This window comes from Yeosuana aromativorans (genome assembly GCF_014646655.1).
Lineage (GTDB): Bacteria > Bacteroidota > Bacteroidia > Flavobacteriales > Flavobacteriaceae > Yeosuana > Yeosuana aromativorans.
In genome coordinates this window covers 115,343-161,038 of sequence record NZ_BMNR01000003.1, presented here as the reverse complement: position 1 = coordinate 161,038, position 45,696 = coordinate 115,343, and the positions used below count along the sequence as shown (strand labels likewise).

At 34.2% G+C, this 45,696-nt stretch carries 42 protein-coding genes, 1 tRNA gene and 1 pseudogene; 25 read left to right on the top strand and 19 right to left on the bottom strand.

Annotated elements, in window-relative coordinates; translation table 11 throughout:
• From IEW94_RS07585 to IEW94_RS07560, 6 genes and pseudogenes are all read right to left on the bottom strand, one after another.
• Positions 1-545, bottom strand: a pseudogene (locus IEW94_RS07585) (biotin attachment protein); the annotation flags it as partial.
• 3 nt (positions 546-548) lie between these two features.
• Entirely contained in the window at positions 549-2,216 is a 1,668-nt protein-coding gene (locus IEW94_RS07580; protein WP_188651649.1) for a peptidase domain-containing ABC transporter, read from the bottom strand.
• A gap of 6 nt (positions 2,217-2,222) precedes the next feature.
• Complete coding sequence (locus tag IEW94_RS07575) at positions 2,223-2,891, bottom strand: TetR/AcrR family transcriptional regulator (protein ID WP_188651647.1); 669 nt, start codon at positions 2,889-2,891, stop codon at positions 2,223-2,225.
• 236 nt (positions 2,892-3,127) lie between these two features.
• A complete protein-coding gene (locus tag IEW94_RS07570; protein WP_188651645.1) occupies positions 3,128-3,532 on the bottom strand; it encodes a response regulator in 405 nt (134 codons plus the stop codon).
• A 27-nt stretch (positions 3,533-3,559) separates the two neighbouring features.
• The gene (locus IEW94_RS07565) at positions 3,560-5,509 is read right to left on the bottom strand and encodes a hybrid sensor histidine kinase/response regulator (protein ID WP_188651643.1); all 1,950 of its coding nucleotides are present in this window, start codon (positions 5,507-5,509) and stop codon (positions 3,560-3,562) included.
• A 123-nt stretch (positions 5,510-5,632) separates the two neighbouring features.
• Positions 5,633-6,277, bottom strand: coding sequence for a response regulator (locus IEW94_RS07560; protein ID WP_188651641.1), 645 nt, complete (start codon positions 6,275-6,277; stop codon positions 5,633-5,635).
• 467 nt (positions 6,278-6,744) lie between these two features.
• Here IEW94_RS07560 and IEW94_RS07555 point away from each other — a divergent pair, with 467 nt between their 5' ends.
• The 7 genes from IEW94_RS07555 (at position 6,745) to IEW94_RS07525 (ending at position 18,547) form a co-directional block, all read left to right on the top strand.
• Complete coding sequence (locus tag IEW94_RS07555; protein WP_188651639.1) at positions 6,745-8,493, top strand: sensor histidine kinase; 1,749 nt, start codon at positions 6,745-6,747, stop codon at positions 8,491-8,493.
• A 203-nt stretch (positions 8,494-8,696) separates the two neighbouring features.
• Positions 8,697-8,840 (top strand): DUF5679 domain-containing protein, encoded by a 144-nt coding sequence (locus IEW94_RS07550; RefSeq protein WP_188651637.1) that lies wholly within the window; start codon positions 8,697-8,699, stop codon positions 8,838-8,840.
• A gap of 407 nt (positions 8,841-9,247) precedes the next feature.
• On the top strand, positions 9,248-13,957 hold the full coding sequence (locus IEW94_RS07545; protein ID WP_188651635.1) for a DUF8693 domain-containing protein: 4,710 nt from the start codon (positions 9,248-9,250) through the stop codon (positions 13,955-13,957).
• A gap of 277 nt (positions 13,958-14,234) precedes the next feature.
• Positions 14,235-15,242: a LacI family DNA-binding transcriptional regulator gene (locus tag IEW94_RS07540; RefSeq protein WP_188651633.1), complete on the top strand. Its 1,008-nt coding sequence runs from the start codon at positions 14,235-14,237 to the stop codon at positions 15,240-15,242.
• 339 nt (positions 15,243-15,581) lie between these two features.
• Entirely contained in the window at positions 15,582-15,734 is a 153-nt protein-coding gene (locus IEW94_RS07535; protein WP_188651631.1) for a hypothetical protein, read from the top strand.
• A 106-nt stretch (positions 15,735-15,840) separates the two neighbouring features.
• Positions 15,841-17,859 (top strand): tetratricopeptide repeat-containing sensor histidine kinase, encoded by a 2,019-nt coding sequence (locus IEW94_RS07530; RefSeq protein WP_188651630.1) that lies wholly within the window; start codon positions 15,841-15,843, stop codon positions 17,857-17,859.
• Positions 17,860-17,869: 10 nt separating this feature from the next.
• Positions 17,870-18,547, top strand: coding sequence for a response regulator (locus IEW94_RS07525; protein WP_188651628.1), 678 nt, complete (start codon positions 17,870-17,872; stop codon positions 18,545-18,547).
• Between the two features lie 211 nt (positions 18,548-18,758).
• Here the strand turns inward: IEW94_RS07525 and IEW94_RS07520 are convergent, their stop codons facing one another.
• Positions 18,759-19,262: a DUF456 domain-containing protein gene (locus tag IEW94_RS07520; protein ID WP_188651626.1), complete on the bottom strand. Its 504-nt coding sequence runs from the start codon at positions 19,260-19,262 to the stop codon at positions 18,759-18,761.
• 164 nt (positions 19,263-19,426) lie between these two features.
• Here IEW94_RS07520 and IEW94_RS07515 point away from each other — a divergent pair, with 164 nt between their 5' ends.
• The 4 genes from IEW94_RS07515 to IEW94_RS07500 all read left to right on the top strand — a co-directional run bounded on the left by IEW94_RS07515 (position 19,427) and on the right by IEW94_RS07500 (position 23,305).
• On the top strand, positions 19,427-20,701 hold the full coding sequence (locus IEW94_RS07515; RefSeq protein WP_229669482.1) for an alpha/beta hydrolase-fold protein: 1,275 nt from the start codon (positions 19,427-19,429) through the stop codon (positions 20,699-20,701).
• A gap of 21 nt (positions 20,702-20,722) precedes the next feature.
• Complete coding sequence (locus IEW94_RS07510) at positions 20,723-21,088, top strand: BlaI/MecI/CopY family transcriptional regulator (protein WP_188651623.1); 366 nt, start codon at positions 20,723-20,725, stop codon at positions 21,086-21,088.
• Positions 21,085-22,716: a M56 family metallopeptidase gene (locus IEW94_RS07505; protein ID WP_188651621.1), complete on the top strand. Its 1,632-nt coding sequence runs from the start codon at positions 21,085-21,087 to the stop codon at positions 22,714-22,716. The genes IEW94_RS07510 and IEW94_RS07505 overlap by 4 nt, the downstream gene beginning before the upstream one ends.
• Before the next feature lie 112 nt (positions 22,717-22,828).
• Positions 22,829-23,305, top strand: a complete 477-nt coding sequence (locus tag IEW94_RS07500) for a hypothetical protein (RefSeq protein ID WP_188651619.1) — start codon at positions 22,829-22,831, stop codon at positions 23,303-23,305.
• Positions 23,306-23,307: 2 nt separating this feature from the next.
• Here IEW94_RS07500 and IEW94_RS07495 read toward each other — a convergent pair whose 3' ends face one another.
• Genes IEW94_RS07495 through IEW94_RS07485 form a run of 3 tightly spaced genes read right to left on the bottom strand, consistent with a single transcriptional unit; the run spans position 23,308 to position 26,309 of the window.
• Positions 23,308-24,168: a hypothetical protein gene (locus IEW94_RS07495; RefSeq protein ID WP_188651617.1), complete on the bottom strand. Its 861-nt coding sequence runs from the start codon at positions 24,166-24,168 to the stop codon at positions 23,308-23,310.
• A gap of 54 nt (positions 24,169-24,222) precedes the next feature.
• Positions 24,223-25,347 carry a glycosyltransferase family 2 protein gene (locus IEW94_RS07490; RefSeq protein WP_188651615.1) on the bottom strand — a complete coding sequence of 375 codons (1,125 nt, stop codon included), beginning with the start codon at positions 25,345-25,347 and terminating at the stop codon, positions 24,223-24,225.
• A complete protein-coding gene (locus IEW94_RS07485) occupies positions 25,344-26,309 on the bottom strand; it encodes a lysylphosphatidylglycerol synthase domain-containing protein (protein ID WP_188651613.1) in 966 nt (321 codons plus the stop codon). The genes IEW94_RS07490 and IEW94_RS07485 overlap by 4 nt, the downstream gene beginning before the upstream one ends.
• Before the next feature lie 48 nt (positions 26,310-26,357).
• Between IEW94_RS07485 and IEW94_RS07480 the strand changes: the two genes are divergently transcribed.
• The 8 genes from IEW94_RS07480 (at position 26,358) to IEW94_RS07445 (ending at position 31,891) form a co-directional block, all read left to right on the top strand.
• The gene (locus tag IEW94_RS07480) at positions 26,358-27,002 is read left to right on the top strand and encodes an outer membrane beta-barrel protein (RefSeq protein ID WP_188651606.1); all 645 of its coding nucleotides are present in this window, start codon (positions 26,358-26,360) and stop codon (positions 27,000-27,002) included.
• Complete coding sequence (gene ruvC, locus IEW94_RS07475; RefSeq protein WP_188651604.1) at positions 26,995-27,549, top strand: crossover junction endodeoxyribonuclease RuvC; 555 nt, start codon at positions 26,995-26,997, stop codon at positions 27,547-27,549. The genes IEW94_RS07480 and ruvC overlap by 8 nt, the downstream gene beginning before the upstream one ends.
• A gap of 48 nt (positions 27,550-27,597) precedes the next feature.
• Positions 27,598-28,731, top strand: a complete 1,134-nt coding sequence (hemW, locus tag IEW94_RS07470) for a radical SAM family heme chaperone HemW (protein ID WP_188652190.1) — start codon at positions 27,598-27,600, stop codon at positions 28,729-28,731.
• A complete protein-coding gene (locus IEW94_RS07465) occupies positions 28,728-29,477 on the top strand; it encodes a cyclase family protein (protein ID WP_188651602.1) in 750 nt (249 codons plus the stop codon). The genes hemW and IEW94_RS07465 overlap by 4 nt, the downstream gene beginning before the upstream one ends.
• Positions 29,474-29,818, top strand: a complete 345-nt coding sequence (locus IEW94_RS07460; protein WP_188651600.1) for a GNAT family N-acetyltransferase — start codon at positions 29,474-29,476, stop codon at positions 29,816-29,818. Before IEW94_RS07465 ends, IEW94_RS07460 begins: the two co-directional genes overlap by 4 nt.
• A 53-nt stretch (positions 29,819-29,871) precedes the next feature.
• The gene (locus tag IEW94_RS07455) at positions 29,872-30,234 is read left to right on the top strand and encodes an MmcQ/YjbR family DNA-binding protein (protein ID WP_188651598.1); all 363 of its coding nucleotides are present in this window, start codon (positions 29,872-29,874) and stop codon (positions 30,232-30,234) included.
• A gap of 167 nt (positions 30,235-30,401) precedes the next feature.
• Positions 30,402-31,193, top strand: a complete 792-nt coding sequence (locus IEW94_RS07450; protein ID WP_188651596.1) for a hypothetical protein — start codon at positions 30,402-30,404, stop codon at positions 31,191-31,193.
• A 119-nt stretch (positions 31,194-31,312) separates the two neighbouring features.
• The gene (locus IEW94_RS07445) at positions 31,313-31,891 is read left to right on the top strand and encodes a PhnA domain-containing protein (protein WP_188651594.1); all 579 of its coding nucleotides are present in this window, start codon (positions 31,313-31,315) and stop codon (positions 31,889-31,891) included.
• A gap of 1 nt (position 31,892) precedes the next feature.
• Here the strand turns inward: IEW94_RS07445 and IEW94_RS07440 are convergent, their stop codons facing one another.
• Both IEW94_RS07440 and IEW94_RS07435 read right to left on the bottom strand, forming a co-directional pair.
• Positions 31,893-32,036: a hypothetical protein gene (locus IEW94_RS07440; RefSeq protein WP_188651592.1), complete on the bottom strand. Its 144-nt coding sequence runs from the start codon at positions 32,034-32,036 to the stop codon at positions 31,893-31,895.
• The gene (locus tag IEW94_RS07435) at positions 32,033-32,884 is read right to left on the bottom strand and encodes an AraC family transcriptional regulator (protein WP_188651590.1); all 852 of its coding nucleotides are present in this window, start codon (positions 32,882-32,884) and stop codon (positions 32,033-32,035) included. The genes IEW94_RS07440 and IEW94_RS07435 overlap by 4 nt, the downstream gene beginning before the upstream one ends.
• 260 nt (positions 32,885-33,144) lie before the next feature.
• Between IEW94_RS07435 and IEW94_RS07430 the strand changes: the two genes are divergently transcribed.
• The 4 genes from IEW94_RS07430 to IEW94_RS07415 all read left to right on the top strand — a co-directional run bounded on the left by IEW94_RS07430 (position 33,145) and on the right by IEW94_RS07415 (position 38,013).
• Positions 33,145-34,068, top strand: coding sequence for a dihydrodipicolinate synthase family protein (locus IEW94_RS07430; protein ID WP_188651588.1), 924 nt, complete (start codon positions 33,145-33,147; stop codon positions 34,066-34,068).
• A 99-nt stretch (positions 34,069-34,167) separates the two neighbouring features.
• Entirely contained in the window at positions 34,168-35,754 is a 1,587-nt protein-coding gene (locus IEW94_RS07425) for an aldehyde dehydrogenase (NADP(+)) (RefSeq protein ID WP_188651582.1), read from the top strand.
• Positions 35,754-36,764: a 4-hydroxyproline epimerase gene (locus IEW94_RS07420; RefSeq protein WP_188651580.1), complete on the top strand. Its 1,011-nt coding sequence runs from the start codon at positions 35,754-35,756 to the stop codon at positions 36,762-36,764. The genes IEW94_RS07425 and IEW94_RS07420 overlap by 1 nt, the downstream gene beginning before the upstream one ends.
• A 1-nt stretch (position 36,765) precedes the next feature.
• Positions 36,766-38,013, top strand: a complete 1,248-nt coding sequence (locus IEW94_RS07415; protein WP_188651578.1) for an NAD(P)/FAD-dependent oxidoreductase — start codon at positions 36,766-36,768, stop codon at positions 38,011-38,013.
• On the opposite strand, the gene IEW94_RS07410 is transcribed toward IEW94_RS07415, so the two are convergent.
• Positions 38,010-38,984, bottom strand: coding sequence for a Gfo/Idh/MocA family protein (locus IEW94_RS07410; RefSeq protein WP_188651576.1), 975 nt, complete (start codon positions 38,982-38,984; stop codon positions 38,010-38,012). The genes IEW94_RS07415 and IEW94_RS07410 overlap by 4 nt on opposite strands.
• 9 nt (positions 38,985-38,993) lie before the next feature.
• The gene (locus IEW94_RS07405) at positions 38,994-39,428 is read right to left on the bottom strand and encodes a YybH family protein (protein ID WP_188651574.1); all 435 of its coding nucleotides are present in this window, start codon (positions 39,426-39,428) and stop codon (positions 38,994-38,996) included.
• A 236-nt stretch (positions 39,429-39,664) separates the two neighbouring features.
• Here IEW94_RS07405 and IEW94_RS07400 point away from each other — a divergent pair, with 236 nt between their 5' ends.
• Positions 39,665-39,943 (top strand): hypothetical protein, encoded by a 279-nt coding sequence (locus IEW94_RS07400; protein ID WP_188651572.1) that lies wholly within the window; start codon positions 39,665-39,667, stop codon positions 39,941-39,943.
• Between the two features lie 5 nt (positions 39,944-39,948).
• Here IEW94_RS07400 and IEW94_RS07395 read toward each other — a convergent pair whose 3' ends face one another.
• The 5 genes from IEW94_RS07395 to IEW94_RS07375 all read right to left on the bottom strand — a co-directional run bounded on the left by IEW94_RS07395 (position 39,949) and on the right by IEW94_RS07375 (position 45,434).
• Entirely contained in the window at positions 39,949-41,049 is a 1,101-nt protein-coding gene (locus tag IEW94_RS07395; protein ID WP_188651570.1) for a DUF4407 domain-containing protein, read from the bottom strand.
• A gap of 139 nt (positions 41,050-41,188) precedes the next feature.
• The gene (locus tag IEW94_RS07390; RefSeq protein WP_188651568.1) at positions 41,189-42,562 is read right to left on the bottom strand and encodes a M56 family metallopeptidase; all 1,374 of its coding nucleotides are present in this window, start codon (positions 42,560-42,562) and stop codon (positions 41,189-41,191) included.
• Between the two features lie 2 nt (positions 42,563-42,564).
• Positions 42,565-42,930: a BlaI/MecI/CopY family transcriptional regulator gene (locus IEW94_RS07385; RefSeq protein ID WP_188651567.1), complete on the bottom strand. Its 366-nt coding sequence runs from the start codon at positions 42,928-42,930 to the stop codon at positions 42,565-42,567.
• A 74-nt stretch (positions 42,931-43,004) separates the two neighbouring features.
• Positions 43,005-43,865, bottom strand: a complete 861-nt coding sequence (locus tag IEW94_RS07380) for a DMT family transporter (protein WP_188651564.1) — start codon at positions 43,863-43,865, stop codon at positions 43,005-43,007.
• Positions 43,866-44,045: 180 nt separating this feature from the next.
• Positions 44,046-45,434 carry a dipeptidase gene (locus tag IEW94_RS07375; protein ID WP_188651562.1) on the bottom strand — a complete coding sequence of 463 codons (1,389 nt, stop codon included), beginning with the start codon at positions 45,432-45,434 and terminating at the stop codon, positions 44,046-44,048.
• Positions 45,435-45,532: 98 nt separating this feature from the next.
• On the opposite strand from IEW94_RS07375, the gene IEW94_RS07370 reads away from it, so the two are divergent.
• Positions 45,533-45,614, top strand: a tRNA-Leu gene (locus IEW94_RS07370).
• Positions 45,615-45,696 lie beyond the last annotated feature (82 nt).

The following is a 45,696-nucleotide window of genomic DNA, read 5'->3' as shown; positions in this document are numbered from 1 at the left end:
ATATTGGTTTTGGCCGCTTCAAGATCAATACTGTCACTTTTTACTTTTAACCGTGCTTGCAATAATTTATTTTGGGTTTGTTGCAACTTTAATCGTTTTTCATTTAGTGCCAAAATCTGTCTGTTCAACGCTTCTACTTTGCCTTGGTAAGAGTTTAAAGAAGACGATTTTGCCTCAATTTGATCATTTGTCCGTTCTACTAACTTGTCATCAAAATAATCGCTTTTTACTTCAGATATTCTTAATATGGTATCGCCTTTTTTCACATAATCTCCTTCTTGCACAAACCATTCTTCAATACGGCCAGGAATTTGTGATTGAATATGTTGGGGCCGTTGATTGGGCTTTAAGGTAGTCACTTGTCCTTGACTGGTTATGTTTTGTGTCCATGGCAAAAACAAGGCTATCAATAAAATAATGGCAGCAGCTAATAAAAAACGGTTAAAGTATTTGTAATAGCTTTTGTCCAGGATTCTTTTGCCCGATTTATAAACGCTTAGGTCTATGTGTTTATTTAACAATTGGTTATGGGATATATTCAGCATAACTTAAAAGTTTAATGATTTGATTTGTCCCTCATGAAGCGTCAAAAATTCTGTGCATTTATTTTTCCAGGCTTCATTACTGCCAGCTACAATTAACGCCCAGGGTCTGTCTTTGTGTGTTAGGTAATTTATGATTGAGTTCTTCTCTTCTTGATTGAACCTTAACAGGGCATCTTCAAAAATTAAAACTTTAGGTTGTTTTAAAATAGCTCTAGCCAAAACAATTTTTTTGGAAACGGTATATGATATTTGCTTCCCATCAGGGTAGAGTATGGTTTCCAGTCCGTCAGGTTGTTCTTTAACAAAGGACATAAGACCAACAACTTGAAGAACTTTAAAAATAGCCTCATCTGTTATTTCTGTGTTTCCAAAAGTCAGGTTTTCTCTTATGGTGCCTTCAAAAGGAGTTTCCTCTGTTAGTGATAAACCCAATAATGAGCGATAATAATTGGGGTTTATACTTTTTAATGATTGATTGTTGATATAAATATTTCCAGATGTAGGTTCGATAACAGCGGAAATCAAGCGTAACAATGAGGATTTTCCCGAACCGTTTTCTCCTTGAACCAGTATTCTGCTTTTGGAATTTATGCTAAACGAAATATTTGTTAAAATGGGCTTTTCACGATTTGGAACACTATAATGCACGTTCTCTAATTCTATGTTAATATCATCTAAAATTTTAGGTTTATTTCCTTTTTGCTTTTCTAAATCCTTATCAACTATTTGTCCAAGTTTTTCAATAGAAGTCAGTACATCGTAGAAGGGTTCCAGTCCTAGAATAAGCTTTTCAACCGAAGCAATTACAAGTAGAATAATAATTTCGGCAGCGACGAATTGCCCAATGTTCATTTCTTGGTTTAATACCAGTGCGCCACCTATAAGCAATAAACTAGCGGTTACAATTACTTTAAAGCTAATCATCTGAATAAATTGTAGCATGAGTATTTTAAAATGACTTTCCCTTGCTGTTATGTACTCATTCACAAGAGCGTCATTCTTATTAATTGCTAAACTGGTGTTTCCAGAAAGTTTAAAGCTTACCATAGCTCTGGCTATTTCTTGAATCCAGTGCGCTACTTTGTATTTATGTTTAGATTCTTCCAGGCTTGTCTCCAATCCTTTTTCTGCGGTGTACTTAAACACGATTACTATGAACACCAATAACAAGATTCCAAAACTGATGAAAAACGGATGGTAAAATGACAATAAAATAAGAGCAAATAAAATCTGTATGACGGCTGTTGGCACATCTATCAGAATTTTTGATAGTCCTTTTTGAATGGTCAGTGTGTCAAAAAAACGGTTTGCTAATTCAGGCGGATAATAATTGCTCAAGGCGGACATCTTTATTTTTGGAAACCGATAACTGAGTTCAAAAGAGGATCTTAAAAAAATACGTTGTTGAATGGTTTCAATAATGCGCAATTGCATGAGCTGTAATGCTCCAGAAAAAGCTACACCAAGCGTTACCAAAATAACCAAAACAATCCATGATGTTGATATTTCAGCACCTTGAATAAGATTTATGATAGCCTGAATGCCCAAAGGGAGTGACAAGGCTACAATACCTGAAAATATGGCGTAATAAAAAACTTGAAAAATCTCTCTTTTTTCTAATTGAAGCAATCCTATAAAACGTTTCCAAGGAGACATGGTAAGTTTATCCATAATGGGTTATTTAAGGGTTTTTAAAACCAACTCTTTTAAAAACACAGTTGGTGTAAGTTCGTTGTTGCAATCTGTTAAGGAAATAAAATGATCTTTGATAAAATGCTGATGCAAAGCGGTTTCAATGATAGTACTTGCCAAACTTGAAGGGAATTTATAGTTTGGGTTAACAGCGGCTATCATATCCCTTAAACGATGTGACACACGTTTGTAAACACTAAAAAATCCTTCCTTGTTTTCATTGTCCACTTCTTTGGTTAGAAATGATTTGGAATTTTCATTAATGATAATTCTGTTTAAAATGATTTCATTAATATGGGAATATTTTGAATCTAACTCAATATTGCGGGATACAACCTCAATGGCTTTCTCTAATTTTTCGTCAGATTTTAAAGTATGCGTTTCTATGACCAATTGATATTCAATCCATGCCCAGTACCATGATGATAAATAAAGCAAGAGTTTGTGTTTGCTTTCAAAGTATCTGTATATAGAGCTTTCGTTTGAGCCAATTTTTTCACCTAGTTTTTTAAATGTAAAACTATCAAAACCTATTTCATCTATTAACAGGATACTATGCTCTACTATGCGTTTGCCTAATGCTGAGGATTCAGGATCTTTAACATAGATGTTTTCTGGGACCGATATTTTAATATTTGAAAGTAATGATTCCATATATAATTAAATTTATCGCAAATATAATAGTAAAACTATTAAAAAAGAAAAGAAAACTATTATTTTTTGCAATTTATTAACATGGCCAAGTTTAAGTGGTCGTGTTTCTAAATTGTTAATTCAATTAAAAATGGATATAAATTTTATTTCTTTGAGATGGTTTTGAAGCCCCTTGTTTTTTATGAGTGCTATAATCTAATAGATTAATCCTATCAAAAGGGGGTTTTTAGAAGTTATTATAAATAACTATTTGTGAAGTGTTTTTTTATTGTAGATTTTAAATCATTGAAATCTTTTGATTTATCAAAAAAGGCAGTTGCTCCCTTTCTTAAACATAGTTTTTTCAGTTCTGAGTTTATTGAAAAGACATAAACCAATACATTTAAGCCATCTTCTTGTAACTTATCTAAAACAGCTATTCCATTGCCGTCTGGCAAACTTAAATCCAATACAATGATTTTAAAGGCGCAGGATTCCAATAAATCAAATGACTCTTTTAAGGACCTTGCTAGTTTTATTTCTTTTGGATCAATAAAATGTTGAAAATCATTGGTTATTTTTTCTCCAATAACAGCATCGTCCTCTACAACCATTATACTGAATGATTTTTTTTGCTTTTTTGGTAATGTAATAAATGACATGATTTATATTTTATATGAGTTTTTTCCTTAATTTTTAATACATGCCATTATTGTTTTAATGAGTGTATTTGTATCTGTTGGTTTATTTAAAAACCCATTGAATCCATACTTTAAATAATTGTTCTTGCATTCGTCATGTACAAATGCTGAATGTGCTAAAATTGGAATTTTTTCACATGTTTCCCTGATGGTTTTTGAAGCTTCTAAGCCATCCATTTCAGGCATGTTAATATCCATAATGATCAAATCAATCAATTTGTTTGATTCAAATTGTTTTATGGCTTCATTGCCGTTTATAGCATGCACTATATTGCAACCTTCTGCCTTAAGTTTGGTTTCTAATAGCATATAGGTTATAAGGTCATCTTCAGCAATTAATATGGTTTTACCAATTAAAGATTTATTAGGAACTTCAAGTTTGCCGGTTTTGGTTAGTTGACTTTCATTTTTATATGGAATTGAAAAATAAAATCGGGTACCTTTTCCCGGTAAACTTTCAACTTTTAAATCACCACCCAAATTATTTACCAGTTTTTTTGATATGGTTAACCCAAGCCCAATGCCATTTATGGTTTGCTTTAAGGTGTATTCTGTTTGAGTGAAAGGTTCAAATATGGTGTCAATATATTTGTCTGGAATACCTTCTCCATTGTCTTCCACAGAGAAAAGTATATGGCCATTGTTATTTTGAACTATTAATTTTAAAACTTTTTGGATATTGAACTTGAAAACATTATCCAGTAAACTTTTTAAAACACGCATTAGCATGTCTTTGTCTGTTTTAATCATTATGTTTTCTAAATCGGGATCGATTTCAAAGCAAAACGAATTATTATTGGCTTGATAGGTTTGCTTCATTTCTTCAATTAACTTTTCTAAGTTAATTTTCAATGAAAAACAATCTGATTTTAATTTTGCCTGCCCAGAATTTAATTTTGAAACTTCTAATATGTCTTCAACGGTATTCAATAATTTATTGCTATTGTCGCGAATGATATTAAAATAGTCTGCTCGTTCTTTTGGAGTTAAGTTTGAAAAATCATGTTCCAAGATATCCAAAAAGCCCAAAATGCCATTAAGTGGTGTTCGTATCTGGTGGCTTATATTATTTAAAAATGCCGATTTTAACTTTTCTGACTCTTGTGCTTTTTCTCTTGAAATGAGTAAATCACTTTCTAGTTTTTTTCTTAGTGTAATATCACGAACACTGCTGAAATAATGATCTTCGCCGTTTAAATTTAAGTAGCTTGACGCTATTTCAACGGTTTTAATTTTACCTTTTTTGGTCACGTGATTGGTTTCAAACAATAAATTTCCTTTTTTCTTTACTGCTTCCATTAAATCACAAACTTTTGAAATGCTTTGTGTTTTTTTTATATCAAAAACATTCATAGAAAGTAATTCTTCTTTAGAATATCCCAGGTGTTTTAAAGCCTTTTTGTTGACTTTTATAAAATCACCCTTTTTATTTAGAAGATAAAGGGCTTCACCAAAGTTTTCAAACAGAAATTCAAATTTTTCGGTTTCCTTTAAAGCCTTTTTTTCAGCTATTGACTTTTCCTTTATTATTACATCTTGAAATTTTTTAAGCTTTTCCTCTTCAGTTATGTCAATAATAAAAATCAAAGTGTATTCTTTGTTGTTTAGGGCTAATTTGTGGGCAATTTTGTTGACAATAGCTAAAGTGCCATCTTTTTTAACAAATCCTGTTTTGATTTTGTCTGATAAATTTTCACCTGGTATTGCTAAACAAGAGCAGGAAATACTGTTACAAAAAGAACTTTTGCATGTTTCACCTTTTAAATTTGAAAACCCGCCTAAGTTTAACAATTGTTGATTGGCGAAAACAATATCTTGGTTGCTGTCAACCATTGCTAATGGCACAGGTATTTTGTTGAGTATTTTAAAAAGTTCCTTTTTGGTAAAGCTGTTAGGTATAAAATCTAAGATTCTTAATTTCCTTTGAAATTCCGTCATTATAAGTAGGTTCAATTACCCTACAAATATTCATTTTTAAACAAGACGAATCAATAAGCAAATTTGTTATATTACAGTAAAAGTTTGCTTACCAGTAGAGATAGGAAATTTATGAGCTGAATTTTAACGGTCTAATGAAATAATGCCATTTTTAACGGCATATTTTGTTAAATCCTGAAGCGTGAATAAATCTAGCTTTTGCATGATGTTTTTTCTATGTACATCAACCGTTTTGGAACTTAAAAAGAGTAATTCGCCTATTTCTTTTGATGAATTGCCTTCGGCTATGAGCTGGAGCACTTCTCTTTCTCTTTCAGAGAGTTGATTTGAATTATCATCAGAACTGATTTCTGCTATACTTTCTATAAGGATATTGGAGATTTTTTGGGAAATGTATTTTTCATTACGTGTTACGGCCAATATGGCTGTGATGAGTTCTTCAGAACTTGAATCTTTAAGCAAGTAGCCATAAGCACCGGCCTTAAACATGCCAATAACAAATTGTTTTTCTGAATGCATGGATAATGCAATTACTTTTATATTGGGGTCTATGTTGATTATTTGTTTAGTAGCCTCAATGCCATTTAAACCACTCATGGCAACATCCATTATAACAACATCTGGTTTGAGTTTTTCACATAATTTTATGGCCTCTCTGCCATCATTAGCCTCACTGATGATTCTTAAAGTTTTGTTTTTTTCAATTAAACTTTTAAGACCATCTCTAACTATTTTATGGTCATCTACCAATAAAATCGATTTTTCCATAAATAATTATTTTATTAAGCTATTATAAAGGTATGAAAATTTGTTTTAGAATCTTTGTTTGATGACAGTAATAGCATTCATGTTTCTGTTTAAATTTTTAATCTGTTCATCAACAGAAAAAAAAACCAAATCCACTATTTAGGATTTGGTCTTTTACTAAAATTTTAATGTAGAACCCAATTCATTATCACATATGAAAATTTTCAATTCTGATCTATATTTAAACTTGCCCTTGCATATTTTATTGTATTGGTTGTTGTCTCTTGGATATATTGGTGGCTTAAAACGGGATAAATGCTCGCATGAATTTATTATGATTTGTATTATTTTTAATTTAACTTACAATCTTAATATAGTCAGCTAATAATATTTTTCAGAGAAGTCTAGAGCCAAGTTGTTATTTGTCATTTTGTATAGGTCTAAACTATTATCAATTATAAACCGTACATGTAGTTAAAGAATTATTTATGAAGCGTATTAAAAACAGTAAGTACTTCGGTTCTCTGAAGATTTCATTGATCTATCTTTTAATTAGTTCTGTATATATTATTTTTTCTGACCGTATAGTTGTGCTCATTTTTGGTAATACACTTTCCGTTGAAATGCTAACCACCATAGAAATCTATAAAGGTTTGGGGTTTGTATTTGCAACATCTATTATTTTGTTTGTTTTAATTCAGCGCGAAACCAAAGCCAAAAGAAAGTCTATACATGAACTTGAGCTTCAAAAGGAGAATCTTTTGAATCTTACTGAAGAAAATGAAAAGGTAAAATCAAGATTACAGGACAGAAATGTTTACATAGAAACCATTTTAAAATATTTGCCAATAGGGCTTGCTGTTAATAAAATGGATGATGGCAATACAGTTTTCATGAATAAGAACTTCACTGATATTTATGGATGGCCAGAAAAGGACTTGGTAAATCTTGAAAGCTTTTTTGAAAGTGTATATCCTGATGAAGAATATCGAAACATGATAAGAGAAAGGGTTCTGGAAGATATTAATAGTGGTGATCCAAATAGAATGCGTTGGTACGGAATAGAAATTACAACGAGCAGTGGTGAAAAAAAGTTTATCAATGCACAAAATATTCCCGTGTTCGATCAAAATCTTATGATCTCCACGGTAATTGATATTACCGAGCAAAAAAATGCCAACCTAAAATTAAAGGAAAGCGAAGAAAAATATAAACTGTTGGCGGAAAACACAACTGATGTAATTTCACTTCTTGATACGGATGGAAGATTCCTTTATGTGAGTCCATCTGGAACAAATGCAAGCGGTTATGAGCCCAATGAAGTGCTTGGAAAAAAATCCCATATTTACTTTCATCCAGATGATGTTTCGCTTGTTACATCAGATACTTATTGGAATAAACTGAAAGCGGGATTATCAATTTTACTGATTTATAGATTTAAATCAAAAGATGGCAAATATAGATGGTTTGAATCGAATCGTCAACCAGTGCTTAATAACAAAAATGAATTAATAAAGATTGTATCTGTTTCGCGTGATATCACAGAACGTGTTGAACGTGAAAAAATAATTGATAATTATCAAAAATCATTAAAAAAACTAACAACAGAAATTTCATTGACCGAAGAAAAACAACGAAAGGAAATTGCTGCCAATATACACGACCATTTAAGTCAGTTATTGGTAATTTCAAAAATGAAATTAAATGATTTACACGATGAGATTGTCACAGAAAATGCTCAAAAAGAGTTTAAGTCTGTAATACAATATATTGAAGAAGCGTTAGATAATTCCAGAAAAATCACATATGATCTATGTCCGCCCGTATTGTATGAAATGGGTTTAATTGAAACCATGTATTGGCTAGCGGATAAAACACAACAAGAACATCATATAAAAACTTCGTTTATTACAGATTTAAATAAAATTAAACTTTCTGAATCAAAATTGATACTTGTCTTTAGGGTTATTCAGGAATTGGTGAACAACACTGTGAAGCATGCTCAGGCCAATAATTTGAAAATTGAAATGAAAGTTAATGATGAGTTACTTGAAATTAAGGTTTCCGATGATGGTAAAGGATTTAATAAAAATGAATTGCCAAAGGCAAAAGTAGGAGAAGGCGGGTTTGGTCTTTTTGCTGTGAAAGAACGCGTACAAAACCTGGATGGGAGAATTTCAATAAATTCGGAAAAAAATACAGGCACTACAATTAAAATTAGTGTGCCTTACATATAATTGCCAATGGGTTAAAATTCTTAGTAAATCTCAGTGAAAGCTTTTGTAATTCAAATGAATAAAAATAAAAGAATACCTAAAACTCAAGTAGTAAATTAAAAAAATAGTAATTTGTTATAATTTTATTCGTGTGACTAAAAAATATAGCATATATTTAAAAATCATAAAGTTTAACCAAAACCAATACTAAAACAAAACATATTATGGAAGGATATTGTGTAAAATGTAAAGACAAAAAAGAAATCAAAGATGCCGCTGAAGTTACTATGAAAAACGGCAGAAAAGCCATGAAAGGAAAATGCCCAACTTGTGGTACTGGCATGTTCAGAATTCTTGGAAAGGCATAAACTAATTTTTTGTTAGAATTGAATTAATAGCCTTTAGGCTTATTGATCATTAAATTTTATAAGCATCCCATTTTCAGTACTAGAAAATGGGATGCTTTTTTTGTTTTTGTTAAGTTGAAACTATATTGTTTCTAAAAATATTTTCATGGAATATTAGGGAATTACTTTTGTTCAAGTTAATTTATTAAGGTGTCATATTTTTGGATTTATTCCTTATCTTTATCGTGGGATTTTAGAAAACTTAGATTAATCTCATAAATCAACTTCAATTTTAAGAAATTCATTACAAAAATAAACAAAACAAACATTTTATCGATAAAATTTGTTTTTAATCGATTGTTTGTGTATGTTTGCTTTGCTATTTAAAAAAAATAACCTTTTAAAAAAGGTAATGTAAATTTTTTGTAATGAAAAGTCTCTCAAAGCATTACAAGCCAAATATTAGGTTTGTAGTTATCTTTTTGTTAATGTGTGCTATTAGTCATGCGCAAACTCCTGATTTTAAGGTCCAGCACATTCAAGATGATATAGGGAGAAACGGAGGAACCAATACAAGTTTTACTGCCGTCAGTTCCTTAAACAGTGCTGTTGAGTTGGCAAACAATAACCGCAAAACCCAAGCAGGATCACCTACCAATAACAACACTTATAATGGTGATGACTTGTCGGGGGCTAGGCAGTTAACCAGCACTAATACGCTGACCTATTACAGGGAATCAAATTCCAGTAACAGTGATATGCGTTTTAACACTTCAATTTGGGAATATATTGGTTCTCCGGGAGGTGGTAATGAAATGATTGTAAGAGGGCGGTATGTTGTTAACTTAAATGGCTCAAATAATAGTGTAACCCAAGCTTTATCCGGAATAACAAATGCCAATAAATGCATACCTTTTATTACTGGTATTTTAAACAATTCATCCCAAGCAGATGCCGATTCTGGAACTGCCATAACCTATCTGGAAGATGCTTCTACTTTACGAGTGCAGAAAGGTTCAAACGCCAATAATGTTAAGGTCTATATTACGCTGGTTGAATTTACTGGAGCAAATTGGACAGTTTTGCATGGCGATTCTGGAAACACAAGTTCAGATACAGGTACAATCACTTTAAGAGATGGATCTGACGGAACAGGTACGGCTACCGATGTGTCTTCATGGAATAATGCCATTATTTTCAGTCATTTTAGAGCCGATAATAATGAAAGTGGTAATAATGATGCTATTGCCGATTTATGGCCAGTAACACAACCGGGAAACAATAACCAAAGAGTCGATTGGACGTTTAACAGTAATCATGTTTCTAACGGAACCAATAGGCATTTTGTTCATGTTCTGGTTAATTCAGGTTTAAATGTAACACGCTTTCAAGATACTGATAATTCGGCAGGGGAATCAACAATCAATATCACATCGGCAGGGTTGTCAGATATCAACCAAGCTTTAATTGTAGGCACTTCAACATCTAGTGGTAGTGGAACTGCTTATGGTAGAGGATGGCGTAATTACTATTTAAAATCAACTACTCAGGCAGCACATTGGTGTCATAGAAATGGAAATTCGGTGTCCCATGAAATACAGATTATAGATTTAAGTGGTTTGCAAACCAGTTATGTTGGGCCTGAAATAAACGTTAAAGGCAACGGTACGGATATTCCAGATGGCAATACAGTAATTTCAGTATCTGATGACACAGATTTTGGTGGTGTAGAGGTTACGGGTACCAACTCTGTTTCCCATACATTTACTATTCAAAACTTGGGAAGTTCTGCCATAACGTTAACAGATCCAAGTCCATATATTACCATAACAGGATCAACGGATTTTTCATTAACAGCCAATCCCAGTCCCTCAATTTCTTCTGGAGGGAGTACAACATTCACCATTACTTATGATCCAACTACATCCGGAACCCATATTGCAACAGTATCTATTGCGAATAATGATTCTGATGAAAACCCATATACATTTTTAATTGAGGGAAGAGGTGAGTATTGTAGCTCAAATGGAAGTACCACCTATGATACCAGTGTTACCTATGTGTCCTTTAACACCATAAGCAATGCTGATAATGAAATACCTAAGGATAAACCCTATGAAGACTTTACCAATATATCGACTAATATTTATAAGGGAACAACACATGATCTAACGGTACATGTCAATACAGACGGTCCTTATGTTGTCTATACTAACGTATGGATAGATTGGAACCGGGATGGAGATTTTAATGATCCTGGAGAAGAATATGACATGGGTTGGGCGTACAACGTTGTAGATGGTGCTACCTCAAATTCTCCTATGTCTATTACAGTTCCAACTGGAGCAACAATAGGTACGTCAAGAATGCGAGTAACCACAAAATGGGCCAATTATCCTTCAAGTTGTGAATCTGGATTTGATGGTGAAGTTGAAGATTATTCGGTCAACATTATCGATTATTTAATTGATTTTGATGGGATTGATGAGCATGTTGATTTTGCAGATAATCACGATTTAACAAACTCCTTTTCTTTAGAGGCCTGGGTTTTTCAAGAAAACACAGTTGCTACAGGAACCATTATATCAAAAGGAAATATAGATGCAACCGATAAAACGGGATATCATTTAAGTTTAAAAAATAATTATCCTAATTTGATTTGGTATGATAATTCAAACAACGAGTTGTTGAACATGACTTCGCCGTATGCTATTCCAAATAACCAATGGCATCATATTGCAGTAACATATAATGGTTCAACTTCAAAAATGTACATTGATGGTATAGAGGTTGTCTCGGCATCTGCATCATCGCCGCCCACTAATACATCCAATATCTTCATTGTAGGCTCTGATATGTCAAATTACCTAACAACACCCTTAAACATTAACTTTTTTGATGGAGCCATTCAAGAAGTTCGTGTCTGGGATGTGGCATTGAGTGAGTCCCAAATTAGGGAGATGATGAACCAGCATATAGAACAAAACAGTACAAACGTAAAAGGGTCTGAAACAAAACTGGATATTTCTGGAGGTTTGTCATGGAGCAATCTGTTAGGCTATTATCAGTTGGATTCTAACACGGCATTTGATAGTTCTGGCTACGGTGTTGACGGCATACCCCAAAATATAGATTCCTCACAAATTGTAACGGCACCAATTCCTTATGAAACAGATGGTGACAATGCATGGGATACTGCTGCAACATGGTTAAATAATGGTGATTTGTACCTTCCAAATTCTGTTGGGATTGATGGTTCAACAACGATTGATTGGAATATTGTTCATTTAACCAATGACGTTACTTCTGGTAACAGGGACATTACAGTATCTGGTTTAATTTCTGAAGTAGGAACATTAACAATGGATGGCGTTACCAATATGGGTACTGGCACAGGTACCGGGCATAGCTTGACTATTAACAAGTATTTGGAATTGGACGGGGTTATAGACCTTGAGGGTGAATCTCAATTAATTCAGCCAGAGGGCAGTATTATTGATGCAGATAGTGGAGGTTATATAGAGAGAGATCAACAAGGTACAGCCAATTCATTTAATTATAATTATTGGTCATCATCTGTTGGTCCTATAGCGGGAAATTCAGCAACCAGAGGTTCTGGTATAGCAAAATCAAATTCCAATTACACTATCTTAGGTGTTTTAAATGATGGTTCAAATTCCGCATCATATCAAAGTCTTATATTTAATTCAGATCCCAATGGCGGTGGGTCTATTCCCCCACCGGGTTTGCCAAAAACCATTAGTTCGTATTGGTTGTATACCTTTTATGGTCCTTATGACGATTATTATGCTTGGAATAAAATAACCGAAAACTCATCATTGTTACCTGGTGAAGGTTTTACCATGAAAGGAACTTCGGGTTCGGTCCCTATTTCAACTCAACAAAACTATGTGTTCAAGGGATTGCCATACAATGGTGACATTACGCTACCATTGGATAAAACATCAGGTGAAGTTGAACGGCTTATAGGAAATCCGTATCCTTCAGCCATTGATGCCACGCAGTTTATACTGGATAATTTAAGTGTTGCTGATGGAGGAAATAACACCAATGGAACCATCATTAATGGCGCATTATATTTTTGGGATCACTTTGGTGAAACAAACACCCATTCAACGAGTGGTTACGTAGGTGGATATGCGGTAAGAAACTTAACTGGAGGTGCGGTAGCAATTTCAAATGATGCTCGCATTAATGCAAATGGTGCCAGTGGTTCAAAAGTGCCTGGTCAATATGTTGCAGTTAATCAAGGATTCTTTGTGTCTACCCATATTGAGGGATTTGATAATAATAATAGTTTGCCCATTTCAACTGTTGATGGAGGTAATATTGTTTTCAAAAACAGTCAACGCGTTTTTGAAACAGAAAACGGGTCATCCTCTTTATTTTTTAAAACGTCAAATACTAAGAACAACAGCAATACCAATAAAACAGCAAATGCAAATCCAATCATTAGATTGATGTATGATTCGCCCTTAGGATATCACAGACAATTGGTTTTAGGTGCCAATAAAAAAGCATCAAATAAGTTTGATATTGGTTATGATGCTTTTATGGTAGATGTCAATGAAGAAGATATGTATTGGGATATTGAAGGTGGAAAGTTTGTGATTCAAGGTGTTGGTGATTTTGATGATTCACAAGAATTTTCTCTTGGACTGATTGTTAAAAAAGCTGGCATTGCCCGTGTTAAAATAGATGGCATAGAAAATATGGATTCTGAAAAACCGCTTTATATCAAGGACACAGCAACCAATGAAACATTTCAAATTAATAATAATGTCTTTAGCATATATTTAGATGCTGGAACTTATAATGATAGGTTCAAGCTTGTTTTCAAATCTTCAGATAATAAATCGCTAAACAATAATGAACCAGATTTAGAAAAAGAACTGATCCTTTATTATGATTCCAATAGCTCAATTTTGAATATTACTGTAAAAGCTGAAGCACAAATTTTTGGAGGTGAAATATATAATCTAATGGGACAAAAAATAATTGATTTTAATGGGTTTATAAAACATACATCCATACCCGTGCATATTAGTACAGGAGCCTATATTGTGAAACTAAAAACAGATAAAGGAACAGTTAATAAAAAGATCATTGTGGAATAATTAAAGGGTTATTCCCAAAATTCAAAGGGTTATTGTGTAACATATGTTACATGAAACTTATTTTAACCTTGTAATTTTGTACACACTTATTATTGAAATTTTATAAGCAATAGTAGGATTAATAGCAAAGAGGCACTTATTTTTTAAATAGGTGCCTTTCTTTTTAAGATTATAATTGAATAAAGCGCTTTTAATGAGTTATTTATATTATTATTAAAGTGATTATTTTAAGAGTGTATTTTTGTAAATTGCAGACATAAATACAATGTGTCATAATATGGTTACCTTAAAACAGCTGGCAAAGGAATTAAACGTTTCAATTTCTACCGTTTCAAAAGCGTTAAACAATAGTGAGGAGATAGGCGAGGAAACCATTAAACGCGTAAAAGAATTAGCGGCATTATATAACTACAAGCCCAATAAGGTTGCTTTGAGCCTAAAACAAAACAAAACAAAAACCATTGGAGTTATTATTCCGGACATTTTAAATTATTTTTTGGCAAAAGTGTTGTTTGGAATTGAGCGTGAAGCTACAGAGCATGGATACAATATCATGACCTGTATTTCAAATGAATCGTTGGAAAAAGAAATCAGTAGTCTTCAATTATTGGCCAATGGCAGTGTAGATGGTTTTATTTTGGCAGTATCAAAAGAAACACAAGTAAAAAATGAAATCTCTCATTTTGTAAAGACCATCAACCAAGGACTTCCCATTGTTATGTTTGATAGGGTTGCCAATGATGTCATGTGTGACAAGGTTATTGTAGATGATTTTGACGCGACATACAGAGCAACCAAGAACCTGGTGAATGAAAATAGAAAAAACATTGCATTTATAAGTAATATTGATGATTTAAGCGTTGGCAAGCTCAGGGAGAAAGGCTATTTGAAAGCGCTTTCAGAAGGGAATAATCTAAAACCTGTAGTGTTAAAAATAAATAATCCTGAAGATTCACCCCAAAACATAAAAGCGTTTTTTCAAGCTAACAAAACTATTGATGGTGTAATCTCTGCTGATAGTTCTTCAGGTGTAATAGCTATTAATACGGCCCTAAATTTAGGTTACAGAGTGCCTGAGGACATTTCTGTAATAGGCTACTCCAGTAAATCCGTGTCAAATCATTCCATACCAAGGTTAAGTACCATACGGCAACATGCTAAAGAAATTGGGGCCAATGCAGCCCAAATGTTAATTAAACGACTTGAAAATAAGGCAGGTGAGGCTGATGATTTCTCTACCAGAATTATAAAAACCAGCTTGATCAAAAGCGATTCAACGCTATAGTTTTATTATGTTTTTAAACGGCTTTATGCATTTTATCGATGAAATATGTATTTTTATCGGATATTTTTTTTTAATTTGAGTCTTTTAACATATATTAGCTGTTCTTAATGAGCGCCCAAATCGTTTCCCTAAGTTTGTTAAGAAAAAATTAATCCATTCGGCAGCAATGCCACATCCCTCAAAACATAGTTTTATAAGTTGTATGCTTTTTTTGTGCATTCAATTTTAAATTAATTATCCATTTTTTCCCTCAACAAAGATTTTGATTTCAAAGTCTTGGTTAATATTTAAATTTTTTAAAAAAAGAGAAAAACTGTATAACCTTAAAATTGAATAGATATGAAAGCCCTAAAAATTACCTTAATCTTAGCTGTTATTTTTGCAACCTTTACATCTTGTACTAAACAAGATTTAAGCGAAGATGATGTATTAGTTACCCCAACTACCACTACAGCACCATTTACTGGTGGTGGTGTTGATGAAACCAGATAAAATAAAAAATATTGTTTTTTTAAAGCCCTGCAGAGATGTAGGGCTTTTTATATTTATAAAATTGAAAAATAATAGATACATTTGAGATTATATTAATTTTAGATATTTGAATATAAACTCTCAAACATTTCTGGTTTTAGTTTGTAATTTATTATTCCTGTCCATTCAAGCCCAATCAAAGCCTGAAATAGATAGCTTGCAAGCGTATTTGCTTAAATCAACTAACAAAGAGTCATACAGTTATGATACAAGGTTGGATTTTGTATATAAAGCAAAGCAAATGGCTATGGTTCAAGATATTGACTCCTTGATTATCAAATCTAATTTACAGTTGTCATCAATGTACTATGACAGCAGGCAGTACATTTTATTTAAAAAGGTCAACGACGAAAATTTAAAAATAGCTAATAAAGTCAGAGACTCATCCGCTTTGGCGGCTATAAATTTTAATTTAGGGGATTATTATAATTTTTATCGAAAAACAGACAGTACCTATTATTATTATCATAAATCCGAAAAATTATATAAAGCACTAAAGGATGATTATCACACTGCTATTGTTTTACTGAATATCGCTGTTCTTCAAAAAAACGAAAAGGACTTTATTGGAAGTGAAGTGACATCCATTGATGCCATTTCCCTTTTGGAACCTATGGAAGAAACCAATGATGTTATAAAATATAAATCCTTTATATATAACAATCTGGGTTTGGTTTTTGACCAACTGCAGCAATATGAAGAATCTATAATCTACAATAAAAAAGCTATTGAGTTAAAAAGAAGGCTAAGAGGCAACAATAAAGCTACTATAGATAATTCTCTTAACAACTTAGCCTTGGCTTATAAAAATTCAGGACAATATGATTTAGCTATTCAATACTATAATGAAATATTAGAGAACAATAACTTAAAGAATCAACGTCCAGATTTTTATGCCTTGGTGCTAGATAATTATGCGAATGCCTTATATCTTTCAAATAATTTAGATCAATTGCCAAAACTGTATTTAAAAGCCTTAAAAATTTGTGACAGTATTGGGGCCAGTTATAATTCAATAATTATTAACCAACATCTGGCAGAATATTATAATGACCATCACAATAAAGACTCTGCTAAATATTTTGCTTATAGAGCCAAAGATATTTCAGAAGACTATCACAATGACGACTTATTAAAATCATTATTGTTGCTCACCAAGATTGAGGAAGATAGTTTGGCGGTTAAACATTACAATGCATACATTAAACTCAATGATAGCTTGGTGCAAAATGAGCGTACCATCCGTAATAAGTTTGCAAGAATCAGGTTTGAAACGAAAGAGATTGAGCAAAAAAACATTCAAATTGCAAAGGAAAAAATGTGGCTCATCATTATTTCCATTATTTTACTGGTAACAGCCTTATTGATCTACATTATTATTACCCAAAGGGCCAAAAACAATGAATTACAGTTTGTGCAAAAACAACAAGCTGCCAATGAGGAAATCTATAACCTCATGCTCTCTCAACAAGAACGTATTGAAGAGGCAAGAACCTTGGAAAAAAAGCATATTTCACAAGAATTACATGATGGTGTGCTAGGCCGTTTATTTGGAACACGCTTGAGTTTGGACAGTCTTAATATGGGCACCAGTGAAGATGCCATCAAAACTAGAGGGCGTTATATTCAAGATCTAAAAAAGATAGAGGAAGATATCAGAAAAGTATCCCATGAGTTGAATACCGATTTTATTTCGGGCTCTGGATATCTGGATATCATCAAAACACTTTTGGAAACGCAAACCACAGCTTATGAATTGGATTATACGTTTAATTATGATGATTCAATTAATTGGGATGATATATCAAATAAAAACAAAATCCATATTTACAGAATCATTCAGGAGTCCATTCATAATATCTATAAACATGCCAATGCTACCTTATTGAAAATTGGTTTTGAACTCAAAAAAAATGTAATTTGCTTAACCATTACAGACAATGGTTCTGGTTTTGATGTCAACAAAACAAAATCTGGAATAGGTTTAAAAAACATTAATGCCAGGGTTAAGGAAATTAATGGAGAAATTTTTATAACTTCAGAAAAAGAAATAGGTACAACGGTTAAAATAAATGTCCCAATTTAACTATAAAACTATGGCAGAGACTATCAGGATTTTAATGATTGATGATCACCCTATGATTATTGAGGGCTATCAAAACACATTGCAATTCACAAAAAAGGAACATCAAATTTTAGACATCAACATAGCAAACAATTGTGATGAAGCGGTAGCTTTTATGGATAAATCTGTAAAGAATAACAGACCTTATGATGTCTTATTTGTTGACATCAGTCTGCCGCCATCAAAGGACGGTTTAATGAATTCAGGAGAAGATTTAGCAATCTATGCGCGTGATGTTCTGCCCAAGGCAAAAATAATCATACTCACCATGTTTGACGAATCCTATAGAATTCACAATATCATAAAAACAATCAATCCAGAAGGGTTTTTGATAAAGAGTGATTTAACATCCAGTGAGTTGGCCAGTGCCTTTCAAGCCGTTCTTCATAATCCGCCATTTTACAGTGGCACGGTAAACAGCCATTTAAGAAAAACAAACGAAAGTGATATTGTTATTGACGATAAAAACAGAAAGATACTGTATTTGTTATCGCAAGGTGCCAAAAATAAGAGTCTAGCAACACATTTGAATATATCTTTAAGCGCTATTGAAAAGCGAAAAAAGCAATTAAAGGAAATTTTTTTGGTTGATGATGGACAAGATGAAACTCTTATAAAAGAGGCCAGAAAAAAAGGATTTATTCTATAATCCCAGTCTTTTTTTGAGTTCGAAAAATTCCAAAATTAATATTAACTTAAAAATAATTTCTCTATTTACGGTTTTACCGTAACTAAAAGATATTTAAATAATCTAATTTTGTATTGTCAACAATCAAATTAATTAATCCCTCAATTTTTGTTGATAATAGCAATTTACATTAACCCTGCGGAGGTGAGAGACCCGCAGGGTTCTTCTTTTTTTATAGAGTAAAAAGATCCTTTTTATATTCCCAAACTTTGCTAATAAAAATACCTAGATAGATGACCGTGACAATAAATTTCAAAAAGGTTGAGGCCAAAAAACCTATAAAAGAACCAATGGCTGCTTTAAAAGCCAATTTATGATCGGTTTTGTTAAGCATTTCACCAATAAAGGCTCCAATAAAAGGCCCTAGAATGATGCCACCTGGAATAGGTGCAATGAGTCCAACAACTAATCCTATTGAGGTACCAATCATGCCTGATCTTGAGCCTCCAAATCTCTTGGTTCCAACTGCTGGAATGATATAGTCTAAAATAAATATGGCTATGGCTATAATAAAAGTAATGATGATGAGTGTGAGATTCATTGGGACGGCATCCGTACAGGATAATATTAAAAGTCCAATCCAGCTAAGGGGCGGCCCAGGCAAAATGGGTAATAAACTTCCAATTAATCCCAGTAGTATAAAAAGAGCAGCAATGCAAACAAGAAATATATCCATAGTTTTCTAGTTAATGGTTTTTCAGTTAGTCTAAAGTAAAACATTTTTGTTACTTTTTAACTAAAAAATTAGTTCAAACTAAATATTTAGTTATATTTGTATTTTTGAACTAAAAAATTAGTTGAAAAATAAAATAGCCCGTCAAGATAAAAAAAGAGGGTTTAATGAAATTAAAAAAGCAAAACAATCAAATGAAAAATAGAATGCGCATCATATTAATTGCTGGATTTATTATTTTCTTCCAACTAAAAGTAAATGCCCAAAAAGGCCAGCATTATTTATACAAAGTTGGTGTTGTAGATAGTCTTTATTCTGAAGTTTTAAATGATTATAGAGAGTTTTATGTGCAACTTCCGGCAAGTTATAATCCTGATAACAACCAGAAATATCCTGTGGCTTTTATTTTGGATGGAGAAGTGTTTTTACCAACGGTTAGTATGGTGCATGATTTTTATAGCGGTGGATATATGCCAGAAATGGTCCTTGTTGGAATTTCTAATAGTAAGAATAGGATAAGGGACTTAACTACTTCAACCATAAAGACCAAATATGGAATGCCATTTAATGAAGTAAATGGTGGGGCCGCAAATTTTAGCAAATTTATAGAGACAGAACTTATTCCATATATAGAAGACAAATACCCTGTGACCAATTTCAGGACATTAATTGGTCATTCTTACGGAGGTTTATTTACCATTTATACACTCATAAACCATCCAGAGTTATTTAGCAACTATTTGGCTATTGACCCAAGTTTAGATTGGGATAACCAAAAGTTAATGAAAGAAGCAAAAGGATTACTTGAAACTCAAAAATATGACGGGAAATCTTTATTTATGTCTTTAAGCGGTCAATTGCATATGCAGAATTCAAAGATTACTATAAACAATGTGATGCAGGATACAACAGATTTTACCTTATTTGCACGTTCTAATATAGCTTTTTCAAATATGGTTAAGCAAAACAACAAAAACGGCTTGTCTTTTGATTGGAAATTCTATCCAAGAGATTTGCATGGTACCGTTCCTTTGCCTTCTATACTAGATGGTTTAATATCTCTTTTTGAATGGTTTCAAATGGAAAACACTGATAAAATAAATTCATTTGATACTCCAAAAGAAGAACTGAGCAGCATAATTCAATATAGAGCAAAGAAACTTAAAGATCATTTTGGTTATCAATCACCTCCTTATCCAGAAGAACTTTTAACTATGTCTGGTTATATGAATTTAGATATGCAACAACCAGAAAAGGCGAAAATGTACTTTGAACTTGCCATTAAGTATTACCCTAAAAGTGCAAACACATATGATTCAATGGCTGATTATTATGAAAGAAATAATGATTATAAAAATGCTTTAAAATTTGTAACTAAAGCTTATGAAATAAATGCTACCGATTATTATAAGCAAAGAATAGAAAAATTGAAGAAAAAATAAAATACTAATACAACTCAACTGATGAAACAGCTCACCAAAGCAGAAGAAGAGATCATGCAGATACTATGGCAACTTAAAAAAGCCAATGTTAAAGCCATTATCAAGGAATTTCCAGACCCAAAACCAGCCTATAATACAGTATCGACCATTGTTAGGATTTTAGAAAACAAGGGTTTTGTTGACTATGAAAAAAAGGGTAAGGGACATGTTTATTTTCCAATAATTAAACAACAAGAATATAGTAATCAATCCATTAATAAGCTGGTTGACAATTACTTTCAGGGCTCTTTTAAAAGTATGGTATCGTTTTTTGTTAAAAAAAATGATATCAGTTTGAAAGAAATGGAATCTATTTTAAAGGAAATCAACAAAAAAGAAACCTTATGATACATTATATCATCCAAACCATTGCATTTCAAGTTTTCTTCTTATTGGTGTATGATGTTTTTTTGAAAAACGAAACATTTTTTAATTGGAACCGATTGTACCTATTGGGCACAGCTATATTATCCATTGCATTGCCATTTATAAAAGTTGATGGGTTTAAGAATGTGGTTCCACAACAATACATCATTAGGTTGCCTGAAGTTTTTATAGGTGATAAACCACAATTAAACACCAGTCAACTGCAAGTGGAAACCATCAACACACAATCGCAAAACATCTTATCATGGGAACTTTTGTTTTACTTAGGTATGGTGTTGGCCGCATTATTGTTCATTTTTAAAATAACTAAGATTGTATGGTTGTTATCACAAAACCCAAAAAGTAAAATAGGCAGGTTGCGAATAGTTAAACTCTTGAACAGTTCGGCGGCATTTTCATTTTTTAACTATGTTTTTTTAGGGGAACAATTGAGCCAAGCAGAAAAAGATACCATATTGAAGCATGAAATGATCCATGTTAACCAAAACCATTCCTTGGATTTGTTGTTTTTTGAAGTGGCGCGCATCCTGTTTTGGTTTAATCCGTTGATTTATATGTATCAAAACAGAATGACAACACTCCATGAATTTATAGCTGATGAGCAAGCTGTAAAACACCAAAATAAATCAGAGTACTATCAAAGTCTGTTAACCCAGATTTTTGATACAAATCAAATATCATTCATCAATCCATTTTTTAAACAATCATTAATCAAAAAACGAATCGTTATGTTACAAAAATCAAAATCAAAACAAGTTAATTTATTTAAGTATGCCATCATTGTTCCTATGGTTTTAGGAATGATGATATATGTCTCTAGCATCCAGAATGTTTATTCACAGCAAAAGGAAACTCAAAACGTTGAAGCTAAAATGCTAAAGTCACCACTAATTGAAAAAATTCAAGCTATAAAAGAGCAAATCCAAGTTCAGGGAAATGCCAATAAAGAAGAGGAACATGGATTGAATCTGTTATTAACATTAGCCAAAAGCAATACGTTGAATGAATCTTTAATCAAAGAGGTTCAAGACTACAGCGACATAAACAACAAGACGCCGCTTATGGAACGAATCAGCGACGTGTTTAATCAAATCCAGGTTCAGGGAAACATGACAACCGAAGAGGAACTAGCATTAAAGGAATTATTGGTGTTTACCAGTGATGGGTTTAATGATCCATTTTTTAATGATGTTATACAAGATGTTTCCGTACCTTTTGCGGTAATAGATGAGGTGCCAGTTTATCCGGGTTGTGAAGCATTAAGCACCAACGAAGAACGTAAAAAATGTATGGCCGAGCACATCACTGAATTTGTAAACAAAAACTTCAATACCAAAATAGGTAAGGAAAATGGTTTAGTTGGCAGACAGCGCATCAATGTTATGTTTAAAATTGATTATCAAGGGCATATTGTTGATGTGAAATCCAGAGCGCCACATCCTACTTTGGAAGCCGAAGCTATTAGAGTTGTTAAATCTCTTCCTAAAATGGAACCCGGCAAGCAAAAAGGAAAAGCTGTAAATGTAATGTATTCATTGCCAATTATTTTTCAAGTAGCAGAAGACAAGCCAATGCAACAAAAAGAATAGCACAGAACTATTATAATATTATTGTTTAAAACCGAAGGAATCCCTTCGGTTTTATTATTTTTAAGTTATTAAAAACCAAAAAAATCGTAATTTTCAGCATTAGTTTTAATCCATGAAGCACTTCTATGTTTGTATAGTTTTTTCAATGCTCGTGTCGTGCGAGTATTTTAATGCGAAGAAAACATCTTCTGAAGCTATTTTAAAGGAAGAACTGCAAACATTTAATTGGAATGATGTTGACGAATATCCGTCTTTTTCAATATGTGATTCATCTACCACAAAACAGGAACGAAAGCAGTGTTTTGAAAATACGTTACTAAACTATATCACCAATTCTTTACAGAAAGACACCATTGTGGTAACGCAGGATATTAATGATACCATTAATTTACACCTTCAAGTATCAAGTAAAGGCCTTTTGTCATTGGTTGATATTCAAGTGGATTCGCTCACGTTTCATGAAATCCCAAACATTAAAGAGTTATTGGCTCAAAGCCTAGATTCATTGCCAAAAATATTTCCAGCTTTAAAACGTGGACAACAGGTTAAAACGGAGTTTAAGTTGCCCATCATCATTCAGGTCAACTAATTTTACAAGCTGAACTTATAGCCAATGGCAACGTTTACAGGAAAATTATTGCTATTGTTTGTAAACACTGCAAATAATTCATTGTACGCAAGTGTTATAAAACCACTTGAGCCAACTTTTATATCTGCACCCAAGCCAAAGGAGCATGGAATTTGAAAGTTGGATTCTTTTACGGTTTCACTTGGCGCACCAATCAGCATGTATGTTTGTTTTGAAAACGTATAAGTGGCAAGCGTAAGGTTACCATAAACATTAAATACTGTTTGATTGATAAACCGATAGCGATAGCCCAATCCCAGTTGTGTTGAGGTGTACTGAAAATCGTCATGATCTAAAGCATGTGTGATATTAAAAAATCCGGCGTGACGTGAGCTCATGGATGACAGACCTTCCAGTTCAGCACCAAAAAAAGGAACCGATGTATTGTTTGGATTGGATACAAAGGGTTGGTTGGTAATTCCACCAAACAATCCTAAGCGCAGTTTCACAGTTGCTTTTGTGTCGTTATATGAATCGCCAAGTGATGCGTTATAGGTTTTAATAAACTCTTCAAGATCGCTTAATGTAAAATTCAAATCTGAAGTTGAAACGCTGCTGTCTTTAGTTAAATCTGCCAATTGTGATTTATATTCTGCTTGGAAATGCTTGTCTGGCCCTTTCGTATTGGTCAGTTCAGTAATGTTACCATCTTTGGTTCTTACAAAATACCGGTATTGTTTATTGATAGTATTGTACAGCAAATCCAAATGGCCTTCAACGGCAGTTTTCAGTTGATAGGTTGTACCATTGACCGTATATTGTTCTTGTGCCGATACATAAATAAAGGAAAATACGAGTAGGCATGAAAAAATAATCTTTCTCATAATGTAAACGATATTGGGTTGTATGTAAAACTACTAAAAATAATTGTAATAAGATTATCTTTTATAGGTTCTGGATTTCCATTTAAAACCTTTAAATAAGGATAAAAAAGCCACATAAATACAGAAAAAAGGATATACTATAAATCCAAAAAAGAAGCTTCGTAAGATATCATTTTGGTTGAAAAAAGTAGCTGTTTTATACAGTAAAAGCACATCAATATTAAACTTAATAAATACGATGTAAAACAACATTTTTGCTTTTAAAACTCCTGCTATAGCCAGTAAAAAAGATACAATTACAAAGGCATTCATGAGCAAGACAACTAGTCCCGTGAATTTACCAAACCATTGTTTGTAAGCCGTGGTTTTGGCAGCCCATCGTATTCTTTGCGCAATTAATTCGCTCCAGGTTGGTTGTGAGGATGTTGTTACAATGGCCTGTTCGCATTTTAAAAAATGAACAGCTTTTGGATGATGCTTCACCATTTTTTCAAGTAAAAAAATATCATCGCCACTGGCTATGTTGGTGTTTCCTTCATAGCCGTTTACATGCATAAAAACTTCTTTTTTATAGCCAAAATTGGCACCATTGCACAAAATTGGCTTGTTGACACCAAAACTTCCTATGGTTGCACCTTGCAGGCTTAGGATATCCAGAGTTTGAAATCTGCTTAAAAAACTGGGACTTGTTTGATAAGTAACGGGAGCTGCGATGCAACTTGCAAGGGTTTGTTGAATAAACTCATCAAAACCATCCAACCAATATTTAGGAACAACGCAATCGGCATCTGTGGTTATGATCCATTCGTGTTTTGCAAGTTTTATAGCTGTTGTAATGGCATCCTTTTTTGGGGAATTGGTTTTCCGTTCATTGGAAATCACTTGAATATCAATTCGAGCATTAGAGAGAAATCCCTTAATTAATTCTGCGGAATTATCATCAGAATCATCATCCACAAATATAATTTCATACAAATGTTTGGGATATTCTAATGCCTGGATAGATTCCAATAGTTTTGGTAAATTTTTGGCTTCATTTCTAGAAGGGACAATAACTGAAAACGTTGTTTTAGATGGAAGATTGGTTAGCTTAAAAGTGGTGATTTTTTCAAACCCATAGATAAAACTGGCTATCAAAAACACATAAATAATGGCAATACAGGTAATGGTTATAATCATTCGTTCACTTTTGGGAATTTAAAATAAAGCACATAAAAGCTTCCTATTATACTTGGAATCACAAAATTCAATATCCACATAATGGTTACCACACTTAATGAAACCAGTTCATTTACACCAATTATCGAAAATAAATAAACCGCAATACCACCTTTTATAACAACATCAAAAATAAATATTGAGGGAATGATTGAAGCCAACAAATACATGGTTGTAATCACTGTCATAGCATCAAGATAACCGATGTCAACCTTAAAAAGAACCAACACATAATAAAACTGAAACGAGAAAATAAGATATCTAATCAATGAATACGTAGCACCCAAAACAAGTTTTTTTTGGGGAAAGTAATAGATGAAATCCTTCAGTTTTTTTATTGAAAAGCCTTTGATATTTAAGTTTCCTTTTTTGAAAATAAATCGAATAAATATAAATAGTAATAAACCTGCCAATACAAGGATGGCTAGTTTATTTGTGTTTATTTGAATGGAATATGTTTGCACAAATACAAGTAAACCTATTACTCCAAAAACAATGGTAACAGCCATTTGAAGTAGATTGCCCAATAAATTAATCAGAAGAATATGTTTTCTAAAAGTACTAGAAAAGTAAATGGCTTTAGCTCCATATTCTCCAATTCTATTAGGTGTAAATAAAGATGCTGTTAAAGAACCTAAGCATTGCTTAAGCGCCAGTTTGAACGATATTTTTTTTATGGATGATACTAAATTTTGCCATTTTAAAATTTCAAAAAACCAGTTAAAAATGGTCAAAACAAGTAAAAAAAGCATGTTTTTTAATAAAAATAAGTCGTTTTTGGAAGAAAAATTAACAAAATCAGAAAAGGCTAAATCACTGTTTTTTAATAGTTTTTGATAAATAACATAAAAAGCAGCAACTACAAGACTTATTTTAATAAGCACAAAAAAGAATTGTTTAGATTTGTAATGCAGCGTGTACAATTTTAATTTAAATAGAGTGTTACATGCAAATTAAACCAATATTACGGGATGATTACAAGTTTTAGAAATTATAAGCATACAATTTTCGCAATTGTTTTTGCTTGTTTTGCTTTTTCAGTAAGGTCACAAGTTGATACCAGCACTTTAAAGGCGCAAATTGCACTGGGTATTAACAGTCCATCATCCAGTGGTTTTGTTAATAATTTTGAATCAAAATCAATTAATTTTCCAACGGTTAATTTGGGAGTGCAATATATGTTTTCAAGAATATTGGGAGCGAAACTGGATTTTGGGTTCAACCGGTTTTCAAATTTAGATAACACACCCGAATTTAAGGTAAACTATACACGCTTAAATGCGCAATTGGTATTAAACGCTACAAATGGTTTGGGCTTTTTGCCTTTTAAGACAGGTGTTTTTGTGCATGCTGGGCCCGGTTTTTCATTCATTAAGCCTTTAGGGAACTATCCAGAGAATAAGATATCCTATCTTAATGTTATGGCTGGAATGGAGTTTCATTATGGTTTGTCTGATAGTATGTCGTTGTATTTAGATGGCTCATATATTGCAGGGTTTAGTGATGATTTTAATCCGGTTACTGATGGTTATGGGTCATTCAATGGGAATATGTTAACCATAACCGTAGGACTTTCACTGTCACTTACAGGTTGTTATTACTGTGGAAATGACTAAAGAAACGATTATTTTAGGAATCGATCCGGGAACAACCATAATGGGTTTCGGACTCATTAAAGTAGTTGGTAAGACCATGCAGTTTGTGCAACTTAATGAGTTGGATTTAAAAAAGTATGACGATCACTACTTGAAGTTAAAACTTATTTTTGAGCGCACCATTGAACTTATTGATACCCACAACCCCGATGAAATTGCTATTGAAGCCCCGTTTTTTGGAAAGAACGTACAAAGTATGCTAAAACTAGGTCGGGCACAAGGTGTCGCCATGGCGGCGGGTTTGAGTAGGGAAATCCCCATCACGGAGTATTCCCCTAAAAAAATTAAAATGGCCATTACCGGAAATGGGAATGCCAGTAAAGAACAAGTTGCTAAAATGTTGCAAAGTTTATTGGCGCTTAAAACCTTACCAAAAAATTTGGATGCCACAGATGGTCTAGCTGCCGCCGTGTGCCATTTTTATAACTTTGGCAAAATAGAATCCGGTAAAAGTTATACAGGTTGGAGTGCATTTGTAAAGCAAAATGAGAGCCGTATAAAAAAATAGTCCCTAATTTTTATTTTGACATATTTATTAATCTAAAAACCATAAACCATAGCAGGAATTTATATTCATATCCCGTTTTGTAAACAAGCGTGCCATTACTGCGATTTTCATTTTTCTACCTCGTTAAAAAAGAAAGATGAACTGGTAAAAGCGTTGGTTAGAGAATTAGAGCTACGCAAAGACGAATTTAAAAACCAAACGATTGAAACCATTTATTTTGGTGGAGGTACGCCATCAATATTGACGATTGATGAATTACGATTGTTGATTTCTGAAGTCTATAAAAACTACCAGGTTTCAGATGGCCCTGAAATTACATTAGAAGCCAATCCAGATGATTTAACAAATCAACGAATAAACGAACTGGCAAATACACCTATCAATAGATTGAGCATTGGCATCCAATCCTTTTTTGAGCAGGATTTAAAACTCATGAATCGTGCCCATAATGTTGATGAGGCCAAACGGTGTTTACAGGAAGCCACCAAACACTTTGAAAATATTTCTTTGGATTTGATTTATGGCATTCCAGGGTTGAGCAATGAGCGGTGGTTGGAGAATATTGAAACGGCTTTGTCATATAATATCCCGCATATATCCAGTTATGCTTTAACGGTTGAGCCAAAAACCGCCTTAGATACTTTTATTAAAAAAGGTGTTATTGCGAATGTTGACGATGATGTTGCACAAGAGCAGTTCCATATACTTATAGAAAAACTTGTGGCTTCTGGATTTGTACATTATGAACTATCTAATTTTGGCAAGCCTGGATTTTTCAGTAAAAACAATTCGGCTTATTGGCAAGGCGAGTCGTATTTGGGCATTGGGCCTTCGGCACATTCCTTTAATGGATCAGAAAGAGGATGGAACGTGCGAAACAATTCAAAATATATAAAGGCGATAGCGCAAAATACGCTTCCAATGGAAACAGAAATACTTTCAACAACTGATAAATACAATGAGTATGTCATGACTGGTTTAAGAACTATGTGGGGCGTTTCATTGGAAAAAGTTGCTCAAGATTTTGGAATCGGGTATAAAAATTATATTTTAAAACAGTCCCAAAAACATATCAACGAACAGTTGCTCTATGTTGATAACGGCAAGCTGTTGGTTACAAAAAAAGGTAAATTTTTAAGTGATGGAATCGCTTCAGACTTGTTCAAATTAAATTTAAGATGATAACGACCATTCAATATAAATCAAGAAAACTAAAAATTGATCTATCAAAACCATTGGATATTTCAATACCAATTCAAAGCTCAAAACACAATGTTGGGGCATGGCATTTAACCGAGCCAAGGATTGAGCCCGTCACTATGGATGATTGGGTTGGTAGCGTATCTAAAGGGGCAGCTGTTAACTTCAATAATATTTGGTTTAACCCTCATGCTCATGGTACACATACCGAATGTGTTGGACATATCACTGAAAAAGTACATTCCATTAATAAGCATTTAAAAACATTTTTCTTTTTTGCCGAGGTGGTAACGGTGGCTCCAGAAGAATTTGCGGGTGACTTTGTGATTTCAAAAAAACAATTGCAATTTGCCTTGGGGAATAAAAAACGCGATGCCATTGTAATTAGAACGCTGCCCAATATGAGGGATAAATTGTCTAAACAGTATTCAAATACCAATCCTACGTATTTATTGGAAGAAGCTGCTATCTATTTAAAAGAAAAAGGCATTAAACACCTATTAATAGATTTACCGAGTATTGACAAAGAAAAAGATGATGGCAACTTATTGGCACACAATGCTTTTTGGAATACTAAGGGCAAGTTAAGGCTAGATGCTACCATCACGGAATTTATTTTTGTACCAAATAAAGTAGAAGATGGTATGTATGTTTTAAATCTTCAAATAGCGTCCTTTGAAAATGATGCCACACCAAGTAAACCGGTTTTATATAAAATATTGGAATGATAGAGATTTCAACAAATAAATCTAAACTCCAAATTGAGCTAATTCATTCGTTTTTAACCGAAACTTATTGGGCAAAAGGAAGAAGCATTGATGAGGTAAAAAAAACAATAGAAAATTGCTTGTGTTTTGGAGTCTATTTAGAAGAAAAGCAAATTGGTTTTGCGAGAATATGTACAGATTATACCATATTTGCTTACCTAATGGATGTATTTATTTTGCCCGAATATAGAGGTAAAGGCTACTCTAAGCAATTAATGAAGGCCGTTGTTGAGGAACCACAATTGCAATCCTGTAAAGTTTGGATGCTTAAAACAAGCGATGCACATGGATTATACAAGTAATTTGGGTTTACTGAACTTAAGTTTCCTGAAAAAGTAATGGAAAAACTTTTAAAATGAACATAGAACAACTTCGTGAATACTGCCTAAAAAAGAAAGGTGTTACTGAAGACTTTCCTTTTGATGCTGATACGCTTGTGTTTAAGGTGTTGGGTAAAATGTTTGCCTTGTTTCCACTGGAAAAATGGGAAGCAGGAGAGGGCTGGGTCAATTTAAAATGTGATCCAGAATATGCGTTGGAGTTGCGGGCAGAATACGAAAGTATTCAACCAGGATGGCATATGAGCAAGACCAATTGGAATTCTGTTTTAATCTACAAAGGCGAATTACAAACAAAATTTATTTTAGAGCTTATTGACCACAGCTACGATATGGTTGTAAAAGCCATGCCTAAAAAGCTACGCGAACAATTGTCTTGAAAATTCTTGGCAATAGACATGATACTTCATGTTTTTTTGTATATTTAGAAAAAATACACCTTCCCAAGGTATTTTGATTAATAGCATATCAAGCAAAGATTTCCCCAAAGCATTAATTAAGTATTTAATTTTTTAATCATTATACTAACTTAAATTTTTTACAAATTATGAAAACAACCAACCGTTTTTTTACCACAATGGCTGCAATGCTATTGTTGTTTAGTACGTATTCTTTTTCTCAGGAAGACAAACGCCCCATGTATGTATCAGTTACAACCATGTATTGGAATAGTAACAGTGATATGACTATGGATGAATGGAAAGCTGGCGAAAAGGAATATATGGAAAAAGTAACCAAAAAGAATGAGTACATTATGTGGGCAGGTTATTTTACACACCTTATGACACCCAACAGCAACGAAGTTATTTATGGACAAACGTACCCCAATTGGGAAGCTATTGAAAAGGCCGCTGCCAGAAATGCAGAACTTGAAAAAGTAGCTTGGCCAGATGAGGCAACAAGAAAAGCTTTTTTAGACAAAATGGGTTCAGCTTATGCCACGTATCATTCCGATGAAATTTATGCTACCTTGGCTGGTGCAAAAACAGGATCGGGAGAATTACCTGATGGTGCAATAATGTACATGCGAAAAAATAAAAGGGCATTTCCAGAAGATGGTTCTGCAAAAGAGCTTGGCGATTTAAGTAAAAAAATGCTTGATGAGGTTATCAAAAAGAATGATTATATAAAAGGTTATTATCCAAGTCAACATGCTTGGGGATCTGATAGAAGAGATTTTATACAAGTATTTTATTTGAACTCTTTGGGTGATTTAGATAAAATGTTTGATAAAAACTCTGAGCTTATGAAAGCGGCTTTTACAAAAGAAGAAGCTCAAGCCTTGGGGAAGTATACCAAAAGCCATGGCGATTATGTTTATAGTATAGTTAAGTTATAATTATAGTCAGTTATAATTTTTAAAAAAGGGCACTTTAAGTGCCCTTTTTTTATTGTTACAATTTTGCTTGTTACGGCTGTATTTTAGATGTACTTTTGCCCAATCAAAAAAATCAAACCATGAGCATTCTGCAAACATTACAAGAACGAAGCAATAACACCTGCGAGCTTTGTGCGTCAAAAGATAATTTAAAACAATACACCATTCCGCCATCATTAAACGAAAGTGTAGATAATAGTTTATTGGTTTGTGGCATCTGTTTAGAACAAATCGAGGGAAATACAGACATGGACATCAATCACTGGCGTTGTTTAAATGACAGTATGTGGAGTGAGCATATTGCTGTACAGATTATGGCTTGGAGGATGTTGCAACGTCTTCGAAATGAAGGCTGGCCCAAGGATTTGTTGGATATGATGTATTTAGATGATGATGCTTTGGCATTGGCACGGGCAACGGGTGAGCATGAAGATGAAGCCAACAAAATTACCCATAGAGATGTAAACGGCGTTATTTTAGAAGCTGGCGATTCGGTTGTTTTGGTAAAAGATCTCAAAGTAAAAGGGTCCAGTATGGTTGCCAAACAAGGCACCCCTGTTAGAAACATTCGTCTAGACCCTGAAAATGCAGAGTATATAGAAGGGAAAGTGGATGGTCAACAGATTGTGATTATTACCAAGTATGTAAAAAAGACCTAATCTAGTCTTTATCTTTATTCTTGTTTTTAAATAGAAAGCCTAAAGGGAGCATTATAAACAAGAATAAAAACTTTCCAGTAATCAACCCAACAAGTGTGATGATTGTTGCAATAATAACAATAATATATTGATGTTGTTGTTTCATGGTTGTAATCCTGTTTTTCTAAATATATTGGGTGAAACCCCTTTAATGATTTTAAATTGCCGGTTAAAATTAGATATATTTTTAAAACCAGATTGATAGGCAATATTAGCAATTGGTATGGTTTTTTTATCCATCAAAAGCTTACAGGCGTGTTCAATACGTAATTCATTCAAAAACCTAAAATACGGTTTATTGGTACGTTTTTTAAAGTATTTACAAAAAGCATTTTTGGTCATATTGGCAACATTTGAAATATGTTCTAGAGAAATAGGATGTTCAAAATGGGTCATGGTATATTCAAAAACATCTTGCATGCGTTTTCCTTCTATTTCGGTATATTTTTTTTCATATATAAACGATGATAAACTCTTGTAATTACAAACCGAAAGTATTTTTAAAAGTTCCAATAAAATTATAAATCGGGATAATTTTGAAGCGGTTTCAAGTTGGTAAAACAGGGTGGTTATCTGCTTTTTTAATGAAGTCACCTTAAATCCATGCGTCGCTCGTTTAAAAAAAGACGTAAGTTCTCGTAGTTCTTCCAACTTAAAAAAATCAGGACCAAACGAATCTTGCGAAAAAAACAGGGTAAGCATATGGGATTCCTGTTTGGTTTTTGGCGTGCTTTTAAACACATGTGGTACATGGCTTCCAATTACTACAATATCATTTTTTTTATAGTAATTAATGGTGTCTCCTACAATTAAAGTGCCTTCGCCTGCAACAATAAAACTTATCTGGAACTCGGTGTGTTGATGCAGTTTGTCATAAAATAATGGCACGGAATCAACCTGATAAACCAGCGCATCATGTAACGGTTTTGGTATTTTAAAGGGAAAAATTTTCATCTATTTTAAAATTTTTATTTCATTGGAAATGAAACAAACAAAAATTTTATACTCAGATCAACCGCTGTGCTTTCGCATAAAAAACTTAATTGTTTTGGTGGATAAACAAAAAATTAGATTTGTTCATGCTCATTTCATAAAAAATATTCATAAAATAACTTTAAGCATAAATATAGGATAATATAGTATCATAAATGGATAAAAACAAATGATTATTTTATGTAGTGGCTCAATAATTTTGTAACTTAAAATATAACAATATGAGCATAATATGGAAAGGCGTCATGCCAGCTGTAACAACACCGTTCACTGCAAATGATGAATTGGATTTAGAGTTGTTTAAAGTCAACATTAAAGCACAATTACAAGCTGGGGTACATGGTTTGGTATTAGGCGGAACACTGGGTGAAGCCAGTACGTTAACAGATAAAGAACGACGTATCTTAACCAGAGAAGCTGTTGCTTTGGCTGACGGAAAAGTGCCGGTTCTTATGAACATTGCCGAACAGACCACCAAAGCAGCCATTAATTTAGCCAAAACAGCTGAAGAAGATGGTGCCAAAGGCCTTATGATGTTGCCGCCCATGCGCTACAAGGCCAGTGATGCCGAAGTAGTAGCCTATTTTAAAGCCGTGGCAAACAGTACGTCATTACCCATTATGATTTATAATAACCCGATTGATTACAAAATCGAAGTGACTTTAGATATGTTTGAAGAGCTGCTTAAAGCCTGCCCAAACATTCAAGCGGTCAAGGAATCAACACGAGACACCACCAACATAACCAGAATAAAAAACAGATTTGGTAACCGATTGGCCATCATGACCGGCGTTGATACGATAGCGTTAGAAAGTTTACTTATTGGTGCAGAGGGTTGGGTGGCTGGACTGGTTGACGCTTTCCCTGCAGAGACCGTAGCCATTTATGAGCTTCAAAAAGCTGGTAGGATACAAGAAGCCATTGCCATTTATAGGTGGTTTATGCCATTGCTAGAGTTAGATATAAATCCTAAATTAGTGCAATATATCAAACTGGCTTCAACCTATACAAACATTGGCTCAGAATATGTAAGGGCACCCAGGTTGGTATTGCAAGGTGACGAACGTAAGGCCATTATAAAAATAATAGAAGATGCCTTAAAAACAAGACCGACCTTGCCGGAATATAAACATTTAAATCATTAGGGTGTTACCACGCTTAGGCGTGGTCGGGCTTTCGGTACTCGCTTCCGCTTAGGCGGAGAGCTCAAACAAAACCTTAATCCCTAACACAAAAACAATAGTATGATAACAGGACAAAATTATATCGGAAACAAACTATCAGCAACAGGAACAAAAACCTATAAAACCTTCAATCCGCAATTGAATATTGAGAATGAAACGGCTTTTGTAGAGGCAACTCCACAAGAAATTGATGAAGCGGTACAGTTAGCTTCAGAAGCTTTTAAAGTATTCAGAAGTTTTTCAGGAGCCAAAAAAGCAGCATTTTTAAACACCATAGCCGATGAGATTTTAGCTCTTGATGATGAACTGATTCAAACCTATTGCATGGAATCTGGTTTGCCAGAAGGCAGGGCCAAAGGGGAACGCGGACGAACCATTGGGCAATTACGCATGTTTGCCAATTTGGTTGCTGATGGCTCATGGGTTGAAGCATCAATAGATACGGCTATTCCAGATAGAGAACCAGCACCAAAACCAGATTTAAGAAAAATGCTCATTCCTCTTGGTCCCATTGTGGTTTTTGGAGCCAGTAACTTTCCATTGGCCTATTCAACGGCTGGTGGCGATACCGCTGCAGCATTGGCCGCAGGTTGTCCAGTAATTGTAAAATCACACCCTATGCATTCCGGCACGGGTGAATTGGTGGCTTCGGCAGTGATTAAAGCAGCTGAAAAAACAGGCATGCCAAACGGCGTGTTTTCAAACTTAAATAGTAGTGGTATTGAAGTGGGAACGCAATTGGTCAAGCACCCGGAAGTAAAAGGTGTTGGCTTTACGGGAAGCATTAACGGTGGACGTGCCTTGTATGATTTAGCCGCTCAACGTGATGAGCCTATTCCTGTATTTGCTGAAATGGGAAGTGTCAATCCAGTCGTCATGTTACCAAATGCCTTAAAAAATAGAGGAGAAGATTTGGCAAAAACCTATGCACATTCCATCACTTTGGGAACAGGCCAGTTTTGCACCAATCCCGGATTGTTATTGGCCATAAAAAGTGATGAATTAACACAATTTATTTCGGCTTTAGCCAACCAAATTGTTAAGATAGAGCCATCGTGTATGTTGCATCCTAATATCATTGGAGCCTATGAAAACAAGAAAGCCAAAATGATTTCCCAAGGCGGTCTGCGTGTGGTGTCAGATTTTGAAAGTGATGTGCAAACCAATTATGCCAGACAAGCGATAACCACGGTTGAAGGCCATACTTTTTTAGAAAATACTGCATTGCACCAAGAAGTTTTTGGGCCGTTTTCTATGGTGGTTCAATGTGAAAACATAAAGCAGTTAGAAGCTATCATTTCAAAATTGGAAGGTCAATTAACAGGAACATTAATTGCTGATGATGACGAAGCTTCAAAACACCCTAGTTTAATTTCAGCATTACAGAATAGGGTAGGACGTTTAATATTTAATGGCGTTCCAACAGGTGTTGAGGTCTGTCCGTCCATGACACATGGCGGTCCGTATCCGGCATCTACCGATAGTCGTTTTACTGCCGTTGGAATTAATTCCATAAAACGTTGGGTACGTCCGTTTAGTTATCAGGATTGGCCAAATGATTTGTTGCCTAACGAATTGAAAAATGAAAACCCATTAGGGATTTCAAGACTTGTAAATAATAACATGACTAAAGATATAATCAGTTAATGGCTAGAAATACCTTTGTCTGTATTGATGCCCATACCTGTGGCAATCCTGTAAGGGTCATCAAAGAAGGTGTTCCTGCACTGTTGGGAAACACCATGGATGAAAAGCGTCAGTTTTTTTTAAAGGAATATGACTGGATTCGAAAAGGCCTCATGTTTGAGCCTCGTGGCCATGATATGATGAGTGGTAGTATGCTGTTTCCGCCACATAATCCAGAAAATGATTTTGCTATTTTATTCATAGAAACATCAGGTTGTTTGCCCATGTGTGGGCATGGTACCATTGGCACGATTACGGTTGCTATTGAAGAAGGCTTAATAATACCCAAAACGCCCGGGAAAATAAAAATGGAAGCGCCTGCGGGATTGGTAAATATTGAATATCAACAGACAGGAGGAAAAGTAGATTGGGTTAAATTAACCAACGTTAAAAGTTATTTAGCTGCTGAAGGATTAACAATTGATTGTCCAGAACTGGGAGAGATTGTGTTTGATGTGGCTTATGGAGGAAATTATTATGCCATTGTGGACCCTCAAAAAAACTTTTCGGGCGTGCAGGATTTTTCAGCCTCGCAAATCATCCAATTTTCACAAGTGGTTCGCCAACGAATCAATGAAACCTATCCAAACATGTTTGTGCATCCCGAAAACGAAACCATTAGAAATGTGTCTCACATGCTTTGGACAGGAACACCCATAGACCCAACATCCTCAGGAAGAAACGCCGTGTTTTATGGAGACAAGGCCATTGATAGAAGTCCGTGTGGAACAGGGACATCAGCACGATTGGCTCAGTTATATGCAAAAGGGAAATTGAAAATAGGTGAGGAATTCATTCACGAAAGTTTTATAGGTAGCAAATTTATTGGATGTGTTGAGGAAGCAACTACTTTAGATGGTAAATTGGCAATTATTCCAAGTATAAAAGGTTGGGCAAAAATTTATGGGCATAACACCATTACCATTGATGATGTTGATGATCCCTATGCGCACGGTTTTCAAGTAATTTAATATGAGTAAAAACATTATAATAATTGGGGGCGGCATTATAGGATTGTGTTCTGCCTATTATCTTCAAAAGGAAGGACATCAAGTGACTATTGTTGATCAATCCAATATGGATGCTGGCGCTTCATATGTAAATGCTGGGTATATTTCCCCAAGTCATATCATTCCATTATCGGCACCAGGTGTTATGAAACAGGGATTAAAATGGATGTTTAATTCCTCCAGTCCGTTATACATCAAACCGCGTTTGGATATTGATTTTTTAAAATGGACTTGGGCTTTCAATAAATCATGCAATACTGCTCACGTTCAAAAAGCAATTCCAACCATTAAGGATATTACGTTGTTAAGTCAAAAGCTGTATGAAGATATCAATCAAGCAGAAGGATTTCATTCCCATTATGAAAAGAAAGGCTTGTTAATGCTCTGTCAAACGGAGAAAGTGTTGGAACATGAAGTTAAAACAGCCCATTTGGCTAAGCGAGAAGGATTGGATGTTGTAGAACTAAATGCAAATGAGTTAAAAGAGGTAGAGCCAAACGTACAGCTAAATGCCATTGGAGCAGTCTATTTTAAATGTGATTCCCATTCAACACCTAATGAGTTTATGGAAGCTATGAAAGCTTATTTGAAACAAGTTGGTGTAGTCTTTTATTCAAATGAAACGGTTGAAGACTTGGAATTCAAAAATGGAGCCATTACAGCAATAAAAACCAATAAACAAACACTAAAAGCAGATGAGTTTGTCTTGGCGGCCGGTTCTTGGACCTCATTATTAAGCAAGAAAATAGGATTGAAATTATTGCTTCAGGCCGGGAAGGGCTACCGTATTAATTCCAATCAAAACACCAATATTACTGTGCCAGCTATTTTAACCGAAGCAAAGGTAGCCGTAACGCCCATGCACGGATTTACGCGGTTTGCCGGCACCATGGAAATAGCGGGGATTAACCACACCATTAGAAAAGAACGGGTTGAAGCCATTGCAAATGCTGTAACACGATATTATCCAGATGTTGTATTAAGCTCAGAAGAGAAAAGTCAGGCCACTTGTGGCCTACGGCCATTGTCCCCAGATGGATTGCCATACATTGGGAAATCGTTAAAGTGCAATAATTTAACCATTGCGACAGGACATGCCATGATGGGTTGGAGTATGGGGCCTGCGACCGGAAAGTTGGTTTCAGAAATCATTTCCAATAAAAAAACTTCAATATCGCTGGATATGTTTCATCCCGATAGGATATTTTAAATTCTACCAAGAATCTTATCCATTATCCAAGCAGTATGTAAAGCTGTTTCGCCAGTTGAGGGATGTTGTTTTGTACCGTCTAAATGTTTTTTCATGTTCTCAACATGGTACAATTGAATATTTTCAGGATGTTCAATGGTTAAACTTATGGTTTCTTTTGGTGTGATCAGTTGAATGGGATTTTCATCAAAAACAGAAAATATGATAGATCCTTTACTGCCAATGATTTCAACTTGGTCTTCTCGTTTCCAAGCACCAAAATTCCAAAATGCAGAACCCGTGACGCCATTTTTATGAATCCAGGAAGCCGACAAAGCATCTTTTGCAGAGTATAAGTGTTGTTGATTGGTGCTTTGCCCAGAAACCGATTCAACTTCACCTAAGATATAATGAAAGTAGTCTAAACCATGTGATGCCAAATCATCAAAATAACCTCCTAAAGCAATGTCTTTATCAGTTCGCCAATTATAGTTTCCAGATAAATCAATCGCATTGGCAGGTTTGCTTAATGCCCAATGAATGTGCCTGATATCACCTATTTCTTTTAGGTCTATCCACTTTTTAACTTGCTCAAACCGAGGCAGACTCCTTCTGTAATACGCTATAAAGAGCGGAATGTTTTTTTTCTTGAAAGCAGAAAGCATGGTTTGGCATTCTTCAAAAGTTACGGCCATGGGTTTTTCCACACAACAAATTTTACCGGCCTCGGCAACCTGTAGAGCATATTCCAAATGATTATTAGGCGGTGTGGCTATATATATGGCGTCTATTTCTGGGTTGTTGATTACTTCTTCTGCATTATCAGAATAGATTTCAACACCATGTCGTTTTGCAAAGTCTTTAGCTTTGTCAAAATCTCTTCGCATGACAGCTTTTAAGTGGAAGCCATCTGTTTTTTGATAGGCTGGGCCACTTTTTTTCTCACAAACGTCTCCAACCCCAATGATTCCCCAGTTTATTATTTTACTCATACTGATTTTTTAGCAAGACGTGTCCACAATGATTTTCCATTCACCATCTATTTTTTTGAAAACCAACATGAAAACACCATCGGCATTTCCAACATTTCGCTTTAAATGGTATTCGCCCAAAACATAATAAGCATTTTCCGCAATTTTAGTGACCGCATTGATTTTAAAACTCAGCGTTCCTGTATGGTCTTCACTAGGATAGGCTTTTTTATAACGCTCCAACGTGTTTTCCCAACCGTAGGTTACACCATTGCTTCCATAAAACTTTAAGGAGTCACTTTTCCAGTAACCCTCCATAAACTCCTCAATATTATCTTTTGACCAAGCTAATCTTTGGGCTTTTAGAACGGCTTTGATTTCTTTAACATCTTGTTTTTCTGAAGATTGTGAAAAACTTACCTGTGCCAGTAACAAGGTGCACATAATTAAAATATATTTTTTCATGGATTTTAAATGATTATTTGTCAGAGGTTGAAACTAAACTTATAGGGTAAAAATATAAAAACTTGTTTTAAAAATGGTCAATCATCGATTAATTTGACATCTAATTTTTTTTTATCCAAAGATAAATTCTCTTTGTCGAAAATTGGAACCGCTATATGGTTTTTGTTTTATATTTATATGGTAATCAATTGATTAATAGCCCTAAATGTATTGTTGAATATAATTACTATGTTATTATGAACTTAAAAATCACCCAAAGCAGCACCTTTTTTAAAATCAAAGGAATTCTTGACAGAAGTAGCATGGATGTGTTTAATAGAGAATTTAAACATATTTTTGAACGCGTAAATACCTTAACTATCAGTATAGAAGAAGTTGAGTGGATGGACCGAGATGGTGTAAATGCTATGGCTGCATTGCATAATGAAGCTATTTTGAAAAACAAAAAGCTATCTATTATTGGATTAGGATGCAAAGACCTTTACGAGCATTTTAAGTATCAAACAGCATCTTAATATTTTTAGAGCGCATTTTTTTGACGTTTATAGAAAGCATCCGTTTGAAGTTGCATGATTTCTATGGCTTTTTTTCGCTTGTAGGCATATAATTCTTCTTCGTTTTCAATGTCACTATAAATACGGTCATTAAGTGCATAATCTGTTTTTAGAAGAGCTTCCCGTTGGTTTTTATTTTGAAGTACACTGGTTTTCACGGCCGTTTCTTGATCTTCAAGTTTAAAGTCGTAAGATCCTTTGGGCGATAATAATTTGGCCAGAATAGGCGCTGTTTCTATTGCCAAAAACAATAAGAATATAAAAAATGATGGTAGCCAAGGTAGTTTTCCAAGCGCATTGACACGTGCCATCAAACCGTCAAAATTATTAATGATGGGTTGGGTGGTTACCACTTGAGTTTCAAAATCACCTTTAAGAGCCGCTATTTGATTTTCTGCAGCTTCTATTTTGGCTTTGTTTTCAGCTTTTAGTTGTTGCAATTCGGCCAGGGCAGCATCATGTTTCTCGCGTTTTTCTTTATAAACGGGTCCTTTACCTAAGAGTTTGGTACCGGCTGTGCCTTCGGCTTCAGAGATATAGGTGTTGTATAACGCATTTACTTCACTCTCTTTGGTAGAGATTTCGTCTTGCAACGATTTTATGTCTTTGTTTAAGCTTTCAATGGATGGATTGAATTGTTCGGCAATTTGGTTTTTATTGGCCAGTGTCAGTTCGTTTTTTTGTTCTAACAGCACTTGATTGATTTCTTTTTCAAAAATTTTCAGTTCCAATGGTTTTGAAATGACCACGGCAATGATGATTGCCAGTAAAATTCTGGGTGAGGCCTGAATGAGTTCATCCATGACATTCCCTGTTTTTTTAATAGTGGAAACAATATATCGGTCCAAATTAAAAATGAGCAAACCCCAAATTAACCCAAAAAAAATAGCAGTATATAAATTGTCAAAAACAGTGTAAAGGGCATAACTGGCAGCAATAAAAGCCATAATGGCCGTAAAAAAAACGGTGGCGCCAATACCGACATATTTATTTTGTTCGCCAACAGAACAGGTCTCTAAAATAGCAGTATCTGAACCTGAGCAGATAATGAAGAATTGCTTTAACATAACGTGATTGATTTTGATTGATTGACTATTAGAACGTTATAGTTTGATATTTGTTACATGAATTGATAAAAAAATAGCCAAGCTAAACCTGGCTGTTTTTTTTAAAACTATATTTTTCTAATCCTTTTTAAGGATGATTTTATTCTGGTTTGATCTCGATTGGTTCAGAGGATATGTGCACAACAAAATCTGTTTCATCACTATGCTTTGTAAGAATATTTAGACTGTTATTGGATTCCAAAAGCTCAATGGCCCTTTTAGAGTCGATAGGTTTTTCATTATAAAAGAATTTTGCGCCTTTATCAGCCATTTCCTTTACATGCTCAAGAGGTGATTTTGGACGAGGTGGAGGTAGAGGAGAAGGAACTTTTTCATCACTAAATGATATCGGGGCTGGTGGTGGGGGTGGCGGAAGATCAATAACATCATCTTGCGCCACTTTGGGAGATGTTGGAGCTAGAGGCGGAGGTGGAGGTGGAAACACAGGAAAGGGTTCAGCATTTTTCCGTTGGGCAAGAGACATCTTGTTATAAAGATAGTTTATGCGCTCTTTTTCTTCTTTTTTCACAATGAACTCACCACTTTCTGACATTAAATTGTACTTTTTTGCAAGTTGGTTATATTCAGTAATTTCTTTAGCAGTGGCTTTTTGTTGATTAGTTACAATTTGTTTATTGCTAAAACTAAAGGTTAAAACAGCTAATAAGGGTAATAGAATAAAACTTCTAATCCATAAGCTCTGTTTTGATGATTGTGTTTTCATAATTGTAAATCGTTTTTTGATTGATGAATAATTAATGGCATTTGCCAATTGAGGTTCAGGGGCATTTGATGAGAATGCCAATAAAATTTGTTGATATTTGGAAGGTTTAACACCCTTGTTTAAAACGGATTGGTCTGCTAAAAATTCATGGTTTAATTTAATGCTACGCTTTATTAAATAGATGAACGGATTAAACCAAAAGAGTATTTGGAATATTTCAATAAACACCACATCTATACTATGTTTCTGTTTTGCATGGGTTTCTTCATGTAGCAACACTTCTTTAGGTATTTGATGCGATTCAAATTTCTGTTTATTTAAAAAAATGTAACTGAAAAATGTATGAGGAATTACTAAATCTTGTAACAGAACATTTATGAGGCTTTCATTTTTAAATTTAGGATTCCGTTTAATTTTAATAATTAGCTCCAATAAGTTTTTTAAAAACTTAAAACCAAAAAGAAAAACACCCAAACCATAAATACTCCATAAAATAATAGGTAAGTAACTTGCCAATGTTGTTTTTGTTGTTGCATTTTGAGATATTTCAGTAGAAAATAAAGGTGAATCTTGAGTGATAATCTCTCTATATTCTGTAAATGTTATTAAAGGAATGGTAAATGCTAGGACTAAAGATGCCAATAAATAAAGCCGCTTAAAGTTGTGAAAACTTTCTTTTTCCAACAATAATTTATAGAAACTGTAAAATACAGCTAAGCACACGCCAGACTTTAATATATAGAATTCCATGTCTATTTGCTTTTAAGTTGGTTGTCTATAAGCGTTTTTAGGTCTTCCAATTCTTCTTTTGTAAGATTGGTTTCTTTGGTAAAAAAAGAAGCAAACTGAGAAGCGCTATCATTAAAAAAGTTTTTTATAAGACCGTTTACATGCTTGGAGAAATAATCTTTCTTTTTAACAAGCGGATAATATTCCCTAGAATTTCCGTATAAATTATAAGCCACAAAACCTTTATCGGTCATTCTTTTTAAAAGCGTTGCTACAGTTGTTGTAGCTGGTTTGGGTTCTGGATAGGCATCCAGTAAATCTTTCATAAAAGCTTTTTCAAGTTTCCATAAATAGTTCATTAAATCTTCCTCGGTTTTTGACAGTTGCATTTTCTACATTATTAGAATTAACTCTACAAACATAGAACAATTATTTTAATTCTACAAATGTAGAGTAAAAAAACTTATGCTTTTCTAGATCGAATGCTTTCAATAATAACGGTTGCCAAAATCAAAGAGCCGCCAAAAAACGTATTCCAAGTTGGGATTTCATTGAGAAAAAAGAAGGCCATAATAATGCCCAAGATGGGCTGTATGCTGTTGATGATACTTGCCGTACTCACTGAGAAATACTTTAAGCTGTGTATGAATATGGAATGGCCGATAGCTGTTGTTAACAGGGCTAACAGAATAACATAAGGATATTGTGTGGTGATATTACTAATATCCATAACAAACATAAACGGAAGTAAAACAATGGTCAGTATTGAAATTTGATACATCATAAGTGAGGTTCCACTATATTGACCAACATGTTGTTTTAATATCAGATTGCGCAATGAGTAACAAACAGCAGAAAACACACCTACCAACACACCTTTTAATTGTGTGTTTTCAAAGTTGAATTCTGGTGCCAGAATATAGATGCCTATTAAGACAATAAGTCCTAAAATAATATGGATAGGGTTTAATTTTGTTTTTATAAACAAAGGCTCCAACAAAGCCGTGATCACAGGAAATGTAAAGAGCGACAACATCCCCAAAGCCACATTGGAGAGCTTTAATGCGTAGAAATAGGTAATCCAATGGACTCCTAAAAATAGGGAGCTTAAAAAGATTGTTGAAAAATCCTTTCTTGAATTTATGGTGATGTTGAATTTTTTTAATCTGCAAAACAGATATAAAAACAAGGCCCCCAAGGCACAGCGGCACCAAATAATGACTGGTGTTGGCAAATCAATAAATTTACCCAAAACACCTGAAGTGCTTATAAAAAGGGTTCCTATTAAAAGTTCAATAAGATGGCTGGTATGTTGGTTTTTCATGTGTTTATTTTTATTGTTTTTCAATGGGCACATGGAACATCCATAATAATCATCCCAAAGTGTGTCTAAAAACCGGTCATGGATGTTTCATCTATATACTTATCTGTGTTAGCGATTGCAGCAAACTACCGTGAAGTGCGGAAAGCGCGACCCCGCTTTAGCGGGGAACACCCCAAAAAATCACTTAGAAAGCTCGGTAAAATATTTATAAAAATAGGGGATTGTTTCGATGCCTTTTAAATAATTGAACACCCCAAAGTGCTCATTGGGTGAGTGGATGGCATCGCTATCCAAGCCAAATCCCATCAAGATAGTTTTGCTTTTTAATTCCTCTTCAAACAAGGCTACTATTGGAATGCTGCCACCACTACGTTGTGGGATTGGTTTTTTTCCAAAGGTTTGTTGATAGGCTTTTGATGCGGCTTGGTAGCCAATATTATCGATGGGCGTTACATAGCCCTGGCCACCGTGGTGTGGTGTGACTTTTACTGTTACGGCTACAGGAGCAATGCTTGTAAAGTGTTTTGTGAAGAGTTCTGTGATTTCTTCCCAATCTTGGTGTGGTACCAAACGCATGGAAATTTTTGCAAAGGCTTTACTGGCAATGACCGTTTTGGCACCTTCACCAGTGTAACCGCCCCATATGCCGTTAACGTCCAGTGTTGGCCTGATTGAATTACGCTCATTGGTTGTATACCCCAGTTCACCATAAACATCGTTGATTTGAAGCGCTTTTTTATAAGCATCCAATGAAAAAGGCGCTTTGGCCATTTCAGTGCGTTCTTCTTTTGAAAGCTCCTCTACTTTATCGTAAAATCCTGGTATGGTAATGTGATTGTTCTCATCATGGAGCGAGGCAATCATTTTGGTTAAAATATTGATTGGATTGGCCACGGCCCCACCATAAAGTCCTGAATGTAAATCCCTGTTGGGTCCGGTTACTTCTACTTCCACGTAGCTTAATCCACGCAATCCTGTGGTTATAGATGGTACATCATTGGCAATCATGCCCGTGTCGGAAATCAAGATGACATCATTTTTAAGCTTGTCCCGATTGTTTTTAACAAAGGTGCCCAGATTTTTGCTGCCCACTTCCTCTTCACCTTCAATCATGAACTTAACATTACAAGGCAATTGATTGGTTGTAACCATAAATTCCAATGCTTTAACATGCATGTACATTTGTCCTTTGTCATCGCAGGCACCACGTGCAAAAATAGCACCTTCAGGGTGTAAGTCTGTTTTTTTTATGATGGGTTCAAAAGGTGGCGAGGTCCATAATTCAATAGGATCGGCTGGTTGTACATCATAATGGCCATACACTAAGACAGTAGGTAATTTTGGGTTAATTGTTTTTTCACCATAAACAATGGGGTTACCATCGGTTTTACAGATTTCAACAACATCGCAACCTGCTTTTTCAAGACTATGCTTAACGGCTTCAGCGGTTTTTAACACATCATTTTTATAGGCAGAGTCTGCACTTATTGATGGTATTTTAAGAAGTTCAATAAGTTCGTTTAAAAATCGTTTTTTATGGTCTTGAATATAGGATTGAATGTTTTTCATTATTTTTTTGGATTTAAGCCAAAAGTAATAAAATTGAAGCTTTTTAAGGGCGTATATGTTTGCAATTTAAAAATCTTGATTATATTTGCAATCCTTTTGCGGGCGTGGTGGAATTGGTAGACACGCTAGACTTAGGATCTAGTGCCGCGAGGTGTGGGAGTTCGAGTCTCCCCGCCCGCACTGAAAAGGAAAAGCTTCTCAAGACATTGAGAAGCTTTTTTTGTTTAATATATTTAATAACCTTGACAGGTTTCAAAAAAAC

What these genes read in the sequence shown, in the direction of transcription:
- ruvC (WP_188651604.1), top strand. Translation starts at nt 26,995, where the DNA reads ATGACTAAAGAAACGATTATTTTAGGAATCGATCCGGGAACAACCATA.
- IEW94_RS07500 (WP_188651619.1), top strand. Translation starts at nt 22,829, where the DNA reads ATGAAGCACTTCTATGTTTGTATAGTTTTTTCAATGCTCGTGTCGTGC.
- IEW94_RS07540 (WP_188651633.1), top strand. Translation starts at nt 14,235, where the DNA reads ATGGTTACCTTAAAACAGCTGGCAAAGGAATTAAACGTTTCAATTTCT.
- IEW94_RS07455 (WP_188651598.1), top strand. Translation starts at nt 29,872, where the DNA reads ATGAACATAGAACAACTTCGTGAATACTGCCTAAAAAAGAAAGGTGTT.
- IEW94_RS07445 (WP_188651594.1), top strand. Translation starts at nt 31,313, where the DNA reads ATGAGCATTCTGCAAACATTACAAGAACGAAGCAATAACACCTGCGAG.
- IEW94_RS07395 (WP_188651570.1), bottom strand. Translation starts at nt 41,049, where the DNA reads ATGTTAAAGCAATTCTTCATTATCTGCTCAGGTTCAGATACTGCTATT.
- IEW94_RS07385 (WP_188651567.1), bottom strand. Translation starts at nt 42,930, where the DNA reads ATGCAACTGTCAAAAACCGAGGAAGATTTAATGAACTATTTATGGAAA.
- IEW94_RS07570 (WP_188651645.1), bottom strand. Translation starts at nt 3,532, where the DNA reads ATGTCATTTATTACATTACCAAAAAAGCAAAAAAAATCATTCAGTATA.
- IEW94_RS07435 (WP_188651590.1), bottom strand. Translation starts at nt 32,884, where the DNA reads ATGAAAATTTTTCCCTTTAAAATACCAAAACCGTTACATGATGCGCTG.
- IEW94_RS07400 (WP_188651572.1), top strand. Translation starts at nt 39,665, where the DNA reads ATGAACTTAAAAATCACCCAAAGCAGCACCTTTTTTAAAATCAAAGGA.
- IEW94_RS07420 (WP_188651580.1), top strand. Translation starts at nt 35,754, where the DNA reads ATGGCTAGAAATACCTTTGTCTGTATTGATGCCCATACCTGTGGCAAT.
- IEW94_RS07510 (WP_188651623.1), top strand. Translation starts at nt 20,723, where the DNA reads ATGAAACAGCTCACCAAAGCAGAAGAAGAGATCATGCAGATACTATGG.
- IEW94_RS07550 (WP_188651637.1), top strand. Translation starts at nt 8,697, where the DNA reads ATGGAAGGATATTGTGTAAAATGTAAAGACAAAAAAGAAATCAAAGAT.
- IEW94_RS07555 (WP_188651639.1), top strand. Translation starts at nt 6,745, where the DNA reads ATGAAGCGTATTAAAAACAGTAAGTACTTCGGTTCTCTGAAGATTTCA.
- IEW94_RS07525 (WP_188651628.1), top strand. Translation starts at nt 17,870, where the DNA reads ATGGCAGAGACTATCAGGATTTTAATGATTGATGATCACCCTATGATT.
- IEW94_RS07515 (WP_229669482.1), top strand. Translation starts at nt 19,427, where the DNA reads ATGAAATTAAAAAAGCAAAACAATCAAATGAAAAATAGAATGCGCATC.
- IEW94_RS07410 (WP_188651576.1), bottom strand. Translation starts at nt 38,984, where the DNA reads ATGAGTAAAATAATAAACTGGGGAATCATTGGGGTTGGAGACGTTTGT.
- IEW94_RS07440 (WP_188651592.1), bottom strand. Translation starts at nt 32,036, where the DNA reads ATGAAACAACAACATCAATATATTATTGTTATTATTGCAACAATCATC.
- IEW94_RS07450 (WP_188651596.1), top strand. Translation starts at nt 30,402, where the DNA reads ATGAAAACAACCAACCGTTTTTTTACCACAATGGCTGCAATGCTATTG.
- IEW94_RS07545 (WP_188651635.1), top strand. Translation starts at nt 9,248, where the DNA reads ATGAAAAGTCTCTCAAAGCATTACAAGCCAAATATTAGGTTTGTAGTT.
- IEW94_RS07480 (WP_188651606.1), top strand. Translation starts at nt 26,358, where the DNA reads ATGATTACAAGTTTTAGAAATTATAAGCATACAATTTTCGCAATTGTT.
- IEW94_RS07380 (WP_188651564.1), bottom strand. Translation starts at nt 43,865, where the DNA reads ATGAAAAACCAACATACCAGCCATCTTATTGAACTTTTAATAGGAACC.
- IEW94_RS07495 (WP_188651617.1), bottom strand. Translation starts at nt 24,168, where the DNA reads ATGAGAAAGATTATTTTTTCATGCCTACTCGTATTTTCCTTTATTTAT.
- IEW94_RS07560 (WP_188651641.1), bottom strand. Translation starts at nt 6,277, where the DNA reads ATGGAAAAATCGATTTTATTGGTAGATGACCATAAAATAGTTAGAGAT.
- IEW94_RS07465 (WP_188651602.1), top strand. Translation starts at nt 28,728, where the DNA reads ATGATAACGACCATTCAATATAAATCAAGAAAACTAAAAATTGATCTA.
- IEW94_RS07565 (WP_188651643.1), bottom strand. Translation starts at nt 5,509, where the DNA reads ATGACGGAATTTCAAAGGAAATTAAGAATCTTAGATTTTATACCTAAC.
- IEW94_RS07490 (WP_188651615.1), bottom strand. Translation starts at nt 25,347, where the DNA reads ATGATTATAACCATTACCTGTATTGCCATTATTTATGTGTTTTTGATA.
- IEW94_RS07430 (WP_188651588.1), top strand. Translation starts at nt 33,145, where the DNA reads ATGAGCATAATATGGAAAGGCGTCATGCCAGCTGTAACAACACCGTTC.
- IEW94_RS07390 (WP_188651568.1), bottom strand. Translation starts at nt 42,562, where the DNA reads ATGGAATTCTATATATTAAAGTCTGGCGTGTGCTTAGCTGTATTTTAC.
- IEW94_RS07575 (WP_188651647.1), bottom strand. Translation starts at nt 2,891, where the DNA reads ATGGAATCATTACTTTCAAATATTAAAATATCGGTCCCAGAAAACATC.
- IEW94_RS07580 (WP_188651649.1), bottom strand. Translation starts at nt 2,216, where the DNA reads ATGGATAAACTTACCATGTCTCCTTGGAAACGTTTTATAGGATTGCTT.
- IEW94_RS07425 (WP_188651582.1), top strand. Translation starts at nt 34,168, where the DNA reads ATGATAACAGGACAAAATTATATCGGAAACAAACTATCAGCAACAGGA.
- IEW94_RS07520 (WP_188651626.1), bottom strand. Translation starts at nt 19,262, where the DNA reads ATGGATATATTTCTTGTTTGCATTGCTGCTCTTTTTATACTACTGGGA.
- IEW94_RS07505 (WP_188651621.1), top strand. Translation starts at nt 21,085, where the DNA reads ATGATACATTATATCATCCAAACCATTGCATTTCAAGTTTTCTTCTTA.
- IEW94_RS07405 (WP_188651574.1), bottom strand. Translation starts at nt 39,428, where the DNA reads ATGAAAAAATATATTTTAATTATGTGCACCTTGTTACTGGCACAGGTA.
- IEW94_RS07375 (WP_188651562.1), bottom strand. Translation starts at nt 45,434, where the DNA reads ATGAAAAACATTCAATCCTATATTCAAGACCATAAAAAACGATTTTTA.
- IEW94_RS07415 (WP_188651578.1), top strand. Translation starts at nt 36,766, where the DNA reads ATGAGTAAAAACATTATAATAATTGGGGGCGGCATTATAGGATTGTGT.
- IEW94_RS07535 (WP_188651631.1), top strand. Translation starts at nt 15,582, where the DNA reads ATGAAAGCCCTAAAAATTACCTTAATCTTAGCTGTTATTTTTGCAACC.
- IEW94_RS07460 (WP_188651600.1), top strand. Translation starts at nt 29,474, where the DNA reads ATGATAGAGATTTCAACAAATAAATCTAAACTCCAAATTGAGCTAATT.